We start from the raw sequence: 55289 nt of genomic DNA on the forward strand, positions 1-55289 counted from the left end.
TGGCGCTGATCGAAGGGCCGTGGAAGGATAGTTTCAGCGGCTATCCGATCTCGCCGCCGATCGAGGATTCGGCCAACTTTCCGGTGCTGATCGAAGGCACGCGCCTGCATCTCGGCGTCGTGGTGGCGCTGATCGCCGCGCCTCTGATCTGGTTCCTGATCGCGCGCACGACGCTTGGCTTCAGGATCAGGGTCACCGGCGAGAATCCGGAAGCCGCACGCTATGGCGGCATCCATGTCGAACGCGTGCTGCTGTCGACCGCGCTGCTGTCGGGTGCGCTGGCCGGGCTTGCCGGCGTCGGCGAAGTCGGCGGCGTGCATTTCCAGGTGATGAGCGACATCTCGCCGGGCTATGGCTATTCCGGCATCGTCGTTGCCATGCTGGCGCGCCTCAACCCGCTGGGCGTGGTGCCGGCGGCGATCTTCCTCGCCGCCGTGATGACCGGCGCCGAGGCGATGTCGCGGGCAACCGGCGTGCCGGCCTTCCTCAGCGATGTCATCCAGGGGACAGCGCTGCTCGCCATGCTGGTGGCGCTGCTGTTCACCGCCTATCGCATCCGCCGCGTGGGGACAGCCTCATGAGCGCGGTGTTCGAACAGATCTTCCAGGTCGGCTTCCTGGCCGCCATCATCCGCATCGCCACACCGCTGGCCTTCGCCACCCTGGGTGAAATGTTCTCCGAGCGGGCTGGCGTGCTCAATCTCGGCATCGAAGGCATCATGCTGCTTTGCGCGATGACCGGCTTCACCGCCACCAGCCTGAGCGGCAGCTTGTGGCTCGGCGTGCTGGTCGCGGTGCTGACCGGCATGCTGATGGGCGCGCTGCACGCGCTGTTCACGGTGGCGCTTGGCCTCAGCCAGCATGTCTGCGGCATCGGCGTCACTTTGTTCTCGTCGGGCCTCGCCTATTTCCTCTACCGGCTGATCTTCGGCCAGCAATCGGTGCCGCCAAGCATCAAGGGTTTTCAGACGCTGCCGATCCCGATCCTCTCCGACATTCCAGTGTTGGGGCCGGCTTTGTTCAACCAGTTCGCCCTGGTCTACATGGCGATCCTGGCCATCCCGCTCGCCGCCTTCGTGCTCTACCGCACGCCTTGGGGCCTGTCGGTGCGCATGGTCGGCGAGAACCCGCGTGCGGCGGACTCGGCTGGCGTCAGCGTCATTGCAACCCGCTTCCAGGCTGTCATTCTCGGCGGGGCGCTGATGGGGCTCGCCGGCGCCTTCCTGTCGATGGCGCAGTTCAACGCCTTCACCTTCGGCGTGGTGTCGGGGCGTGGCTGGGTGGCGATCGCGCTCGTCGTGTTCGGCCGCTGGGACCCGTGGCGCTCGGCGGGCGCGGCGCTGCTGTTCGCCTTCGTCGATGCGCTGCAGCTGCGCATGCAGGCGAGCGGGCTCGGGCATATACCCTACGAAGCATTCCTGATGCTGCCCTTCATCTTCACCATCGTCGCGATGGCTGTGATGTCGCGCAATGCGGTGGCGCCGTCGGCGCTGCTGAAGCCGTTTCGAAGGGAAGAGCGGTAGGACCCGGTTCCTCTCCCCCGATCGACGGGGTAGAGGAAGGGCGCCAAGCTGTCCCTTGGAAAGCCTCACATCGCGGTAAAACCGTTGTCGACGAACAGATGCGCGCCGTTGACGAAGCTGGCCTCGTCACTGGCGAGATACAGCGCTGCCTTCGCCACTTCTTCAGGCTCGCCGATGCGCCCCTGCTGCGCGGCGAGTGCCGCATCCGAAACGTCGACGCCAAGCTTGCCGAGGTCGGCGACCTCGCGCAGGCCGTGCGGCGTCCTGATAAAGCCGGGGCAGACGGCGTTGCAGCGGATGTTGCGGTCACGGAACTCGACGGCGATGGCGCGGGCGAACATGTGGCAGGCGCCCTTGGTGGTGTCGTAGAGCACCTCCATCGGTGTCGCCGCCACCGCCGAGATCGAGGAGGTGCAGACGATCGAGCCGCCGCCGGCCGCGATCATGCCGGGCAGCACGGCGCGGGTCATCAGGAACATGGAGCGGACATTGACGGCATGCAGCCAGTCCCATTCCTGCACGGTCGTCTCCAGGAACGGCTTAATCACGATGGTGCCGGCATGGTTGAACAGCACCGTGACCGGCCCGAGTTTCTCCGCCGCGCCCTTTACCGCCGCCTGAACCTGGGCTTCGTCGGATACGTCGGCGACAAAATGCTCGGCTATGTGTCCGCGCGCGCGGATCGCCGCCGCCGTTGCCGCGGCCGCCTCGCCATTGCGGTCGATGATCGCCACCTTGGCGCCTTCGGCCGCGAACAGCTCCGAGGCCGCTCCGCCCATTCCCGTCGCGCCGCCCGAGATGATGGCGACCTTGCCGGCCAGTCTTGTGCCCATGACTTTTTACTCCCGTCCCGTTTCAGTGACTTTTCGTCTTCGATCGCAATGCTATCCCTCGCGCTCGGGATGGCCAAGGGAGCCACCGGAGACAGCGAATTCCTCTTCCGGCGACAGCACCAGGCGATGGCGGCGGTAGAAGGCGAAGTAGGCGAGGCCGATCGCATACCACACCGCCGCCGCGATCGCCGCCCAGCCGTAGAGCGGATCGAAGAACTGGTAAGCCAGCGTCACGATGCAGATCAGGATCGTGGCGTAGGCGCCGAACTTGCCGAGCGGGCTGGCGAAGGGGCGGGCAATCGAGGCATAGAGCGTGCGCAGGCGCAGGTATGCGATGCTCTGCAGGATGTAGGACACCATCCCGGCGAAGACGATCATCGAGACCAGGAAGCCGCCCATGAAGGCGACATTGTTCTCGCCGCCGAGATACCAGACCACGAGCAGCATCAGCAGCGCCATGGCGGAGCCGGTGGCAAGCGCCCGGTTGGGTGTCTTGGTGCGGGCGCCAGTCACCGAAAGTGCCGTCGGCAGATAGCCGGCGCGCGACAGGGAGTAGATGTTGCGGCCGGAGGCAAAACTGCCGGCGAAAAAGCTCGCGGCAAGGCCGAGCACCGCGACCGAAGCCAAAAGCTTGGCCCAGCCGTCGCCGAATATGGTGCGGAAGCCGTCAAGCAGGGGTTCGCCGGAAGAGCCCATGGCGTGCGCGCCATGCGGGATCGAGGCGCTGAAGAACAGAACCCCGAGTGCCAGCGCGATCAGCGTCACGATCGACAGGATCAGCGCACGCGGCATGTCGCGGGTGGGGTTCTTGGCCTCCTCGGCCGTCAGCGGCAGCTGTTCGACGGCCAGGAACATGTAGACGCCGAAGGGCAGGGCCAGCATCACGCCGGTGAAGCCGAAGGGCAACCAGGGGCCGTTGCCGTCCGCCAGTGCCGCCGGACCGTCCGCCGCCGCGCCGATGTTCAGCGCGTATCTGAAGAAGTCGACATGCGGGATGGCGACGACGAAGAAGAACACGAGCACGGCGATCGCCGCGACGGTCACATAGATCACCACCTTCATCGACAGTTCGAGGCCGCGTAGCGACAGGCCGAGCATCACGACGTAGCCGGCCACCCACCACAACGGCAGCGCGCTTTGAGGCGTGCCGAAGATCGCGGCGAGATAGGAGCTCATGAAGAACATGTTGGCGGCCGGCGCCAGCACGAACTCGATGTTCTCGGCGAGGCCGGTTGTGAAGCCGCCCCAGGGGCCGAGCGCGGTGCGCGAGAAGGAATAGGCGCCGCCAGTATGCGGCAAGGCGGCGCTCATCTCGCCGATCGAGCAGCACAGGCAGATATACATGAAGCCGATGATCAACGCGGCCAGCAGCATGCCGCCGAAGCCTCCTTGCGCGAGGCCGATGTTCCAACCGGAATATTCGCCGGCCACCACGGCGCCGACGCCCATCATCCACAGCGAGAACAGGCCGGCGTGGCGCTGCAATTGGCGCTGTTCGAAATACTGCTTGTCGACGGTCTGGTAGGTAACGCCGGCCGTGCCGCGCTCCATTGCTTGCTCTGTCATCGCTGTTCCCCTTCGTTTCCAGCGAAGCGTGGCCGCTTCGCTCTCTTGCGATCGGGGCATAGTTCAAGAGCACGCCGCCAGCGTATATATCCCCAAGGAGATATGTTGCGCGCGAACCGCGACGCGCAGGATGTGCAGGCAAGGAAGCGAGGATGAGTTCACTGGAAATGGCGGCGCTGGCGGGCTGGCATGATGCCTTGCCGGAGCTGGTGTCGATGATCGGAAAACCGGGCTTTGCCGGAAGGCTCGATAGCGCCTTGCGCGAGGTAGCCCCCTTCGATCTCAGCTGTGCGTTCGCCTATCCCGGCCGCGACCGGCCGATGTTGCTGCACGATGGGCTGGGCGCGGTGTCCTCGACCCAGATCATGACCAATTACCTCAACGGAACCTATCTGCTCGATGCCGTCTATTCGGCCTGCCTGCGCCGCGCGCCGCAAGGGCTGCATCGCCTCGCCGACCTGGCGCCGGACGCTTTCTTCGAGGGCGAATATTACAATTCGCCCGATGTGCATCCCTGCATTTCGATGGAATCGGGTACGCTGGCGGAGGAGATCGTCTTCCTCGTTCCGGTCCAGGGCAGCTTCTATATCGCCTATTCGCTGCTGCGGGCAAATGGCAGCCCGGCTTTCCGCGAGAAGGACTTCGAGCGGCTGCAGCGGACGGCGCCGATGGCGACCAGCCTGGCGCAACGGCATTGGGAGCATCTGGCGCCGGCCGGTTCGGACAGCGAGCCGGCCCAGCAGCCCACCAGCCAGGATGTCGAACAGGCGTTCGAGACCTTCGCGCCGTCGCGGCTGACGCGGCGCGAGCAAGGCATCGTCAGCCTGATCCTGCGCGGCCATTCCTCGATGTCGATCGGCCGCATCCTGGAGATCGCCGAGGGCACGGTGAAGATCCATCGCAAGCACATCTATGCCAAACTCGACATTTCCAGCCAGACGGAACTGTTCAACCTGTTCATCAAGCATCTGCTGGCGGGCCGATGACCCGCCGATGGGCCTGAAGAACATCGCAAGCCGGTGATCCAGCTGGCTTTTTGCGTCGGACGAACAGACCCGGATAGGCTAAATCCCGGTTGAGAATACCGATTCTCCCGAGATTTTAAGAAATTTATTCCAGTAAATGGCGTAAAATAGCAATCGACAAAGTCTACAAGTTTTATAGATTAACGGGCGAGACGGAGGTCGATATGTCCTATATCCAGAACGCTCAGACTGACAGCAGCGGCCAGAGGCTGGCCAACGCCCAGACCTTTCGCCCGGCCTATGCCGGAGCTTTCGCCTATCTCGTCTTTGCCCTTGCGTTCGTGTTCACCGGGGCCGTCGTTCTGGGCCTTATTCCCTAAGGCGTCAGACCGGCAGGGGTTAGTTTCCCCACTGTCTTCAGGCAATCGGAGTTGAATGAACCGGATCCCGGTGCGTTTGCGCGCGACCGTGGTTCGCATTTCACAGCATCCATGATTCCAGCGATGGAGGAGATGACAATGCCGATCGAATTCACCCATGTCCCAGGCAAGTCCGCTGACGCCGCCGTTCCCTTCTTCTACGATTTCGCCGAGACCGCGACCAAGCTCGGGCTGATCGAGGATGGCGGCTTCCAGAAGATCGTCGTCGACGATCCGGCCGGACTGCTGACCAATATGGATCTTGGTGCCCAGGTGCTCAATCGCACCGCGTCGCTGGAAGTGGTGTTGACCCATTGGGCCGGCGTGATCGAACCGACCGTGGCGGCCCGCCAGCTGGCATCGATCGACAGGGAGAGCGGCGGACGGTTGGCGCTTCGGATGATCAGCGAGCCGTTGAACGACGACGACGCCGAGACGCGGCCGGTAGGACATGGCGTGATCTGGCAGCGCATCGACGAATATCTGGTGCTTTTGAAGCGGCTGTGGTCGAACGACCGGCCCTTCGACCATGAAGGCGCCTTCTACAGCATCAAGGGCGGCTATGTGCCGCGCAAGGGTCCGCATGGCGCCGACCTTGTCATCCGCATGGGCGGCCAATCGGGAACGGCCCTGAAGGTGGCCGGCCGGCATGCCGATGTCTTCGAACTGGCGCCGGGCTCGATTGATGAGGTCCGGCAACTGATGGAGCGGGTGCGCGGTGCCGCCGCCGAACACGGCCGGGCCGGCAAGCTGCGCTTCGCGCTTCCGGTCAGGATCCACCAAGGCGCTTCCATCGCCGGCTACAAGGCGGTCGACCTGTCCGGCCCGCCAGCCCAAGCCGCCCTGTCGTTGCTTGCCTATGCCGGGCTCGGGATCGACGAATTCATGATCATCGGCGTCGACACGCCGCGTGAGATCGCGACGGTTGGCAGGGAGACCATCGCCCTGCTGCGCAATTCCCTGGCGCGCCGCGAAGACCATGATGCTTTCCGGCCGGGGGCCTATGCGCCTCGCGCAGGGCTGGAGACGCGGGCTGCCGGCTGAAGCCGATCAATCATCTGTCGCGCCCCGCCTGTCGCCAAGCCGCGACAGGCCCTCGATGACGGCTGCTGAATCGGCCAACACCCCGAAGACGCCGTCCTCGACCGTCACCATGTGAAGCGCCGCCTCGTGGGCCTGCCTGTCGCCGCTGGCGCAGGCGTCCGAGATCGTCAGGCACTGAAAATTGCGGTCGCAGGCCTCGCGCAGCGTGGTGTGGACGCAGACATCGGTCGTGCATCCCGAAAACATGAGATGCGTGATGCCTTGCGCGCGCAGCACAAGCTCGAAGTCCGTATAGGTAAAGGCGCTGTTGCAGGTCTTGTCGACGATGATGTCATCAGGCGCGACATCGATTTCCGGAACGATCTGGAATCCCGGTCCCGAGCGCAGCAGGATTTCGGTTCCGTCAAGGCCGGAGCGCTTGCGGCGCCATTTTTCGTAGGGGGTCATGTCCGCCATGTCGGCGCGATAACCCTGCCTCGTGTGGATGACCCTCACGCCGGCTCCGCGCGCGGCTGATATCAGCCGGTTCACGGTGGGCAGGATCGACCGCAGCGGCGAGGGGTCATATCCCTGCCTGGCGAAATAGCCCGTCGTCGACAGGAAATCCTGCTGCAGGTCGATGACGACAAGCGCTGTGCTTTCGGCCACAAGCCTGCCGTCATAAGGGAAGTCGAATGGCGTTGCCTTGATCATTTATGGCTCCCGGTTTCGACCAACCATAATGGTTCAATGCGCCGATACCAGATGCTGGGCGTCATACAGGCCCCGGCAGACACCATCGGCATGGATCAGCTTCCGGTGCGAGCCCTGTTCGGCAATGCCGGCTTCCGAGACGACGACAATGCGGTCGGCGCCACGGGCCTGATTTGTTGATTGTTGCAGTCATCTTAAATGTTGACTATTAAGGTCATGTTTCATAGTCAACCCGACATTGGGCCGCCGAGGCCAGAAATTGGAAATGCGGGTGGCCGCACTGGAGACACCATGACCGTGGCTGGAGCCGAGACCGCCTTCCATATCGACGCGGTGCGGTTTGCCGTCGGCGAGCGGACGCTGCTTGGCCCTGTCTCGCTCGAACTGCGGCGCTCGCGCGTCTACGGGCTGATCGGCCACAATGGTTCGGGCAAGTCGACACTGATCAAGCTGCTGGCGCGCCAGCAGCCGGCAAGTTCCGGCGCCATCACCTTCGCCAGGCGGCCGTTGCCGAAATGGGGCGCTCGTGAGCTCGCCCGCGCGCTCGCCTATCTGTCGCAGACGATGCCGGCGGCAACGGGCCTCACGGTCCGCGAATTGGCGACGCTTGGGCGTTATCCTTGGCATAGCGCGCTTGGCCGCTTCAGCGGGCCGGACAGGCCGCATGTCGACGAGGCGCTTGTGCTGACCGACATGGACGGTTTCGCCAGACCGTCTGGTCGACGAATTGTCCGGCGGCGAGCGCCAGCGCGCGTGGCTTGCCGTGCCGGTGGCGCAGAACGCCGGCGTGATGCTGCTCGACGAGCCGATCTCCGCACTCGATATCGCCCACCAGGTCGAGGTGCTGGGGCTAGTCAAGGAACTCAGCCGCAAGCGCGACCTCTGCGTCGTCGTGGTGCTGCACGATCCCAACATGGCGGCGCGCTATCGCGACGAGCTGATCGCGCTGAAGGACGGCAAGCTGCTGACGCGCGGCACACCAGGCGAAATCATGCCGGGCGATGTGCTGAAAGGCATTTTCGGTGTGGACACGGGCGTGTTCGCGCACCCGGTCACCGGACAACCCGTCGGCTATGTGCCGTGACGAGATTTGATGCGGTGGCGCAATAGGAAGCGGCTGGTCGCCGCGAGAACAAGGAAGAAGCTGTTGTCTAGAACTCGTTTGTTGGCGGCGTTGGTCGCATCGGTGATCCTGGCAGGCGGCGGGGCCCTGGCCCAGGAGCAACCGGCCGGTACTGCTCCCGCAGCCGAGGCTCCTGACGCTCCCGCCGCACCGGCCACGATGGCACCCGCGCAGCAAGTTGGCCAGCCGGCCACGGCGATGCCTGCCGGAGCCGCGCCCTCGGGGGCGATGGAACTGAACCTGCCGCACGATTTGTCGCCATGGGGCATGTTCATGGCCGCCGACATCATCGTGAAGGTGGTGATGATCGGGCTGGCCTTCGCCTCGCTCGTCACCTGGACGATATGGCTGGCCAAGTCGCTGGAGATTTTCGGCGGCAAGCTTCGTATACGCCGGGCAGTCCGCGCGATCGGCGATGCCGCGACGCTGAAGCAGGCCAGCCGCGCGCTCGACCGCAGCGGCGGCCCCGGCGCGCTTCTGGTCAAGGCGGCGGAAGAGGAGACCGCGCTTTCGGCTGGCGCGCTCGACCATGTCGGCGGCGACGGACTGAAGGAACGCGTCACCTCGCGCCTGTCGCGCATCGAGGCGGCGGCGTCGCGGCGCATGTCGCGCGGCACCGGCGTGCTGGCGACGATCGGCTCCACCGCGCCGTTCGTCGGCCTGTTCGGCACCGTCTGGGGCATCATGAATGCCTTCATCGGCATCTCGCAGGCGCAGACCACCAATCTCGCCGTGGTCGCGCCGGGCATCGCCGAAGCGCTGCTGGCCACCGCGATGGGTCTCGTCGCGGCGATACCGGCAGTGGTGATCTACAACGTCTTCGCCCGCTCGATAGCCGGCTACCGGCAGATCCTCGCCGACGCCTCGGCGGGCGTCGAACGGCTGGTCAGCCGCGACCTGGATTTCCGCGCTGTCTCGCCGGCGACAGCCCTGGCGGCGGCGTAGCGGGGCGACGCCATGGGAAGCAGAATCCGACAGACAATGGATGACGATCTCGAGGAGAACCACGAGATCAACGTCACGCCCTTCATCGATGTCATCCTGGTGCTGCTGATCATCTTCATGGTCGCCGCGCCGCTAGCGACGGTAGACGTCAACGTCGACCTGCCAGGGTCGACGGCAACGCCCGCGCCCCGGCCCGAAACGCCGCTGTTCCTGACCTTGAAGGACGATCTTACGCTGGCGATCGGCAATGACACCGTGCCGCGCCCGGCCTTCGCGGCCACGCTGGCGAGCAGGACCAAGGGCGACAAGCAGACGCGCATCTTCCTGCGCGCCGACAAGGCGGTGGCCTATGGCGACCTGATGGAGGCCATGAACCTGTTGCGGGGCGCCGGCTATCTGAAGATCGCGCTGGTCGGCCTGGAGACGGCGCCCGTGGCCAACGCACCAGCAGCCGCGGGAGCCGCCGCGCCATGACACAGTCCGCCGCCCTGCCCACGCTACAGCTGTCGCGCTTCGGCTGGCGCGATCTTGGTCTTTGGACGGGGGCGGCGACGCTTATCCTTGGAGCCCATGTCGCGGTTGCCTATGCCGTGCAGACCTTCAGCATGGTCAATGAAGCGGATGGCGGTCCGCCACCGGCCCAGGTGATCGAAATGGCACCGATGACGGTGATGCCGGCCGTGGAGGAAGACGTCGCGGCGCTGGACGCAGTGATGCCTGACCAGAGCGAGCCAACGCCAACACCGACCACCGAGCCAACGTCCGAACAGGTCGAGAAGGCGGAGCCGGTTACCGAACGGCCGGAAGCGATCGCGCCCGAAGAGACCGAACCCACCCAGACCGAGAAGACGGACCAGGTCGATCAGCCGCCGCTGAACGAGGTGATTCCGGACATTGTCGAGGCTGTCGCCCCGGATGTGGTCATTCCGTTGCCGCAGGCAAAGCCGGTCGAGACGCCGAAGCAAAAGAAACCGGTCGAGGCTAAAGCCAAAAAGCCTGTCGACAAGCCCAAACCGAAGAAGGAAAAGACGGCACCGCCCAAGACGGTGACCGCCGCCAGCGCAGATGCCAAGCCAGCGGCCAAGACAGCGGCGCCTAAGTCGGCGGAAGCGACGGGGCGAACCGGCGACTCCAGCAAATGGGATTCAAAACTGCGCTCATGGATCAATCGGCACACGCGCTATCCCAGTGCGGCGAGAGCCCGACGCGCCGAAGGCAGTGCCTACGTCACGTTCACGGTCGACTCATCCGGCCGGGTTCTGTCCGCCAGGCTGACCCGTTCCTCAGGCAATGCCGACCTGGATCGGGCGGCCCTGTCCGTGCTCCAGGGTGCCACCGTGCCGGCACTTCCGCCGGAGCTTGGCGGGCGCCAAAGCCGCACGGCGCCGTTCGTCTTCAACCTGCGCAATTAGCGAGTCCTGGGGCGAAACGGTGGTGCCATGGACCCTCGCGCGGACAGCGGCCGATCAGCAACTCATCGACTGGCAGAGCGCCTCGACCTGCTCCAGGTAGAAACGGCATTTCGTGCGCAGGACCCGGAGGTTCGGATCGTCGGCGCCGTTGATCTCGATGGTTTGCATCATGAAATCGAAATGGATGTGAAAGGCGTCCGCCGCGCCCCAGAGGCTGTCGGCCTGCCAGGTGTCGGTCATCGCCGTTGCGACCAGTTGCCGGGCCTCGACGCGCGCGGCATCCGGTGATGCCGGTCGACTGGCGATCAGGACATGGAGCCGGCCGAAGACGCTTTCCCCGACGTCGGCGCTCCTGATGGGTGCGATCATGTTCATTGGCGGATCCCCCTCGATTCTCTAGGCATGATGTCCATTCTGCGGGCTGCGGGCGATCAAGGCGGGGATAGCGGCGGTATCGGACGGCCGACCCCTGATGATGTTGGCAAGCTCCGCGTCGGCCTGCTTGAACCAGTAGACCATGTCGGGACGCTCAAGGTCGCCGGCTGCCTTTTTCAGGAGCGGCAGCAGGGTTTGCAGCGCAAACACTGTCTCCCACCGGTTCGGCTGAGAGCCTGCCGGCGCGCACAGGGCTGACGGTTGCATCCGCTACGCTCTCCGTGGCTGAGCGTGTTCCTTTACATTCGGCCTGGGATGCATCGGGTTGCCGCTGAGCTGCGCATGCCTTGCCGGCCGCGCGCCGCGCAGGACGTCGAAGGCTTCGGCATAGGCCATGCCCAGCAGATAGGAGATCATGGGAAAACGGCTTGCTTCGGCCATCTGCACCAGCTCATTGGTCATCGACGCGATATATTGAAGACTATCGATCTCTGACTGCCTTAGTGAATGATTTGCCACGTGCTGCTCCTGTTATCGGATGGAACTCGGGGAACGCGTACTGGCTACACAGAATAGAGTAAGTCGGCTAATTAATAGACTGGCCCGCCGAATGCGGGCTTGGTTCCGGGGTCGAGAGGGTCAACGCGTAAACGGGTGCGTCCGTGAGGCGGTCTAGGCCAAGGAGGCGCTTGATCGCCGAATGGCTGAGCGCTGCCGTGGGACAGGCCGACAAGCCATGTCTGGTCGCCGCCAACATCATGTTCTGGCCGATATGGCCGGCCTCGATCAGCACGACACGATAGGCGTTGGCATCCTCATATTTCCACATGGTGCGGTCGAGCCTGGCACAAAGCAGGATCAGGCATGGCATGGTATCGGCCCATTCCTGCCCGCCGACCAGTTCGGAGATCTTCGGCAGATGGTTGGCAGGAATCCTGCCGAGGTCGTGATCGGCGGCTGAATAATGATAGACGCCGGGGTCCAGACCCTCGACACCAAGCGCGACCACATAGGCCTCGTAAGGATTCCGCGCGCCACCCGAAGGGGTCATGCCCAGCGGCAGGGCGCCAACACAGTTGCTGGTCTCGCCGGTAATGCCCATACCCGCGAACAGGCAATCGGAGAGCTGTTTCGCGGTGATGGTGGGCGCGGCCGCGGTGCGGTTGGTGCGGCGCCGCGCCATCAGGCTCAGCAGTTCGTTGTCGTCGAGTGCGTTCGGCAGCCGGATGGCGCCGGCGGCATTCTTGAGCATGAGGTCGGGCTGCGCGACGTGCCCGGCGCGTTCGATCTGGCGGGCCTCGGCCTGTTCGATGGTCATGAACTCCGAGTCCTGGACGCAGAAATGCATCAGCGCCGTCGGAATGCCCCAGCTCCACTGCCCGGAGAACTGCGTTTCCTGTTCGGCTAGCGGCGAGCCGGCGGTGACCAGGGCGGAAAAATCAAGCAATTGCGGCACGACGGCATTGAGATCGGATTTCGACCATCCGTGGGCGCGTGCGATCTCCGCCGTGGAGGCCCATTCGTCCCAGGACGCAAGAAGACCGATCACCTCGGGGCTGCAGTCGAAGACGCTTCTGGTCAGGAAATTACAGGCCGTGACCTTGTTGGTTCCGGGATAGAAGACAAGCGTTTTTGAAGAGCGCATTTTCATGATGCTGAATGCCGTTTTGTGAATTTGAGGCGCCGACGGGCGAACATCCCGTCGGCGCCGAACGACTTCAGCGCTTGTTGTAGTGCATGCCCTGCGAAAAGAAGACGGTCTGCGTGCCCGCGGCAACCGTCAGCTTCGGGGCATTGTTCACTTTCTTGGCCATTTTCGTCCCTTTCCCGACCCCCCAATGGGATCTGTTGAAGGATCCCCACCGTGGGATCCGCGAGAAGAAAGGTAAGTTCGAAAGAGTTAATGATTTGTTAAAACCGTAGTAAAGGGCACGCGATCTAAAATATCTTTCTTCGCGACAAAGTTTAAAAAATCGATTTTTCTCGGATAGTGAGTAGGTATACGCTAGCATACGCTCTTTCGAGGTATTCTTATTCTCATTTAGCGTAAATTGGATGCGCGAGATCAGCCCTGCCCGTCCCGAGCGAGGCTGACGACCAACGGATCGATGCCCGGATCGTCAAGCTTGACGACATGCGCCATGCGGATCGCATGCCGTGGCCGGATGCCGGACATGTCCTGCCGCATGATGACGGATACGAATGCCGGCCCGGCCTCGGTCAGGAGCATGGCCTTGCCGATCAGAACCGGTTCGGAGATCGGCGCCCATTGCACGGAGATCAGCGACGGCTCGCCGGTCTGGCGACGGTTGACGCCGCTGAAATAAATCCAGTTCAGGCGAGAGATCGCCACGCCATAATGATTGCCGCGCGCCCGAGCCCATGTCGAGCCACGGCGCTCCGACCACCCGGTGACTCTGCGGAATGTGACCAGTTCGACGTCGCGACGCACGAAGGTTACCGACCGCATCAAGAGGTCGGAACGGGTCGGGATCGAAAAATAGGTGAAATAGGTGCCTCCCGCGATCGATGGAGCGGGCGGGCGGATCATCTGCTTGAACAGGCTTTCCGAAATCGGCGGCAGGCCTGGGGCCATTGGCTCGGGAAGACCCGGGTCCCGGTACAGTTCGGCTTCATCGATGCGGAAGTAGTCGCAGATCAGTTTGGCAGTGGCCTTGTTCGGAACGGTCTGCCCCTGCAGGTAACGTTCGAACTGCGTGCGGTTGATACCCAACTCGCGGCACACCGCGCTGACGGAGGCATGGTTTTCGCAGAGCCGTCTGAGATTTGCAGCGAGATTCTCGCGAATGGACACGTCTTTGCTTTCGCAGGCGAATTCTTCATTCCGACTCGGAATCCATATAGCGCCTTCGGTCGCCCCCCGCCGAAACGCCCTGCCGCAACTCACAGAAAAAACTGATTTGAGAACGGCAGTCTAATGAGGCGGCTTTCAAAAAAAATAGCGCAATCCCGACAACGGCCATCGCCATAAGTCCAATTGACAATCTCTCTTGCCTCGGACTTCGCCAAATCGCCTATGGCTTTTTTTGGGGGGCTTTGGCGCGCCGAACGCCGCGTCGCCATGCATCGCATGTGCCTGCGCCCCGGCGGCGCGCCAAAAAAGGGAGAAGCGATTATTCCGATGGTGGAGCTGAGGAGGATCGAACTCCTGACCTCGTCATTGCGAACGACGCGCTCTCCCAGCTGAGCTACAGCCCCGTCCAACGGATGGCGCATTTATCGGGCGCGGCGGATTTCTGTCAAGGCGGCGTTTTGCCGAAATGCTCGTCGGCCGGCGCGGCGGCTGCCGGCCCTTGCCGGTTTCGCGTGCAATGGCTACATGTCGGCAACAATCGGAGACAGGCATGCTCGCCCTCATTCAAACCATCGTCATGGCGCTCGACCTCTACTGGTGGATCATCATCGCCTCGGCGATCTTTTCCTGGCTCTACGCCTTCAACGTCGTCAATTCACGCAACCAGTTCGTCGGCAGCATCGGCAACATGCTCTATCGGCTGACCGAGCCGGCACTGCGGCCCATCCGCCGCTTCATGCCTGACCTTGGCGGCATCGACATCTCGCCGATCATCCTGCTTTTGATCCTGTTTTTCGTCAGGCAGTTCATTCTCACCACGGTAGCCCCGCTGGTGCTGTGATCCCGACAATTGCATGAGCGCGCCGCTGCGCATCCGCGAGAACGGCATCGATCTGTTCGTGCGGCTGACACCAAAATCTTCCGTGGACAGGTTGGAAGGCTTCGAAACATCGGCGGACGGGCGAAGCCATTTGAAGGCGCGGGTCCGCGCGGTGCCGGAAAACGGCGCGGCCAATCACGCGCTGGAGAAGCTGGTCGCCAAGACGCTGGGAGTGCCGGCATCGGCCGTGTCGGTCGTCGCCGGCGGCACGGCACGGCTCAAGACGCTTCGCATAGCGGGCGATCCAGGGGCGCTGGCGCAGCGTGTCGAGGCGCTGGGCTGATCCGCAATCAGTGCTGTGGCAACTCCGGACTGACTGTCGGCGGGACAGCACCCCCTCTCTGCCCTGCCGGACATCTCCCTCAGGGGAGATCGGCACCCTCGGCGTCGACCCTCAATCGCCCAGCGGCAGACGCGGGTCGTCGACCTTCAGCGTGTTCACGCTTTGCTTGATGCGGCGCAAATTCTCCAAGACCTTTGGGCCGCGCGTCTCGGCGACCGAAGTCACGATCATGTCCACGATCGCCAGCAGCGCGTAGCGCGACGACGTGGGCTTGTAGATGTTGCCATCCTCGAGCGGCTGCAGGTGTATGACCGTGTCGGCCACCTTGGCCAGTGTCGAATCGGGTGCGGTGACGGCCACCGTGGTGGCGCCGTATTGCTGCGCGACCTGCACCGCCTCGATGACCGAGCGTGCATAGCCGGACACTGAAAAGGCGACCAGCGTGGTTTCCGGCGTGGCAACGGCGGCGTACATGCGCTGCAACTGGCCGTCGATCTGGGCCAATACCGGCAGGCCGAGCCGGAACAGCCGGTTCTGCATCTCGGTCGCCATCATCGAGGAGATGCCGCCGGAGCCGATGCACAGCACATTGCCTGACGTCGCAAGCCGCTCGGCGACAGCGACCAGCGTCGTCATGTCGAGGTTCTCGCTGGCGCGCTGGATGGCCGAGATGGCGGCTTCGGTGATGGCGGAGGCGATGCGCTGTTCGCGGGCGTCGCGGCTCAGCGGCTCGGGCGACAGATACTGGCCGCCGATGGCGATGGCCTGCGCCAGGTAGAATTTGAAGTCGCGCAGCCCCTCGCAGCCGAGATTGCGGCAGAAGCGCGTCACCGTCGGCTCGCTGACGCCGACGCGCGCGGCGATCTCGGAGATCGCGGCCTTGGAGGCGAAATCGAGATCGGATAGCACGAGGCCAGCCAGCCGGCGATCCGACTTGGTGCCGTCCTGCGACATCAGCTGCAGCCGCGTGATGATGTCGGCCGGCGTCTTCATGCCCGTGTGTTCGTCTTCATGTCGGCACTTCTCGTTTCACAGCGGCAGGCCTGTCGCCTTGTCGAACAGATGGATGTTGCCAGGATCGACCGAGACCGGCAGCAGGTCGCCCGGCCTGACCGGCACCCTGTCGCGGAACACGGCGCGTACCGTATCGGCGCCGATGGCGCCATAGACGTGGGTTTCGGCGCCGGTCGGCTCGACGACATCCACCTTGAGCGCCATGGCGTCGGCGGCTTCACCGATGATGAAGTGCTCGGGTCGGATGCCGGCCTCCACGGCGCCGCCCGCCGGCACCGCCTTGCCGGCAAGCGCCAGCCGCCCGCCGCCCGCCGATTCGAACCATGTCTTCTCAGGCGTTGTCTTCAGAGCCCCGGACACAAAGCTCATCGACGGCGAGCCGAGGAAGCCGGCGACGAACTTGTTGGCCGGCCTGTCATAGAGTTCGAGCGGCGCTCCGACCTGCTGGATCCGGCCACGGTCCATCACGACGATGCGGTCGGCCATGGTCATGGCCTCGATCTGGTCGTGGGTGACGTAGACGATGGTCGATTTCAGCCGCTGGTGCAGCGCCTTGATCTCGGTGCGCATCTGCACGCGCAATTGGGCGTCGAGGTTGGACAGCGGTTCGTCGAACAGGAACACCGACGGTTCGCGCACGATGGCGCGGCCCATGGCGACGCGCTGGCGCTGGCCGCCCGACAATTGCCGGGGATAGCGGTCGAGATAGGAGAACAGGTTGAGGACGCCCGAGGCCTTCTTGACCTTCTGGTCGATGGTCGCGCGGGTCTCGCCGCGGATCTTCGGTCCGAAGCCGATATTGTCGGAGGCTTTCAGATGCGGGAACAGCGCATAGGACTGAAACACCATGGCGATGTTGCGCTGCTGCGGCGGCAGGTCGTTGGCGCGCACGCCGCCGATCAGGAGATCGCCCGACGTGATCGTCTCCAGGCCGGCCAGCATGCGCAGCAAGGTCGACTTGCCGCAGCCGGACGGACCGACCAGCACCACGAATTCGCCGCTCTTGATGTCGAGGCCGATGTCCTCGAGGATCCTGTGCTGGCCGAAGGATTTCGACAGGTTGCGAAACAGGACGTCGGTCATGGTCACGCTCCCAATATGTCGTCGATGAACGGCAGGCAGCCGGCGGTCAACCCCGCATCCACGGGCATCACCACGCCTGTTACGCCCGAGGCACGCTCCGACGCAAGAAAAGCCACGGCTTCGGCCACTTCCGAAGCATTGACGATGCGGCCGAGCGGGTAGAGTCGCTGCAACTTGCCCAGGATTTTCGGATCCTTGGCCAGGCGATGGTCCCAGGCGGCGGTGCGGATCGATCCCGGGCAGACGACATTGGCGCGCACGCCGCTGCGGCCAAGCTCGACCGCGATCGATTTGGCATAGGCGTTGATGCCGGCCTTGGCGGCCGCATAGGCCGGATTGCCGAAATGCGCGATGGCGTTGACGGAAGAGATGAAGACGATGCTGCCTGAGCCGCGCGCGGCCATCGCCTTGGCGATAGGGTCGGCGAAGGTCATGACCCCGGTCAGATTGAGGTCGAGTTCATGCTCGATATTGTCGGCGTTGAGTGCGGAGATCGTCTCGGCGCGCGTCCAGCCGGCATTGTTGATCAGGATATCGGGCACGCCGTCCTTGTCCAGCACAGCGGCGATCCCCGCCTCGATCGAAGCCCGGTCGAGAAGGTTGAAGACATGGCGCGAGGCAAGCCGCGGGCTTGCCAGCGCCTCCTCGGACTGGTCACAGCCGACCACCCGCGCGCCCCTGTCGGCCAGCAGCGCGACGATGGCCGAGCCAAGGCCGCCGCCGGCACCGGTGACGACGACAGTGCGGCCGGCGAATTCGGCTTTCGAAACCACGGCGCTTGCTCCTCCCGCAGGTCAGGCAGATGCCGGCAGGCTAAAGAAAGGAATGTAATTAAGCAACATGATAATCTGCTTGCATGGCACGAATTCATCGATAATGTAGGAAAGTCACATAAATCTTGTGCCCAGCCATCGGCACAGGGAGCGCAAATGCGCGAAACAAATGGGAGAGATCGGATGAGCCTTGCCAAATGGACTGTCGGCCTGATGGCCGGAATGAACATGCTGGCCTTCGCGGCGCAGGCGAATGCGGGTGAGGTGCGCGTCACCGTCGCCGAATACAGCGCAAAGACCGGCCCCTATTTCGAGGAAGTGAAGAAGGAGTTCGAGGCAAAGAACCCAGGCATCACCGTCAAGTTCGAAGTCGTGCCGTGGGACGTGCTCCTGCAGAAGCTGACCACCGACATCACCGCCGGCACCAATGCGGACCTGTCGATCATCGGCACGCGCTGGCTGATCGACTTCGTCCAGCAGGATGTCGCCGAGCCGCTCGACAGCTACATCACGCCCGAATTCAAGGGGCGTTTCATCGATACCTTCCTGTCGCCCTCGATCATGAACGGCAAGACCTACGGCCTGCCGATCGCGGCGTCTGCCCGCGCCATGTATTACAACAAGGAACTGTTCGAGAAGGCCGGGATCGCCAAGCCGCCGGCAACCTGGACCGAGTTGCAGGACGATGCCCGCAAGATCAAGGCGCTGGGGTCCGGTACTTTCGGGTTCGGCCTGCAGGGCAAGGAGATCGAGACCGACGTCTATTACTACTACGCCATGTGGTCGCAGGGCACCGAGATCCTGAACAAGGATGGCACGTCGGGCCTCGGCACGCCGGGCGCGCTCGAGGCCGCCAAGCTCTACAAGTCGATGATCGACGAAGGCCTGACCGAGCCGGGCGTCACCTCCAACAACCGCGAGGATGTGCAGAACCTGTTCAAGCAGGGCAAGGTCGGCATGATGATCACCGCGCCCTTCCTGTCCAACCAGATCAAGGACGAGGCGCCGACCCTGAAATATGGCGTCGCCGCCATTCCGGCCGGCCCGACCGGGGCGCGCGGCACTTATGGCGTCACAGACTCGATGATCATGTTCAAGAACTCCAAGAACAAGGATGAGGCCTGGAAGCTGATGGACTTCCTGTTCACCACGGAGCAGCGCGCCAAGTTCACGCAAGGCGAGGGCTTCCTGCCGGTGAACAAGGAAGAGGCCAAGATGGACTATTACGTCAACAATGCCGACCTCGCCGCCTTCACCGCGCTCTTGCCCGACGCCCGCTTCGCGCCGGTCATTCCGGGCTGGGAAGAGGTCGCCCAGATCACGTCCGATGCAATGCAGAAGATCTATCTCGGTGGCGACCCCGAGGCAGGCCTGAAGGACGCGGCGGCCAAGGCCAACGCAGTGTTGAAGAAATAGGGGCCGTGCCCAAGAATAGGGCGTATCTCCCTGCGCCCGTGGCGCGCCTCAGATTCAGGCGGGGCGCGCCACTCCCCTTGTAAGAAGCATGCAACGGCTCCCCTATGGGGATGGCGAGGGCCGACAAGGCAATCACTCCGGACAAAAGGATAAATCGCCAACGTCAGCGCCGCCCCTCATTGCCCTGCCGGGCATTTCTCCCCGTATGGTGACGGGAGAAAGGGCTGGCCGCGATCTCGGCTCCTCTTTTGAGACGCCGGTGATTGGCGAAAGCGGCAACTAAGGCGCCCCTCTCCCCGTCACTATACGGAGAGAGGATGCCGGCAGGCAGGTGAGGGGCGGCGCAAACGTTGGGAAGAGTTTGTGAACCGAGCGCCTAAGAAGAACAAGTCAGTATTAGCCTGGCTCGCAAGCCAGCGCCATTGATGCCTCGCAACGCGGTACAAACCAGCCGATGCAAAATCGCTTCTTGCCCTATCTCCTGACCTTGCCCAGCCTGTTCCTGGCGGCGGTCGTCATCTTCTGGCCGGTCTGGGACCTGATCCAGATCTCGACGCATGACGTCAACCGCTTCGGCCAGTTGCGCGAATTCAGCGGCCTTGCCAATTTCGCGGCACTTGCCGCCGATCCCGACTTCGTCGCGGCACTCTGGCGCACCGGCCTATGGACCGTGCTGGTGGTGGGCGGCGCACTGCTGCTGTCGGTGCCGGTGGCGATGATCCTCAACACCGATTTCTATGGACGCGGTCTTGCCCGTGTCATCATCATGCTGCCCTGGGCGGTGTCGCTGACCATGACGGCGGTGGTCTGGCGCTGGGCGCTGAGCGGTGAAAGCGGCATGCTGAATTCCGCGCTGCTCGGGCTTGGCCTGATCGACCATAACATCCAGTGGCTGGCCAGCGCCGAGACGGCGTTTCCGATGCAGGTGCTGATCGGCATATTGGTGACGGTCCCGTTCACCACGACGATCTTCCTCGGCGGCCTGTCGTCGATCCCGGACGATCTTTACGAGGCGGCCGCGCTTGAGGGCGCCACGCCGCTGCAGCAGTTCCGCGAGATCACCTTTCCGCTGCTGAAACCGTTCATCAACATCGCCATCGTGCTCAACACCATCTATGTCTTCAATTCGTTCCCGATCATCTGGGTGATGACGCAGGGCGGGCCGGCCAACTCGACCGACATCCTGGTCACCCACCTCTACAAGCTGGCCTTCCGCATCGGCAAACTGGGCGAGGCCTCGGCGGTGTCGCTGGTAATGTTCGCCATATTGCTGGTCTTCACCATGATCTATGTGCGCCTCGCCATGCGGGAGCAACGCGCATGACGCCCAAGCTCAAACGCACCGTCATCGCCTGGCTGCTTTTGGCGCCCTTGATCGTGGTGACGATCTTTCCCTTCGCGGTGATGTTCCTGACCGCGGTCAAGCCACGGCAGGAAGTGCTGTCACCGACATGGTGGCCGAGCGAGTTCCGCTGGTCGAACTTCTCCGACATGTGGGTGGCGACCGGTTTCGGCCAGGCGCTGGCCAACTCGCTCTATGTGTCGGTCATCGCCACGGTCGGCGCCATCCTCATCTCCGTGCCCGCCGCCTATGCGATGTCGCGCTTTCGCTTTGCCGGCTACGGGGCCTTTCGCCAGTTCCTGCTGATCTCGCAGATGATCTCACCGATCGTGCTGGTGCTGGGCCTGTTCCGGCTGATGGCCGCCTGGGGGCTGGTCGAATCGACGACGGCGCTGGGCTTCATCTACATGGCCTTCAACGTCGCCTTCACCGTGTGGATGCTGCAGAGCTATTTCGACACCATTCCGCGCGATCTCGAGGAAGCCGCCTGGATGGAAGGCGCCGGCCGCTGGCTGACCTTGCGCAAAGTGTTCCTGCCGCTCTGCCTGCCGGCGATCGCGGTCACGGCGATCTTCACCTTCATCAACGCCTGGAACGAATTCGTCGTGGCGCTGACCATGCTGCGCAGCCAGGAAAGCTACACGCTGCCGATCCAGGTCTTTTCTCTCGTCGCCGGCCGCTACACGATCGAGTGGCATCACGTCATGGCCGCCACTTTGCTGGCGACACTGCCTGTGGCGATCCTGTTCATCTGGCTGCAGCGCTATCTCGTGCGCGGGCTGGCGCTCGGGGCGGTCAAATAGCAATTCCAGAAAGGTGTGCAGCGGTTTCCCACTGGAATTGCAAGAAACAGATAGCGTCACCACGGAGTCTTCATGCGTATCTTCACCGCCTCGCTGGCGACGGAAACCAACACCTTCTCGCCGGTGCCGACCGACCGGGCCTCGTTCGAGATGGCGTTCTATGCCGGGCCGGGCAAGCATCCTGAGACGCCGACCTTGTGTTCCTCGCCGATCGTGGCCTTGCGCCGCCGCGCGGCCGCCGAAGGACTGACCGTGATCGAAGGCACCGCCACCTGGGCGGAGCCGGGCGGCCTGGTGCAGCGGCAGACCTTCGAGGCGCTGCGCGACGAGATTCTCGGGCAACTCGAGGCGGCACTGCCGGTCGACGCGGTCATCCTCGGCCTGCATGGCGCCATGGTAGCGCAAGGCTATGACGATTGCGAAGGCGACCTGCTCGAGCGCGTGCGGGCAATTGTCGGACCCAAGGTGGTGATCGCCTCCGAGTTCGATCCGCACAGCCATCTGACGCCAAAGCGCGTGGCGGCCTCCGATATCATGGCCTATTTCCTCGAATTCCCGCACACCGACTTCTATGAACGCGGCGAACATGTCGTCGAGCTTGGCCTGGCTGCCGCGCGCGGCGAGATCAAGCCGGTGATCTCGACCTTCGACTGCCGCATGATCCAGGTGCTGCCGACCAGCCGCGAGCCGATGCGCTCCTTCGTGGACCGTATCAAGGCCATGCACGGCAAGGACGGCGTGCTGTCGGTATCGGTCATCCACGGCTTCATGGCCGCCGACGTGCCGGAAATGGGCACGCGCATCCTCGTCGTCACCGACAACGACAAGGCCGCAGGCGATGCGCTGGCGCAACAGCTGGGACGCGAACTCTATGCCATGCGCGAAAAGACGGCGATGACGATGCTTGATACCGCCGACGGCATCGACCGGGCGCTGGCCGTACGTGCCGGGAATCCCGGCAAGCCCGTGGTCATCGCCGACATCTGGGACAATCCCGGCGGCGGCGTTCCCGGCGACGGCACCTTCGTCTTGCGCCAGATGCTGGCGCGTGGCCTGGACAAGTTTGGCGTGGCGACGATCTGGGATCCGATTGCCGTGACCTTCTGCCTGGCGGCAGGCGAGGGCGCTGTCATCGACCTGCGTTTCGGCGGCAAGGCAGGACCCCAGGCGGGTGAGCCGATCGATGCGCGCGTCAAGGTGCTGAAAGCCGTCAACGAGGGATGGCAGAGTTTCGGGCCAAGCCGGGTGACACTTGGGCCGGCCGCCTTGGTCCGCATCGAAGGCACCGAGGTCGACATCATCCTCAACACCAATCGCACGCAGACTTTCGAGCCGGACATTTTCTCCAACATCGGCGTCGATCCGCTGGCCAAGGACATGCTGCTGATCAAGTCGACCAACCATTTCTATGCCGGATTCGAACCGATAGCCGCCGAGATCATCTATGTCTCTGCGCCGAGTTCCTATCCGAGCAATCCCGCGGTGACGGATTACAAGAAGTTGACACGGCCGGTGTGGCCGAGGGTGAAGGATCCGTGGAAGAACGGCGCTGATGATCTCCCCCGTTGAGGGGTAGATGTCGCCGAAGGCGACAAAGAAGGGCGCCTCACGCGAAGCGCCAACCCGCATCCGCTGCAGCAGGCCGAGCCCGGTCGGACCGACCCCCTCTGGCCGCTTCGCGGCCATCTCCCCCTCGAGGGGGGAGATTGGCTGGCGCTACACCAGCCCGCGCTTCACCATCATCGCTTCCGGCGAAGGCATCTTGCCGCGGAACGCAGTGTACAGCTCTTCCGGGTCCTTCGAGCCGCCGGCGGCGTAGATGTTCTTCCTCAGCCGCTCGGCCAGCGCCGGGTTGAAGGGATCGCCGGTCTCCTCGAAGGCGGCGAAGGCATCGGCGTCCAGCACTTCCGACCACATGTAGGAATAGTAGCCGGCCGAGTAGCCGTCGCCCGAGAAGACATGGCCGAAATGCGGGGTGCGGTGGCGCATGGCGATGGTGTCGGGCATGTCGAGCCTGTCGAGCGTTTCGGCTTCGAAACGAAGCGGCTCCGCCGGGGCATCGGGCCGAGCGTGATAGGCCATGTCCATCAAGGCGGAAGACGTGAATTCGACCGTGGCGAAGCCGGCCCCGAACGTGCGCGTGGCCAGCATCTTGTCGAGCAGCGCCTTCGGCATCGGCTTGCCTGTCTTGACATGCAGGGCGTGCTTTTCCAGCACCGCCGGCACCGTCAGCCAATGCTCGTAGAGCTGCGAAGGCAGCTCGACGAAATCGCGGCTGACCGAAGTGCCCGCGACCGACGGCCAGGTGACGTCGGTCAGCATGCCGTGCAGCGCATGGCCGAATTCATGGAACAGCGTCTTCGCCTCGTCGACAGACAGCAGTGCCGGCTCGCCGGCCGGCGGCTTGGCGAAGTTCATGATGTTGTAGATCACCGGCTTCGAGCCTTGGCCAAGCTTGTATCCGGACTTCAGCGCGCTCATCCAGGCGCCGGACCGCTTCGAGGGCCGCGCGAAATAGTCGGCAAGGAACAGGGCACGCTCGCTGCCATCGGCATTCTTTACCACAAAGACGCGCGCATCGGGATGCCAGGCTGCAATGCCCTTCTTCTCCTCGAAGGTGATGCCGAAGAGTTTGGTCGCCACGTCGAAGCAGGCGTCGATGACCCGGTCGAGCTGGAGATAGGGCTTCAGTTCCGCCTCGTCGAAAGCGAATTTTTCCGCGCGCAGCTTCTCCTGGTAGAAGCGCCAGTCCCAGGCGGCGAATTTTTCATTGCTGCCGGCTTCCGCCGCCAGCCGTTCCAATTCCTTCTGGTCGGCGGCGGCCTTTTCCAGCGCCTTTTCCCACACCGGATCGAGCAGCGCGTGCACCGCCTTCGGCGTCTTGGCCATGGTGTCGTCGAGCTTCAGCGCGGCGAAGGAAGCGTAGCCGAGCAGTTTCGCCTTTTCGGCGCGCAGCTTCAGCATGTCGCGCACCACGGATGTGTTGTCGCTGGCGCCGCCATTCTGGCCTCGCATGGTGAAGGCGCGGAAGGCAATCTCGCGCAGGTCGCGGCGTTCCGAGAAGGTCGTGAACGGCTCGTAGATCGAGCGCGACAGGGTGACGGCGTAGCGGCCTTTCTGGCCGCGAATCTCGGCGGCCTCGGCCATCGAACTTTTCAGGAAATCCGGCAGGCCGGCAAGATCGGCCTCGTCGAGGAACAGTGCCCAGTCGCGCTCGTCGGCCAGCACGTTCTGGCCGAAAGTCGTGCCGAGCGAGGACAGTTCCTCATTGATCCTGGCCAGCCGCTTCTTGCCCTCGGCATCGAGCTTGGCGCCGGAGCGGACAAAACCCTTCCAGGTCCTCTCCAGCACCCGCAAGGTCTCGGCGTCGAGCCCGAGGCTCTCGCGGCGCTGGTAGAGATCGTCGATGCGGGCGAAGAGTTTCTCGTTCATCGAGATCGCCGAGAAATGCCTGGACATTTTTGGCGAGATGTCGCGCTCCAGCGCCTGGATCGTATCGTTGGTGTAGGCGCCGGCCCGGCACCAGAAGATCGACGAGACGTGATCGAGCGCCTCGCCGCCCAGCTCCAGCGCTTCAAGCGTGTTCTCGATGGTCGGTGCCTCCTTGTTGGCGGCGATCGCGTCGATCTCGGCCTCATGCGCCTTCAGCGCCGCGTCGAAGACCGGGGAAAAATCACTGTCGCCGATATGGGCGAAGTCCGGCAGGCCGAGCGGGCCTTCCCACGCGGTCAGCGGATGGGCGGCGAGGTCGACGGCTTTCGTGGAGGACATGGAGGGTCTTTCGCTGGCATCAATGAGGAGGGTGTCACCGATGTAGGGCGCGGTCCGCGGGGCCGCAATATGGCAGTTGGCCGATCCGCCTCAATAGTCTTCGCAGTTTTCGGCGATTGCCGCTTGCGAGCTTGCGGTGATGCGGCTGTCTGTCACCGCGAAGGTTTCCTGCATCAGCATGTCATTGTTGGGGAAGTCGTAGCAGGCGATCACCGTGGTGACACCGCCCTCGCTCTTCTCGATCCGGTGGCGGATCGCGGCACCCGCTACCGCGCCTTTCCACTCATCGAGCGAGGCGATGAACTCCTGCTTGCCTTGAACGATGCCGAGGTCATCGAGCTTGATGCGGACATCGTCGGCAAGCAGGTCGGCGAGTTCTGTACGGTCGGCGACCAGGAGCGCCGCATACCAGCGGCTGATGATGGCGCCGTCATCGGCTCGGGCGGCGATAATTGCCACCAGCAACGCGGCCGCCGTGAGAACGACCGACCGGACGTTCATCACCTGGCGCACCGCCCCGTTCATTCCAGCACCGGCCGCTCGAAATCGCCGGTGTCCTTGTTCATCACCCAGAGCTCCCCGGTCGAAATGTCGAACCAGGCCCCGTGCAGCGACAGCCGGCCCTTGCCCTCGAGGATCGAGACGCAAGGAAAGGTCCTGAGGTTGGCGATGGAATACCGGATCGAGATGCGCTCGAGTGCTGTCTGGCGCTCCGTTGCCGTCATGAAGGTGCTGGAGGAGACGGTCTCGGCGGCTGGCGCGATCAGGCTCATCCACTTGCCGATGAAGTCGCCGGGGGACAGCGGCGCCGAATTGGGGTCGAGCGCGGCGCGGATGCCGCCGCAGCGGCCATGGCCCATGACGACGATATTCTTGACCTTGAGGCTCTGCACCGCGAATTCGAGCGCCGCCGAGGTCGAGTGGAACTCGCCATCCGGCTCGTAGGGGGGCACCAGATTGCCGACATTGCGCAGCACGAAGAGTTCGCCCGGCCCGGCGTCGAAGATCGCTTCAGGGGCCGATCGGGAATCGCAGCAGGCGACGATCATCGTCTCGGGGGCCTGCCCCTCTCGGGCGAGCTCGCGATAGCGGCCGCTCTCGGTGAGGTAACGGCCGTTCATGAAATTGCGGTAGCCGGTGAGGAGGTGGTCGGGAAGATGAGGCATGGGCGGCTAAGGCCTTTCCGTGGTTGGAGGCGGCAGCTCGTTGCGGTCGAGAAAGGCTCTAGCGGCAAATGCCGGTCGCGAGCAATGCAGAATTGTGGGAGCTGGGCATAAATGCCATGCGCCGAAGCGGGCGGGTGTCGATATTCATGCCCAGATGGCGACCGGTATGCCACGACCGTCAGCGAGCGGCGGGTTGGGAAATGGCTTCGCCCTGCCGCTGGCGATGCGGCCGGCGATCAGCATCATGACAGCCGCGTCGAGGAAATCGTCCGCGGCCGCCCCGCGCGGCGGCGGCTGGTCGAGAAAACCCATGTCATAACCGTGCCGGCAGAGCAGCGCCTTGCGCTCCGCCATGCCGGCCGGATTGATGCTGCCCCTGATCTTCTTCGGCAATTGCATGGCCTGATTGCCATTCAAGCGGCAGAAGGCGACCTCCGGATGCGATTCGAAGACGCGGCCGCGCAGATCCGGCCGCGCGATCAGCAAGGCGTCGATCTCGCGGATCTTCGAAAAGATGCCGAAGGCCTGGATGGAAACGCCGCGCGGCGGGTCCGATGTGGCCCTGGCCAAATCGCTTGCCTTGCGATGCCCGGCGTACCAGGCTTCGACGGTGGTGAAATCGCTCGTGTCGGCATAGAGCGCGGCGCGGGACGGGATCGAAAAGACGCTGGACTGGCGTGCCCCAAGCAGCGGCCTGACCAGCGCTTCCGGTCCGCGCCCGCCTTTGCTGGAGAATTCGGGCAGGCCGATCGGCATGTCGACGGCGACAATCGCATTGTCCGGGCTTGCCTTGAGCAATGCAGCGAAGCTGGCGAACACCTCGACTTGGGGCGTCGAACCGGGGTTACGAGGCGTCGAACCGGGGTTACGAGGTGTCGAGCCGTGCTCGCGCCGCACGGCGATCCAGCCGGCCTTGCAGCCATCGGCGCCGACGAGCACGACCTCGGTCGAAGTCACGCCCGGCGGTCCCGCCCCGGATGCGTGAGGTGGCGCAGTTGCACCATGGCCATCGGGTGCGACAGGCTCTGGGCGTCGGTTTCGAGCTGCAGCTCGTCGCCGCCCCGCTTGGCGGTACGTGCCAGGATCTCGTAGACCGCCGCCGTGGTCGACTGCAGCGCCTTGATCGGCGGCTGGCCGGAAAGGATGCGGGCGAGGTAGACGGCCGCTGTCAGGTCGCCCAGGCCGTTCGGCGGCTTGTCGATCAGGCGGTGCTCCGCAAGCAGGGCCTGGGTGCCGTCGAGCAGCAGATTGCCAGTACCGCCTGAAATCATCGACTGTGCCGAGGTGACCAGCATGGTCGACGGTCCGGCATGGAGTGCCGCCGAAATCACCGATTTCAGATCGGGCAACGGAACGCCGGCCATCCATTCGAGTTCGTAGCGATTGGGCGTGGCGATGTTGGCGATCGGCATCAGCCGGTCGCGCATGGCGACGGCGGTCGGCTCCGGCACATAGAGACCGCCGGAATCACCCATCACCGGATCGCAGATATAGACAGCGTCAGGCGTCCTGGCCTTCACCGCGGCGACCAGCGAAGCGACGGCCTCGGCCTGGCCGGCTTCGCCGAGATAGCCGGACAGCACCGCGCCGACCTCGCCCAGCCATGGCGCGCGCTCGAGATCGGCCATCAGCGCCTTGAACTGGTCGAGTGGCGGTACGATACGCGTCGCCCGCCCGTGGCCGGGATGCCAGGGCAGGATGACCGTCGGCACCGCCCAGACCGGAAAGCCGAGGGTCTCCAAGGCGAAGACGGCGGCACGGTTGCCGACCGAACCGCGCGCGACATGGCTGGAAATGACGATGACCGCACGCGGCGCGTCGGGTTTTTCGGCACTCATTGTTTTGTGATTCCTAGCTGCCCCGGATGAGGAAAAGCACGAGCCAGACCATCAGGCCCAGCGCCAGAAACAGGCCGAGTATCCTGCCAATGCGCGTGCCCCAGACTTCGATCGGGTCCGTGCGGTCGGCGTCGGCTGCGGCGACGTGGTCGCGCATGCCTTTCGTCGTCCGCGCCACGAAGGAGGCGCCGGCCGGGTCGGTTTCTCGCGCGACGCGCTCCAGGATACGGCGCGATTCCCTGTCGCTGTCGGGGCGTTCCGCCATGATGATGTCCCGTTTTGCCCGGACCTTACCGCGTTCGCGCGGCCAATCACAGGGCCTTGCGGCAGGACGATACATTGTCGGGCGGCTCAAGAGGCCGAGGCCGTTTTCTTGCGCGCTGATTGTGCTAATGCTTCGCATGCAACTTCTACCGAGGGACCCCATCATGCTTGCCCCGCGCCTTGCCCGACCGTCGACATTCCGCACGCTGCCCGCCTTCCTGATGATGGCGATCGTGCTGCCGCTGCTTGCCGGCTGCGGCTACAACACGATTCCGACGGCGGAGGAGAATGCCAAGGCGGCATGGAGCGAGGTGCTGAACCAGTACCAGCGCCGCGCCGATCTCATCCCCAATCTGGTCGAGACGGTCAAAGGCTATGCCTCGCATGAAAAGGACACGCTCGACGCTGTCGTCGAGGCGCGCGCCAAGGCGACGCAGATCACGGTGACGCCGGATACGCTGAAGGATCCCGAAGCCCTCAAGAAATTCCAGGATGCCCAGGCCGGGCTGACCAGCGCGCTGTCGCGGCTGATCGCGGTGTCGGAGGCCTACCCCGACCTCAAGGCCAACCAGAATTTCCTGGCGCTGCAGGCACAGCTTGAAGGTACGGAGAACCGCATCGCGGTGGCGCGGCGCGACTACATCCAGGCGGTCAGGGACTATAATCTGACGCTGAAGACCTTCCCGTCCGTGCTCTGGGCCACCTTCTGGTTCCGCGGCAACGAGCCCTTCGCCAATTTCACCGTCGACGAAGACAAGATGCAGCCGCCGAAGGTCGATTTCGGCACGAAGCAGGGCGGGTGACAGCCGGAGCCAAACGTCGTGATCTTGCAGGCCGATGAGGGACGGCGTCTGGCTCGCCTTGTCGCAGCCATGCTCTTCATCCTGGCGCTTCCGTTGGCGGCCTTCGCAGCGGATCTGCCGGCGCTCACGGGCCGCGTCGTCGACGATGCGGGCATTATCGACGCCTCGACCAAGGCGGCGCTGACGCAAAAACTCGCCGACTTCGAGACAAAGGGTTCCGACCAGATCGTCGTCGCCACCATCCCCAGCCTCGACGGCGAGGAAATCGAACCCTACGCCAACCGGCTGTTCCGCTTCTGGAAACTTGGCCAGGCCAAGGAGAACAACGGCGTCCTGCTGCTGGTCGCGCCGAACGATCGCAAGATGCGCATCGAGGTCGGCTACGGGCTGGAAGGCACGCTGACCGACCTGCACACCAAGCTGATCATCGAAAACGACATGGTGCCGGCATTCCGTGCCGGCGACTTCTCCGGCGGCATCTCCAAGGCCGTGGACGACATGGTCATGGTGCTGGAAGGCAACCCGGAGGAGCTGGAAGCGCGCGGCAAGCGCAACCAGGAGGCGCCGTTCAATTCCGACAACCTGTTCTTCGCCATCTTCATCAGCATCTGGGCGATCATCTTCTTCGGCAGCATCGCCGCCTCCATCCTGCCGCCGATCTTTGGCCAGAAGCTCGGGCCAGGCCGCTATCGCTGGCTTGGCATGACCTTCGAGCCCGGACGGCGCTCCTCATCCGGGGGCGGCTGGTCCTCGGGGAGCTCAGGCGGCGGCTGGTCTTCGGGTGGCGGCGGTGGCGGCTTTTCCGGCGGCGGCGGTTCGTCCGGCGGTGGTGGCTCCTCGGGAAGCTGGTGACGGCATGACGACACGCACCGTCAGCACGCCGAGGCCTGGTTTCCTTAGCCCGGCGATCCACGCTGTCCTGACGACCCTGGCGTTGCTGATCTTCTGCTTCGCGCTTTCCGCCGCCGAGCTGCCTGCCCTGACCGGCCGCGTCGTCGACGATGCGGGCATCATCGACGCCTCGACCAAGGCGGCGCTGACTCAAAAACTCGCCGACTTCGAGACAAAGGGCTCCGACCAGATCGTCGTCGCCACCATCCCCAGCCTCGACGGCGAGGAAATCGAACCCTACGCCAACCGGCTGTTCCGCTTCTGGAAACTCGGCCAGGCCAAGGAGAACAACGGCGTCCTGCTGCTGGTCGCGCCGAACGATCGCAAGATGCGCATCGAGGTCGGCTACGGGCTGGAAGGCACGCTGACCGACCTGCACACCAAGCTGATCATCGAAAACGACATGGTGCCGGCATTCCGTGCCGGCGACTTCTCCGGCGGCATCTCCAAGGCCGTGGACGACATGGTCATGGTGCTGGAAGGCAACCCGGAGGAGCTGGAAGCGCGCGGCAAGCGCAACCCCGCCGACAACAGCACTCCCATCGATCCCATCGTCGCGGTGTTCCTGATCCTTTGGGCGACGATGTTCCTCGGCGGCCTGGCGATGGCATTCCTGCCGCCGATGTTCGGCACGAAATTGTCGCCGGGCGTGTATAGATGGCTGGGCATGACGTTCCGTTACGGCCGGGGACCAAGCGGATCGTCCTCGGGCTCCAGCGGCTGGACAACGGGTTCGTCGGGCGGCGGCTGGTCGTCGGGAAGCTCCGGCTGGTCGTCCGGGTCGAGCAGCGGCGGCGGGTTTTCGGGCGGCGGTGGCTCGTCCGGTGGTGGCGGTTCTTCAGGAAGCTGGTGAGACAATGGCAACACGACCGATCAGCCCGCAGGATCATGAGCGTATCGCCGATGCGATCCGCGCCGCCGAGGCCAAGACCGACGGCGAGATCTACTGCGTCGTGGCGCATGCCAGCGACGGCTATTTCGCCCCCGCCGCCCAGATGGCGACGCTTGGCATGCTGGTCGTCAGCCTTGCCGTAGCCTACGGGCTGGAGGCATGGTGGCTCACCATCCGCCTGCCGCATTTTGTCATCGCCCAGCTCTTGGCGCTGGCCTGCGTGCTGGCCTTGCTGTGGGTGTTGCCTGGCCTGCGCATCCACATGGTGCCACGGCGGCTGCGCTATCAGGCGGCGCACGCCAATGCGATCAAGCAGTTCCTTGCCCGCAACGTCCATCGCACCACGGCGCGCACCGGCGTGCTGATCTTCGTCTCGATCGCCGAGCGCTACGCGGAGGTGGTCGCCGATTCGGGCATCGACGCCAAGGTCGGCCAGCATGTCTGGGACGGCGTGGTGCGCGACCTCACGGCGCACGCCGGCGACGACCGGCTTGCCGACGGTTTCGTCAAGGCGATCGAGCAGGTGGGGGCGGTGCTGGCCGAACATTTCCCGGTCACCCCGGGCGATACCAACGAGCTGGACGACCATCTGGTCGAAATCTGAAAGGCCTGCCTGCAAACGCGACCTTGCCGATCCGGCCTGTTTGCGGACATGCGTTGCCCCACGGCAGCGGTGTCCGCATCGGTTGTGAGAAAGCGATCGACGGGCCGCCCGGACTCTTGCAATCGGGCCATGCGGGTTTATGGTTAACAAATCATGAATACGCTGACGATCGACATCCGGAAAGCCGACCCGCGCGATGCAGGCGCCATCGCCGAGGTGCATCTGGAAGCCTGGCGCGGCGCCTATTCCGGCATTATCCCACACCGCACGCTAACATCGATGATCAACCGCCGCGGCGCCGACTGGTGGGCGAATGCGATTCGCCGCGCCGCCACCGTTCTGGTGGTTGAAATCGGCGGCACGATCGCCGGCTATGCGACGATCGGCAAGAACCGTGCCCGCGAGCTCAAGCAGCAAGGCGAGATCTACGAATTGTACCTGCGCCCGGAATATCAGGGCATCGGTCTCGGCCGTCGCCTGTTTTCGGCAGCCAGGGCGCGTCTTGCCGACCATGGCCTGAAAGGCATGGTGGTGTGGGCGCTGGAGGATAACCAGAACGCGTTGGCCTTCTATGCCGGCGCCGGTGGCCGCGATATCGCCGAGGGTGTCGAAATCTTCGAGCAGAAGGCGCTGAAGAAGGTCGCTTTCGTCTGGGAGTGACTGCCCGGGGATGATTGCGGCAAGCCAAGCCGGTGCGCGGTTCGTATCGCCCGCCAAATCACGGCACTGAAACATCTTGTGCCGATGATTGAACGCGCCGGATGCCGGCGCGTCCCGCCTGACCTTCGTGAACACCATTCGCCGCATTGCACCATTCCGCGCCGCCCGCTATCTCCTCCCAATCGAGAGAGGGACAAAGCCATGCGCATTGAAGCCATAGCCATCGGAAAGAATCCGCCTGAGGACATCAACGTCATCATCGAAGTGCCGATCGGCGGCGAGCCGATCAAGTATGAGATGGACAAGGAGGCCGGCACGTTGTTCGTCGACCGCTTCCTGCACACCTCGATGCGCTACCCCGGCAATTACGGCTTCGTGCCGCACACGCTGTCGGGTGACGGCGATCCGATCGACGTGCTGGTCTGCAACACGCGCGCGCTGGTGCCGGGCTGCGTCATCAATGTCAGGCCGATCGGCGTGCTGGTGATGGAAGACAATGCCGGTCAGGATGAAAAAGTCATCGCGGTGCCGTCGCCGAAGCTGACTCTGCGCTACGAGAACGTCACCGAATACACGCATCTGCCCGACATCACGCGCCAGCAGGTGCAGCACTTCTTCGAGCACTACAAGGATCTCGAGCCCGGCAAATGGGTCAAGATCGAAGGCTGGCACGATTCCAAATATGCCAAGCAGATGATCGTCGAGGCGATCGAACGGGCGAAGAAGAGCAAGTAGGCGACTCGGCTTTCGTCATCCCAGGACGGAGCAGCCGCGAAGCGGCGTCGTGTAGCCCCTGGTATCCATGCCGTGATTTCTGCGCAGTGCCCGGCGGTCCCCGGGGTCTGCGCCGTATCGCTGCGCTCCGGAATGACGAAGTGACGGGCGCTGCGGCCAATCTCCAACGTGCCTAATTATCCACCCGGCCGAAGGGCGGCACATTGCCGATGGCGGTGTGCCGGTCCTTGCCGCAGGCAAAGGTGCGCGCCTTTTCGTCGGCGAGTTTTCGTGCCTGGTCGTTGGCTTGCGGGTTACCGGTGGCGAGGACAAGGCCGATCGTGCAGCTTTCCCGCGCATCCATCTGGCCGACCTTGGCGACGAGCAGGACGTCGATCGACTTGTTCCCGTCCTCGCCATTGCTGATCGTGCGGCGGTGGATGACCGCGAAGGGCACGGCCTTGTCGCCATTGGTTTCGATGCGCCATTCGACCTTGGCTCCGGATGAATTGAAGCCTGAAAAACTCTCCCATGCGGACGTCATGTCGCCGCCCGGCGGAAAACCGTAAAACAGCGATTCGCGGGCGTCGTCATAGGCGATCAGCACGGGATAGCCGCGGTAGCCGGAGCAGGCGAGATCGGCCCAGTCGCCATCGCCTTCTCCGGCTTGTGCGTAGGTCACGCAGTCCTTCTTCCAGTCGAGGTCGGTGTAGGCGCTGGAAATGTCGCCGGCCAAGGCTGCCCGGCAGAGACCGGCTAGGGCAAACGGGATCAGAACGGCACGCATGACGGACACCTCCGGTTCGGGCCGGACCAGCGTACCGCCAATCGCTATTTCTTCAAGCTCGCTTCGATCAGCAGATCGGCGTTGCGGGCAACCGACTGCGCGGGGCCGCCGAGCCCGAACAACTGGCCGCTGATATAGGCGCCCTCGATCAAGAGCAGCAGCCCGTCGCCCAGCGTATCGGCGTCGCCGGCGCCCATCGCTGCGGCCATGGCGCGCAGGCGGCGGCGCAGTTCCTGCTTGTTGCCTTCACTCACCACGCGCGCCGGATGGCCGCGCTCGGGATATTCGACCGCCGCGTTGGTCATGCCGCAACCGCGATATTCCGGCATCTGCGTGCGTTTGCCGATGCGGGTCAGGAAGGCTCCGATCTGCGCCCGTGGATCGCCGGGATGGGCGTTGACCGCCTCGTCGAAACGCCCCCAGAACTCGAGGTCGTACCGCCTGAGATAGGAAGCGGCCAATTCGTCCTTGGACGGGAAACTGCGATAGAGGCTGGGCTTGGTGACGCCGGCGCGCCTGACGATCTCGTCGACGCCGATCGCCCTGATGCCGCGCCGGTAGAACAGGTCATACGCCACGTCGAGGATCTTCTTGGCGGCCTTCGGCGGCGCCGGTGCGTTACCGTCGCTGATCGTCAGTTCAATATTTTTGTCGGTTGGCATCATGGGACTCGATTGACAATGTTACCGATCGGTACGTATACATGCTCCCTTCTTGCAACGTACCGGTCAGTAACATGGTAGCTCAATCCCGTCCGTTTGGCCAGCGCTACGCTTTCGTCGTGGTCGGTGTCATCTTCCTCTGCCTGCTGATCGCGGCCGGCCTGCGGTCCGCGCCCGCCGTCATGATGCTGCCGCTGGAAAACAGTTTTGGCTGGCGGCGCGACGTCATCTCGCTGGCGGCCGGCGTCGGCATCCTGCTCTATGGCCTGACTGGTCCGTTCGCCGCCGCGCTGATGGAGCGGATCGGGCTGCGCCGCACGCTGATCGCGTCGCTGGTGGTGATGTCGGGCTCGACGGCGCTCAGCCTGCTGATGACCGAACCCTGGCATCTGTTCATCACCTGGGGTGTCTTCTCGGGTATCGGCTCGGGCGCTGTCGCCAGCGTGCTCGGCGCCACTATCGTCAACCGCTGGTTCAAGACCAATCGCGGCCTGGTCATGGGCTTGATGTCGGCCTCAAGTGCAACCGGCCTGCTGGTGTTCTTGCCGCTGCTTGCCTCGCTGGCGCAATCCGGCGGCTGGAAGCCGGTCGCCATCGCGGTCGCGATCGCCACCGCCTGTCTTCTGCCGCTGGTCTGGCTGCTGGTGCCGGAGCGCCCGGCCTCGATCGGCATGGTGCGCTATGGCGCCGAGGCCGATGACGTGCCGCCGGTCTCGCCCGCATCGCAAGGCAATTTCCTGGCGCATACGCTGAACACGCTGCGCCGCGCCGCCGGCACGAGGGTGTTCTGGTACCTGTTCGCCACTTTCTTCGTCTGCGGCTTCACCACCAACGGGCTGGTCGGCACGCATCTGATCGCCTTCTGCGGCGATATGGGCATCGGCGAGGTGCAGGCCGCGGGCCTGTTGTCTATGATGGGTATTTTCGACCTGATCGGCACGACGCTGTCGGGCTGGCTCACCGACCGCTTCGACCCGCGCAAGCTGCTCGGCGTCTACTACGCCATCCGTGGCCTGTCGCTGATCTACCTGCCCTATTCCGGCTTCTCGGCCACCAGCCTGATCATTTTCGCCGTGCTCTACGGTCTCGACTGGATCGCAACCGTGCCGCCGACGCTGCGGCTCGCCAACGAGGCGTTCGGCGACCGCAGCGGTCCGATCGTGTTCGGCTGGATCGTTGCCGGACATCAGGTCGGCGCCGCGGCCGCGGCCGCCTTTGGCGGCACCATGCGCGAACTGCAGGGCAATTACGAACTGGCCTTCCTCATCGCCGGCATGACGGCTATCGCGGCGGCCTGTATCTCGCTGCTGATCAACACCAGCCGGCCGGCATTCGACCCGGAACCGCAGGCAGCTTGAGGTGGTGAGGCCTTATAATCTCCCCACTCGAGGGGAGATGTCGCCGAAGGCGACAGAGGGGTGCTGGCGCGTGAAGCGCTGACGTCCCGCGCCTGCGAAAATGAGTTGAGCCCGGTCGAACCGACCCCCCCTCTGGCCTGCCGGCCATCTCCCCCTCAAGGAGGGGAGACTGGCAGCTTAGACCCCGCCAGTTCCGCGATGAGGATTCTAATCCGGGTAGCAGACCATTGGAATGTTCGGCCAGACGGCGGTGTCGCAGTTGGCGGCGTCCTGGCGCTGCTTGAAGGCGGCGGTGACCGGGCCGGTCACCACCGGATCGACGCCGTCGGGTGCATCGGCGAAGACCTGTTCGGCCGGCGCATTGGACGGCAAGGCCGGCCGTGCCTCCTTAAGCGTCGCGGCCGACTGCGCGGCATTGGCCGCCAGCAACATGGCAAAGGCCGCGGATGCGATGAGCGGCCAAAAACGATTGAGTTTATCGGTCATGATGGTCGAACTGTCCGGGTCCTGAAAGGTTCCCGCCTTGGTTAACAAAATCATCTCACACGCAGATGCTTAAGATTTGATGAGTATTTGGTGTCGCGCGTCCTCTTTCGCAAATGCGAAAAACCCTGTATGAGCCGCGCAACCGAAAGAGGCGGCGCCTTTGGCCTGCTGCCTGCAACGCTCCCGAGACCAGAACATGAAACTCCGTAATATCGCGATTATCGCGCACGTCGACCATGGAAAGACAACCCTTGTCGACCAGCTTTTGAAGCAGTCCGGCTCCTTCCGTGACAATCAGCGCGTCGCCGAGCGCGCCATGGATTCCAACGACCTCGAAAAGGAACGCGGCATCACCATCCTGGCCAAGGCGACCTCGGTCGACTGGAAGGATACCCGCATCAACATCGTCGACACCCCCGGCCACGCCGATTTCGGCGGCGAGGTCGAGCGCATCCTGTCGATGGTGGATTCGGCCATCGTGCTGGTCGATGCCGCCGAGGGTCCGATGCCGCAGACCAAGTTCGTCGTCGGCAAGGCGCTGAAGGTCGGGCTGAAGCCGATCGTCGTCATCAACAAGATCGACCGCCCGGACGCTCGTCATGTCGAGGTGGTCAACGAGGTGTTCGACCTGTTCGCCGCGCTCGACGCCACCGACGAGCAACTCGACTTCCCGATCCTCTATGGTTCGGGCCGTGATGGCTGGGTTTCGGAAAATCCGGAAGGCCCGAAGGACCAGCAGCTGGCGCCGCTGTTCGACCTCATCGTCAAGCATGTGCCGGCGCCGACCGTTCATCCCGGCCCGTTCCGCATGATCGGCACCATCCTGGAGGCCAACCCCTTCCTCGGCCGCATCATCACCGGCCGCATTGAATCCGGCACGCTGAAGGCCAACCAGGCGGTCAAGGTGCTGCACCATGACGGCACCCAGATCGAAACCGGCCGCATCTCGAAGATCCTGGCTTTCCGCGGCCTCGAGCGCCAGCCGATCGAGGAAGCCCAGGCGGGCGACATCGTCGCCATCGCGGGCCTGTCGAAGGGCACCGTCGCCGACACGTTCTGCGACCTGGCGGTTACCGAGGCGCTGCATGCGCAGCCGATCGATCCGCCGACCGTGACCATGTCGTTCCTCGTCAATGACAGCCCGCTCGCCGGAACCGAAGGCGACAAGGTGACCAGCCGCGTCATCCGCGACCGCCTGCTGCGCGAGGCCGAAGGCAATGTCGCGCTCAAGATCGAGGAATCGCCCGACAAGGATTCGTTCTTCGTCTCCGGCCGTGGCGAATTGCAGCTCGCCGTGCTGATCGAGACCATGCGCCGCGAAGGCTTCGAGATCGCCGTGTCGCGTCCGCGCGTCGTCATGCAGAAGGGCGAGAACGGCGAATTGCTGGAGCCGGTCGAGGAAGTCGTCATCGACGTCGACGAGGAGCATGCCGGCGTCGTCGTGCAGAAGATGTCGGAGCGCAAGGCCGAGATGGTCGAGTTGCGCCCGTCGGGCGGCAATCGCCAGCGCATCGTGTTCCACGCGCCGACGCGCGGCCTGATCGGCTACCAGTCGGAACTGTTGACCGATACGCGCGGCACCGCCGTGATGAACCGGCTGTTCCATGCCTACGAGCCCTACAAGGGCGAATTGCCAGGCCGCACCAACGGCGTGCTGATCTCCAACGAGCAGGGCGAATCGGTCGCCTACGCCATGTGGAACCTGGAAGACCGCGGCCCTATGGTCATCGACCCGGGCGTCAAGGTCTATCAGGGCATGATCATCGGCATCCACTCCCGCGACAACGACCTCGAAGTGAACGTTCTGAAGGGCAAGAAGCTGACCAACATCCGTGCCGCCGGCAAGGATGAGGCGGTCAAGCTCACCCCGCCGATCCGCATGACGCTCGAACGCGCGCTGGCCTGGATCCAGGACGACGAGCTGGTCGAGGTGACGCCGAAGACCATCCGCCTGCGCAAGCTCTATCTCGATCCGAACGAGCGCAAGCGCTTCGAGAAGTCGGCCAAGGCGGTCGGCGCGGCGTAAATTTTTCTCCAGACGATTTCTGAGAGGGGCGGAGCATCACATGCTCCGCCCCTCTCTCGTTCATCCGCCGGCCGCGCTGATGATCGCTTCGTGGTCCGGCTCGCCGGCCAGGTCGACGCGGATCGTCATTCCCTGGCGGGCCGGCTTGCGCAAGGCCTTGGCTCCGTCCGGATCGATGACCAGCAGGCGCCGCTCCTCCAGCGCCTGAAGCCGCGAGCGCGAGATACCGAGTTCGCCGGCGAGCAGACGATCGAGCCGGAGCGATGTCGGCATTTCCAGCCCGAGCCGCAGTTCCAGGATCGCCGGGCTTTCCCTGGTATCGCCGAGCAACCGCTTGCGGACGGCGACATCGGCAAACTCCTCGACACGCCCCACCCGGTTGCGCAAGGCGACGATGTCGAAGGCATGGCGCCGCGCCAGCCCCGGGTCGTTGCTTTCGAGTGCCTGCAGCAGTGCGGGTTCGATGTCGCGGCGGTTGCAGCGTTCGAAAATGCCGAAATTCCAGGAATTGTCGCAATCGACGCAGCGGTAGATCAGCCACACGTCGATGCGCTTGCCATTGGCGTTGACGCGGAATTTGCCGCTGCAGCGATAGGCCTTCACGCCGCCGCAGCGATTGCAGTTGATGAGCGGTTGAGGTGCGATTGCGGGCGTGATCGCCCAGTGGATACGTACAGCGGAAGACATGCCGATAAGCCCTTCCCGTCGGGAAGTTCATCAGGTCGGCAATGTCGAGATGCCCATGCGGGCGCGGCGTGGCGGTAGGCTGCGGAGATGGTGAAGTCAGGTGTCGCCGGCGGAAAGCGCGCGACAGCGGTTCAGCAGTGCCAAACCGGTCTCGAACCGCCGCCCAGAAGAACACATGAACATGAAACAGGCACCACGGATGCGGTGCCATGCGAGTGTGTCGGGGGAGTTGACGAGACCGGCGGTTACTGAGGCAAAGTGAAGCTCGAAATTGTTTCGCGGCGGCTCTTCTAGCGGCGTGACGCCGCGCCGACAAGCGTCTTTTTCGTCGGTGCTACCGCAGGTCGACCGCATGCGCTAGTGTCAGGCTTAAGAGCTTGTCAGACAGAGATATTGGCCATGCATCTTACCTCGTTGCTGATTTTCGCCGCCGCCTTGTTCGTCGCCGCCGGTTCGCCCGGTCCGTCGATCGCCGCACTCGTGGCGCGTGTCATCGCGAAGGGCTTTCGCGACGTGTTTCCGTTCCTGCTCGCCATGTGGATCGGCGAGGGCATCTGGCTGTCGCTGGCGGTGTTCGGGCTGGCCGTGGTGGCACAGACCTTTCACTTCGCCTTTGTCGTGGTGAAATGGGCCGGTGTCGCCTATCTCGCTTACCTAGCCTGGAAGATGTGGACGGCGCCCGTCGACGCGAAAGAGGGCGAGATGCCGCGCGAGGATTCGCCGGCGAAGCTGTTTTTCGCGGGCATGGCGGTGACGCTCGGCAACCCCAAGATCATGATGTTCTACCTGGCGCTGCTGCCGACCATCATCGACCTGGCATCGGTCAGCATTGTCGGCTGGGTTGAGTTGACGGCGACCATGGCGGTGGTCCTGATCGCCATCGACCTTGCCTGGGTGCTTGCCGCATCGCAGGCGCGCAAGCTCCTGAAGAGCAAGCGCGCCATGAAGATCGCCAACCGCGTCAGCGCCACCACGATGGCCGGTGCCGCCGCGGCGATCGCGGCACGATCCTGAGGCGAGGCGTCAGCCCATCATATTGATGATGGGGGCGATCTCGACATTGCAGTTCGGCATGGCCAGCATCGGGCAGCCCTTGGCCTTCTCGGCGGCATCGTCGATATCCCTGGCCTCGATGATCGAGTAGCCGCCGGTCGGGTTGCTGCCGCCATTGTTTTCTATCTTGCCACCCGGCATGACGGTCTTCGACATGCCGACCGGATTGCCAGGGTCGACAACAGCCGAACCAAGCTTTCCAAACCAGCCTGTCCAGGCGTCGGTCATCGCCTTTCGCTCGGCTTCACTCGTCGGCATCTTGCCGGAGCCGTGATAGACATAGAGAAACTTCGCCATGTTCTCCTCCCTTGATGAGCGGCATCGAACCGGCACGCGGTCATGCCGCCTGCCGATCATCGGACCAAACCGGCAAACAAGCAACGAGAATGAGGGATGCCTAATGTAAGGCGTGGTTGGGCTGCTGCCGAGCCTCACCGTGCCATGGCGTGGTATTCGTCGTTCGGCCGCATGTCGATCGCCGCTGCCACGCGGTTCGACATGTTGAAGAAGGCCGAAGTCGAGGCGATGTCCCAGATGTCGCGGTCGCTGAAGCCGGCCTGACGCAAAGCCGCCCTATCGGCCTCGACGATTTTTGCCGGCTCCTCGGTCAGCTTGACCGCGAATTCGAGCATGGCGGTCTGCCTCGGCGAAAGAGCGGCGGCGCGGAAATTCATCACCATCATCTCGCCGAGCGCCGGGTCGCCGGACAGCTGGCGCACCGCCGCGCCATGCGCGGTCAGGCAGTAATAGCAATGATTGATCGAGGAGACCGCGACCGCGATCATCTCGCGCTCCAGCTTCGACAGGCCCGAATCACCCAGCATCAGATCGTTGTACATGTCGGTGAAGGCGCGCAGCTTCTTGTCGTCGAAGGCGTAGGCCTTGAGCACGTTCGGAACCAGGCCGAGCTTCTCCTCGCATTTGGCGAAATAGGCCTTTGTCGGTTCGCTCAGTTCCCTTGAATCGAGATCAAGCGCGGTGATCTTGCCGGTCATGGTCATTTTCTCCTCTTCGGGCGCGGCCTTGCCGCGGAATTCCGATAATTCTCGGCAAGCCGTCAAACCTTTGTCGCCAAACAGCGGTCATCTGCTACGATAGTCGTAAAAGCATTCGACGGGAGGCAATAGCGTCATGGCCAGCGTGAAATCCGCAGCGAAGCCGAAGAAAAAAACCACATCAGCGACAAAAACCGAGGAAAGGCCTGCCCGGCTCGCCGATTACCTGCTCGCGCGCGCGCCCGCCGAAGACATCGCCGCCTATGACGTGGCCGACCTCGAACGCGCCGCCGACCTCGCCGGCCAGGCGGTCGCCAGGCACAAGAAGGGCGCGTGCGTTGTTGCCGTCGAGGCCGATTCGGGCGTCGTTCGCGAAGGCCGGCCGGTGACGGTCATTACCGTCGTCAACGACAACATGCCGTTCCTGTTCGATTCCATCCTCGGCGAGGTTACCGAGACGTCGGGTGAGCCGACATTGGTCACCCACCCGGTCATCACCGTGCGTCACGGCAAGCGCGGTGTCGAGGAAATTCTGGGAGACGGCAATTTCGCCAAGGACGACGGCAATCACGACCGGCTGAGCGTCATCCACGTCCATATCCCGCGGCTGACGGCGGACGCGGCAAACGCCTTGACCGAGCGGTTGCGCAAGATGCTTGGCCAGGTCCACGCCGCCGTCAACGACTGGAAGCCGATGCTGGCCCGGCTCGACCAGGCGATCTCCGAGTTTCGCTATTCGCCGGTGCCGCTCGACAAGAAGAGCGTGGCCGAGGCGATCGCCTTCCTGGAATGGCTGCGCGACGACAATTTTACTTTCCTCGGCATGCGCGAGTTCAAATACACCGGCGGCGAGGAAAGCGGCAATCTGGAGCGCGCCGACAAGCCCGGCCTCGGCATCCTCAGCGATCCCGACGTGCTGGTGCTGAGGCGCGGCACCGAAGCGGTGACGACAACGCCCGAGATTCGCGCCTTCCTGCATGGGCCGGAGCCGCTGATCGTCACCAAGGCCAATGCCAAGTCTTCCGTGCACCGGCGCATCTATCTCGATTACATCGGCGTCAAGACCTACACGGCCAAGGGCGTGTTGTCGGGTGAACTGCGCATCGTCGGCCTGTTCACCTCGACCGCCTACACGCGGTCGGTGATGAAGATCCCGTATCTCCGGTCAAAGGCCGAGACCATCATCGCCAAGTCCGGCTTCGACCGGCATGACCACTCCGGCAAGGCGCTGATCAACGTGCTGGAAAGCTATCCGCGCGACGAACTGTTCCAGGTGCCGGTGCCGATCCTGCGCAAGCACGCCGCGGCCATTCTGGGGCTGATCGAGCGGCCGCGCGTTCGGGCGCTGGTGCGCGCCGACCAGTTCGACCGCTTCGTCTCGATTCTCGTCTTCGTGCCGCGCGACCGCTACGACAGCGTCGTGCGCGAGAAGATCGGCGCCTATCTCAAGACCGTGTTCGAGGGCCGGCTGTCGGCCTATTACCCGGCCTTCCCCGAAGGCGGTCTGGCGCGCGTGCACTTCATCATCGGCCGCTCAGGCGGCAAGACGCCGAAAGTCGAGCAGGCGACGATCGAGGCGGCGATCCGCGACATCGTGCGCACCTGGGAGGATGCCCTTTCCGACGCGGCGGACGCCGATGGCGGCGACCAGGCGTTGAAGGCCATCGCCGCAAGGCTGCCGGAAAGTTATCGCGACTCCTTCAGCGCGGCGGTGGCGCTGGTCGATGCCGGGCGCATCGCCAGGATCAGCGCCGACAATCCGATCGCCATCGACTACTACCGCCATGCCGAGCAGAAGCCGCATCAGGCGGCGCTGAAGATCTATCACCATGGCAGCCCGGTGGCGCTGTCGCGGCGGGTGCCGGTGCTGGAAAACATCGGCTTCCGCGTCATCAGCGAGCGCACCTTCGAGGTCGGCGACGACCAGTCCGGCTTGGTCTTCATCCACGACATGGAGCTGGAGAACAGCTACGGCAAGCCGATCGACCTTACCGATGGCGGCGCGCTGTTCGAGGATGCGTTCCTGTCGGTGTGGCGCGGCGATGTCGACAATGACGGTTATAACGGCCTCGCCCAGACAGCCGGCCTGTGGTCCGGTGAAATCACCATCCTGCGCGCCTATGGCCGCTATCTGCAGCAGGTCGGCATTCCGCAAAGCCAGGATTTCATCGCTGCCGCCCTCAATCGGTATCCCGAGATCGCGCGCGGCCTGCATGCGCTGTTCATTGCCCGGCTTGGCCCCACGGCCGAGGGCGAAGGGGTGGTGGCGGCAAAGCATCTCAAGGCCAAGATCAAGGATGCGCTGGAGGATGTGCCCAACATCGATGACGACACCATCATCCGCCGCTATCTCAACCTGATCGAAGCCTCGTTGCGCACCAATCATTTCGTTGCCGATACGAAGCAGAAAGGCCAGTCCCTGGCGATCAAGCTCGAGTCGCAGGCGGTCGAAGGGCTACCGGCGCCACGGCCGTGGCGCGAGATCTTCGTCTACGGGTCGGAGGTCGAGGGCCTGCACCTGCGCTTTGGCCCGGTGGCGCGTGGCGGCCTGCGCTGGTCGGACCGTGCCCAGGACTATCGCACCGAGGTGCTCGGCCTGGTCAAGGCGCAACAGGTCAAGAATGCCGTCATCGTGCCGGTGGGCGCCAAGGGCGGTTTCTTCCCCAAGCGCCTGCCGGCGGGCGGCAGCCGCGACGCGATCTTCGAGGCGGGCACCTCCGCCTACAAGAATTTCGTCTCCAGCCTGCTGTCGATCACCGACAATATCGGGCTGGACGGTGTCATTCCGCCAGCGGGTGTCGTGCGCCGCGACCAGGACGACCCCTATTTCGTCGTCGCCGCCGACAAGGGCACGGCGACCTTCTCCGACACCGCCAACGCCATCTCCGAGAAGCACGGCTTCTGGCTCGACGATGCCTTCGCCAGCGGCGGCTCGGCGGGCTATGACCACAAGAAGATGGGCATCACCGCCAAGGGTGCCTGGGAAGCGGTCAAGCGGCATTTCCGCGAGATGAACCGCGACATCCAGACATCGCCTTTCACCGCCGTCGGTGTCGGCGACATGTCGGGCGACGTGTTCGGCAACGGCATGCTTCTGTCCCCGAAAACCAGGCTGATCGCCGCCTTCGATCACCGCGATATCTTCATCGACCCCGATCCGGACATGGCGGCCTCGATGGCCGAGCGCGAGCGCATGTTCGCGCTGCCGCGCTCGAGCTGGCAGGACTATGACAAGAGCAAGCTGTCGGAAGGCGGTATCATCGTCTCGCGCAATCAGAAGTCGATCACCTTGCCGGCCGCGGCGGCGGCGGCAATCGGCCTCGGCAAGACGACCGCCACGCCGGTCGAGATCATGACCGCCATCCTGAAGGCGCCGGTCGATCTCCTGTGGTTCGGCGGCATCGGCACCTACTTGAGGGCATCCACCGAAACCAACGCCGAGGTCGGCGACCGCGCCAACGACGCCATCCGCATCACGGCGCTCGACGTGCGTGCCAAGGTGATCGGGGAGGGCGCCAATCTCGGCGTCACGCAGCGGGCGCGCATCGAGTTCGGCATGAATGGCGGCCGCTGCAATTCCGACGCCATCGACAATTCGGGCGGCGTCAACTGCTCCGATGTCGAGGTCAACATCAAGATCGCGCTGGCGTCGGCCATGCGCAAGGGATCGCTGACGCGCCCTGCACGCAACAAGCTGCTGGCCGAGATGACCGAAGAGGTCGGCGGGCTGGTGCTGTCCAACAACTATCAGCAGACGCTGGCGCTTTCGATCGCCCGCAAGCGCGGCCTCGCCGACATCGCGCACCAGGCCCGGTTCATGTCGGCGCTCGAAGCGCGCGGCCTGCTCGACCGTGCCGTGGAAACACTGCCGTCACCGGCGGCCCTTGCCGAGCGCGAAGCACGTGGCGAGCCGCTGACCAGGGCCGAGCTCGGCGTGCTGCTCGCCTATGCCAAGATCGTGCTGTTCTCCGACATCGTCGCTAGCGACGTGCCCGACGACGCGCATTTCGACCGCGATCTGATGGGCTATTTCCCGGACCGGATGGCGAAGAAATACGCGGCCGAGATACATGGCCACCGACTGCGCCGCGAAATCATCGCCCGCGTCGTCGCCAACGACCTCGTCAATCGCGGCGGCCCTTCCTTCGTCAACCGGCTGCAGGAGGCCACGGGGCGCACCGCCGCCGACGTGGTGCGCACTTTCGCCGTGGTGCGTGACGGCTTTGCGCTGCCGGTGCTCTATCGCGAGATCGACGCGCTCGACAACCAGATCGACGGCCAGGTGCAGCTCGATCTCTACCAGATGGTCAGCCGGCTGATCTACGTGACCAGCGGCTGGTATCTCAAGAACGATACCGGCATGGCACCCCTTGGCCAGCGCATCGCGGAACTGCAGGAGGCGCGCAGGGCGCTGGAGCCGAAGCTCGTTTCGCTGCTGCCGGCGTTTTCGCGCGAACGCATCGAGGAGAAACGGCACGGGCTGTTCAAGGCCGGCACGCCTGAGCGGCTGGCCGAACAGCTGGCGCTGAGTGAGGTGGCGGAACTCGTCCCCGACATCGCGCTGACCGCGCGGATGGCAAATGCCGACATCGTCGCCGCGGCAAGGGCGTTCTTTGCCGTCAGCGATGCCTTCCGGATTCCCCGCGTCGAGGATGCCGCGCGCTCGATCACGCCTTCGGACTACTATGATCAGCTTGCGCTTTCGCGCGCTACCGACACGATTGGTGCGGCGCGTCGCGGCATTGCGGTCGCGGCACTCACCGGTCATGCCAAGGCGGGGGATCCGGTCGCTGCATGGCTGGAAGCCGGCGGCGAACGCGTGGCGCGCATACGCGAGCGGCTGCAGGCGCTGACCGAGGGCGGCGACATCACCGTGTCGCGGCTGTCGGTCGCGTCAGGGCTGATGAGCGACCTGACGGGGATGTGAGCAGGTTCGTTTCGCAAGCTGGCGCCGCCCCTCATCCGGCTGCCGCCACCTTCTCCCCGTGTAGTGACGGGGAGAAGGGAACAGGGCGCAAGGCCGGCGCCCATTCCGCGACGTAGACAATTGGTGAAATCCGCCGCAACAGCCTCTTTCTCCCCGTCACTATACGGGGAGAAATGCCCGGCAGGGCAATGAAGGGCGGCGCGACGCTTGTCATTTGCATGAGCATCGGAAAAAATGCAGACATGGCGCCCGACGCGAGCGGGCCAAAGGAATCATCATGGCGGTAGAGACTGTGCAGCGTGCGTCCGGACGCGGCATCTGGGGATGGATGTTCTTCGACTGGGCGGCGCAGCCGTTCTTCACGGTCGTCACCACCTTCATCTTCGGCCCCTATTTCGTTTCGCGCATGGCTGGCGATCCCAACACCGGCCAGGCGGTCTGGGGCTACGGCATCGCGGCGGCCGGGCTGGTCATTGCCGTGCTGTCGCCGGTCCTCGGCTCGATCGCCGACCAGACCGGTCCGCGCAAGCCATGGATCGCTTTCTTCGCCGCGATCAAGATCACCAGTCTCGCCTTGCTCTGGTTCGCCGCGCCGGGCTCGAACCTGTTCCTGATCGTGGCGCTGTTTTCGCTGGCATCGGTGGCGGCGGAATTCTCCACCGTGTTCAACGATTCGATGATGCCGCGGCTGGTGCCGAAGAGCGAGATCGGCCGCATCTCCAACACCGCCTGGGGCCTCGGCTATCTCGGCGGCATGATCGCGCTGATCTTCGTCGTCACCTGTCTCGCCGGCTCGCCGGAGACCGGCAAGACGATCATCGGCATCAACCCGCTTTTCGGGCTCGACCCGAAGCTTGGCGAGGATGCGCGCGCCACCGGGCCGCTGTCGGCCGGCTGGTACTTCCTGTTCATCCTGCCGATGTTCTTCTTCACGCCGGATGCCATCAAGGGCATTCCGATCGGGCCAGCGGTGCGTGAAGGCCTGTCGGAGCTGAAATCGACGCTGGCCGAGGTACGCAAGCGCGGCGGCATCTTCCGCTTCCTCGTCGCCCGCATGATCTACCAGGACGGCGTCAACGCCTTGCTGGCGCTTGGCGGCACCTTCGCGGCGGGCATGTTCCACTGGTCGATCACCGAGATCGGCATGTTCGGCATCATCCTCAATGTCGTCGCCATCTTCGGCTGCTGGATCGCGGCCCGGCTCGACACCGCGCTCGGCTCCAAGGCGGTGGTGATGATTTCACTGGTGATGCTGTCCGTCGCCACCATCGGTGTCGTCTCGACCGGTCCTGGCTTCACCTTGCTCGGCCTGATCCAGCTCCCGACCACCGACTCAGGTGGCCTGTTCGGCACGGCCGCCGAAAAGGCCTACATCATGTATGGCCTGCTGATCGGGCTGGCCTTCGGTCCGGTGCAGGCGTCGTCGCGTTCCTACATGGCGCGCAGCGTCACGGCGGCGGAATCCGGCCGCTATTTCGGCATCTACGCACTGGCCGGACGAGCGACCAGTTTCCTGGCGCCGTTCCTGGTGGCGACCATCACCGCGCTGAGCGACTCGGCGCGGCTTGGCATGGCGGTGATCATCCTGTTCCTCGGCATCGGCATGGCGATACTGGTTCGCACGCCATATCCGGCGGACCGGACGGCGGAATAGCGCTTTACCCTCCCCGTCGAGGGGAGGGTAAACGCGCTCAGTGCCTGAAATGCCTGACCCCTGTGAACACCATGGCGATGCCATGTTCATCGGCCGCGGCGATGACGTCGTCATCGCGCATCGAGCCACCCGGCTGGATCACCGCCGTGGCGCCGGCTTCGATCGCCGAGAGCAGGCCGTCGGCGAAGGGGAAGAACGCGTCGGAGGCGACCACCGAGCCCTTGGTCAGCGGTTCGGCCGAGCCTGCCGCCTCGGCCGCGTCGAGCGCCTTGCGGGCGGCGATGCGTGAGGAATCGACCCGGCTCATCTGGCCGGCGCCGATGCCGACGGTGGCGCCGTCCTTGGCATAGACGATGGCATTCGACTTGACGTGCTTGGCGACGCGGAAGGCAAATTTGAGGTCGGCCATTTCGGCCGGCGTCGGTGCCCGCTTCGTCACCACCTTCAGCTCGAGGTCGTCGACCACGGCATTGTCCCGACCCTGAACGAGCAGGCCGCCGGAGACGGACTTGACCGTCGTGCCGGGCGAGCGCGGGTCGGGCAGGCCGCCGGTGACCAGCAGGCGCAGGTTCTTCTTGGCAGCGACGATCGCCGCCGCTTCGTCGGTGGCGTCGGGCGCGATGATCACTTCGGTGAAGGTTTTCACGATTTCCTCCGCCGCCTCGGCGTCGAGGGTGCGGTTCACGGCGACGATGCCGCCGAAGGCAGAGACCGGATCGCAGGCAAGCGCCTTGGCATAGGCTGCCTTCAGCGAGGCGGCCTCGGCGACGCCGCAAGGGTTGGCGTGCTTGATGATGGCGACGGCGGCGGAGCGGGCCGGATCGAACTCGCCGGCGAGTTCGAAAGCTGCGTCGGTGTCGTTGATGTTGTTGTAGGACAGCTGCTTGCCCTGCAGCTGTCGTGCCGTGGCGACGCCGGGACGCTTGTCGCCATTGACATAGAAGCCGGCGCCCTGGTGCGGGTTTTCGCCGTAGCGCATCACCTCGGCCAGTCTGCCGCCGAAGGCGCGCCAGGTCGGATGCTCGATCTCCAGCGCCTCGGCGAACCAGCCGGAAATCGCCGCGTCATAGCTGGCGGTGCGGGCAAAGGCCTTGGCCGCCAGCTTCTTGCGAAAATCCAGCGACAGCGAGCCGATATTCATCTCCAGAGCGTTGAGCACCGAAGCGTAATCGCCGGGATCGGTGACGATGGCGACATAGGCATGGTTCTTGGCCGAGGCGCGGATCATCGCCGGGCCGCCAATGTCGATGTTCTCGACGATCGCGGCGTAGTCGGCGCCGGAGCGGCGGACTTCCTCGAACGGATAGAGATTGGAGACGACGAGGTCGATCGGCTCGATGCCGTATTTGCGCATAGCCATGGCGTGCTCGGGGTCGTCGCGCACGCCAAGCAGCGCGCCATGCACCGACGGGTGCAAGGTCTTGACGCGGCCGTCCATGATCTCGGGAAACCCGGTGAGCTCGGAGACGTCGCGCACCGCCATGCCGGCTTCGGCGATCGCCTTGGCGGTGCCGCCGGTCGAGACCAGCTCGACACCGGCCGCCGCCAATGCCCTGGCGAAGTCGATGAGGCCGGTCTTGTCGAAAACCGAAAGCAGGGCGCGGCGCACGGGGACGAGGTCCGGGGCGGGAATGTTCTTGGCGGCGACGGCCATGGCTGGCGGCCTTTCACGGCTGGAGGGGCAAGCCCGCGCCGTAGCACATGACATCAGGAAATCAAGCGGCAAGCCAGCGCTGCGCACTTTTCGGCGTCACGCTCCAGCGGCGGCCGGCACGATCAATTGTTTTCCGGATAGCCGGCGATGCTGGTGCGCGTCAGCTGCCAGTGGACTTCGGACACTTCGGAGGCCTTGAAGGCAAGCACGATCTGCCGGCTGCGGCGCGGGCCGCCAAGACCGGCGAAATAGATCGATTCCTCGACCTCCGGCACCACTTCGCTTGACGTGAACACCCAGCTGTCGGCCTGGTCGGCGGTCAGTACCAGGCGGTCGTGCTCGTCCTGCAGCAGATTGATGTCGGGATGGACATGGAAGCGCACGGTGATGAAGTCGCGGCCATTGTTGCGGATCGAGGCATTGCCGGGCTTCTGGAACCGGTCCCTGCCGGCCAGTACATTGCCGTTCGTCGACAGTTTCAGCTCACGCTCGTGCAGGAAGCCGAACCGCTGGATATAGCCGTCATGGCGGGCGATGAAGCCCTGGACGCCCTTCTGGTCGATGCGCTTGCACGGCACATGCTGCGGGCCGCCGATCAGCGGCGAACCGAGCAGGTCGTTGACGCGCAGCGAATGGCTGAAGCGAGCCGACGAGGTGTCGTTTATGGTGGCGGTCGAGTGCGCGGCCGTGGCGCGCGCCAGCGGCCGGAATTCGGCGGCGCCATAGGTATCGATGCCGGCATTGACGATATAATGCTGGCGGCCGGACGACAGTTCGAAGGCGAGACAGCCCGCGTGCGCGGCGTTGGAGACGTCGACCGGCGGCGGCAGGCCGGTGTCGGCAATGACCGTGACGCCGCCCATCGACAGCCGCTCATAGCCCGAATGCGGCGCGTGCAGCAGGGGTGCGCCGGCGGTGTCGTCATGGCGCAGGATGGTGGCGATGCGGTCATGGATGGTGGCGCCCATGCCGTTGAAGCGCGCGAGGCTGCCATCCTGGTGGCGGAAGAAGCGCAGCGCCGGCAGCATGCGGTCGATGGCGCCGATCAGTGCCTGCGGCGGGGTTTCGGCCTGGTTGGCGTAGGTCTGGCGCAGCGGCAAAAGGTCGGCGAGGATTTCCAGCACCGCCATCGGATTGCGCGAGATATGGCCGCCATCGGCGAGGATCTGGCGGTTGAGCTCCTCGGCGAGGTTGCGGGTTGCGCCGCGCAGCGCCGAAGCCGGCGCCGGCAGCGAAAGAGCGGCGAAGGCGAGCGCGATGCGGGCGCGCAGCCGGTCCTTGCCGTCGGGCATTTCGCGCGCCATCGACCTGAGATAGCGGATCTGGACGGCCAGCGATTTCAGGAAAGCGCGGTAGAAGGGAAATTCGGCTCCCTGCAGCACGACGGAGGAATGCTGCAGCCAGGCGATGATGCGCTTGGCCGTGGTGCCGGGCTCCCAGGCGACACCGGCAATGTTGTTGCCATGCATGGCGATCCAGTCGGACACCAGGGCACGCGCATTGGCGGCGGCAAGCTCGGTACCGGCGGCGCGCATGTGCCGCAGCCAGCGAAACCCGTGCAGCGTCTTTTGCCAGCCGCGGTTGGGCACGTTGATCTGGAAAGGCGACTTGCCGCCGGTTTCGACCAGATGCCCCGACAAGGGATAACGGCCGTAATAGATCTCAAGCGCGATCTGCGGGTCGGCGAGGCGCAGGTCCGGTGGCGCGATCAGGACACGTTCGGGCGTGCGGCCGGAATAGCGCCAGCGATAAATCGGCCCGGCACGCAGGCGCCGGCGCGTTTTGCGCCAGAACTCCTTCGCGACCAGCGTCCACAGACGCGTCGTGTTGCCGGCAGCAAGTGCCAAAAGCCCTCCTGGTCGTCCTCTACCCCAGCACCAAGTTTACATGATTGAACGACTCGTGCGAAGGCGAATTCCTGGGATCGGGACCGTTTCACCGGGTTTTGTCCCATCCCTTCCCTAAAAAAGTCAGCAAATCCGGATGCTTACATATTCAGCCAGCGCGCCGCATGCGGGCTGCGAAGAAGCCATCCAGGCCGGAGCGCTCCGGCGCGCCGAGATCGAGGTCGGCTGGCGTGGTGCGCAGCGTGCCTTGTTTCGTCAGGAACGAATCGATGCTGGCGATCTCGCCCTGATGCAGCGGATCGTCGACGACATCCGGCGATCGCTTGAGGAAAGCGCGATAAAGATCCTCGCCTTCGAGCGGGTCGAGCGAACAGTTGGAAAAGACGATCCTGCCACCGGGCTTGACCAGGGTGACGGCACGGGTGAGCAGCCTGCGTTGCAGGTCGGCGAGCTTTTCGACATCGGCCATGGTCTTGGTCCACGGCACGTCGGGGTGGCGGCGCACCGTGCCGGTCGACGAACAGGGCGCGTCAAGGAGCACGGCGTCGAACAGCTCCGCCGGTTCGTATTCGAGCAGGTCGGCCTGGACGATGTCGGCCGAGAGGCCGAGGCGATCGAGATTCTGCGCCAGCCGCGCCAGCCGGTTCTTCGAGGTGTCGATGGCGGTGACCCTGGCGCCGGCCAGGATCAACTGGGCGGTCTTGCCGCCGGGCGCCGCGCAGAGATCGGCCACACGCAATCCCCTGGCATCGCCGAACAGTTTTGCCGGCAGACTGGCCGCCGCGTCCTGTACCCACCAGGCGCCTTCGGCGAAACCCGGCAGGTCGGTGACCGCGCCGACAAGGTTTTCCACGCGCACCGTGCCGGTCGGCAGCACGATCCCACCAAGCCTTTCGGCCCACAGTTCGGGATCGGCCTTGACCGAGAAATCGACGGGCGCCTCATGGCGATGCGCCGCCAGGATCTGTCGGGTCTTGTCCGCGCCATAAGCGGCCTGCAGGCGGTCGGAAAACCATTTCGGCGCTTCGTCCGTGGCGGCAAGGGCGGCCGGCAGTTCGGTTTCCTTGGCTCTAGCCAGCGTGCGCAGCACGCCATTGACCAGGCCGGAAAAACGCTGCGTGCGCGGATCGGACTTGGCGTGGGTGACCGCGAGGTCGACGGCGGCGCTGTCGGGAATGTCGAGGAACAGGATCTGCGCCGCCGCCACATGCAGTATGTGCGACAAAGCGGTGGCATTGGGCGGCAGCGGCTTTTCCAGGCGCCTTGCCAGCAACCCGGTGATGGTCATGCGGTAGCGCAGCGCGGTGACCAGGATGGCGCGCACCAGGCCACGGTCACGCAGGTCGAGCGCCCTGTATTGCGGATGGCCGTTTTCGTGGTCGGTCAAGCCGTCGAGCGGCGTCCTTGCGTCGATGACGGCGGCAAGCAGCCGTGCCGCCGCCTTGCGGGCGGCTAGACCGGCGACGAATTCGCCGCCGTTGTGGTCCTGATCGCCTGAGCCTGTGCGCCGAGGTGTTCTGCCTGCCACGCTCACGACCACCGGCCTTTGGGCCCGGTCGGGTTGCGACCCCATGGATTGGGTTTCGGCCTGGCCGGTTCAGCCGGCGGTTCGGCAGCGGCCGGCCTGCCCCAGGGGCCGGCCGACTGCTGTTCGTCGGCTGGCGATGGAACCGGCGCCTGACGCTGGGTGGTGCGTACCGCACCGTCGCCCATCCCGCGCGCCATCTCCTGCAACGCGGCGATGCGGTTCTCGGTGCTCGGGTGGGTGGAGAACAGATTGTCCATGCGCTCGCCATGCAGGGGATTGATGATGAAGAGATGCGCCATCGCCGGATTGCGCTCCGCATCGGGGTTGGGAATGCGTTCGGCGCCGCGGGCGATCTTGTCAAGCGCGGATGCCAGCCAGAGCGGGTGTCCACAGATTTCGGCGCCGCGCCGGTCGGCCTCGTATTCGCGTGTGCGGCTGACCGCCATCTGCACGATCATGGCGGCGAAGGGCGCCACGATCATCGCCGCCAGCACACCGACAAAGCCGAACGGGTTGTTGTTGTCGCGATTGCCGCCGAGGAAAAACGCGAAATTGCCCAGCATCGAGATCGCGCCGGCAAAGGTGGCGACGATGGTCATGGTCAGCGTGTCGCGGTGCTGGACATGGGCGAGCTCGTGCGCCATGACCGCCGCGACCTCCTCATGGGTCAGCCGCTGCAACAGGCCGGTCGAGGCGGCGACCGCCGCGTTCTGCGGGTTGCGGCCGGTGGCGAAGGCGTTCGGCTGCGGATTGTCGATCAGATAGGTCCTGGGCATCGGCAGCCCGGCCTGCTTGGCCAGCGCCTGGACGATGGCGTAATATTCCGGTGCGTTCTTCTCGTCGACCTCGACGGCACGGTTCATCGACAGCACCATCTTGTCGGCGTTCCAGTAGCTGAACAGATTGGTGCCGGCGGCGATCAGCAGCGCGATCATCATGCCGCCCGAACCGCCGATCAGGAAGCCGACGCCCATGAACAGAGCCGTCATCGCGGCAAGAAGCATGGCGGTGCGGATAGTGTTCATCGTCTGCTCCTGTCGTGATGGCAAAAAGAGGTCGATCGTCCTGGGTTCATGGCTATATGATGGGAAAGACCTGCCGCTGTTTCAATCCGCGGGGAATATCGCATGACCGACGAAACCAGTAAAACGCCCGCCGAAACCGATGGCGACGCCTTGCCGAAGGAGCTGACGCCGGCCGCACGGCGGGCACTGGCCGAGGCCGAGGCCCGGCGCACCGAATATCGCGAGAAAGAAGCCGCCCTGCCGAAGGAGATCGGCGGCCGTGGCGGCAAGGAACCTGGCCGCTATGGCGACTGGGAGGTCAAGGGCCTGACCAGCGACTTCTAGGGTGCGTTGATATTCAGGTGAGGCCGACCTGCAAACGGCGGCTTCCTGCGCTTCCGGTGCTCACGTACCCAAAAGTACGCTCCGCTCCGGTTCTCGGAAGCCTCCATTTTCGGCTCGGCCTGACCTGAATCCCAACACACCCCGGCCAGTGCTGCTTAGAGCGTGTTTCACTTACATTGAAGCATATCCAGCGTTGACGAGATAGTTGGCGCATTCAGCGGGTTGAAAGCTTTCGAGGAGTGTTCCGATACGTCGCCATGTGGCCTCGACGGTCCGTTCTGAAGCCTTTCGCATGAGGTGCTTGAGCTTGGCGAAGACCTGCTCGATCGGGTTTAGGTCTGGACTGTAGGGTGGCAGGTAGAAAAGCTTGGCTCCGGCCGCGCGAATGGCACGACGAATGGCTTGCCCCTTGTGACTTCCAAGATTGTCCATGACGACGATGTCACCGGGCGAGAGCGTCGGCACGAGGAACTGCTCAACCCAGGCCGCAAAGCTTGCACCGTTGATGGGACCATCAATGACGCAGGGCGCGTCGATGCGCTCGCAGCGCAGCGCGGCCAGGAAGGTCAGCGTGCGCCATTTGCCATGCGGAGCCTTGGCGACCAATCGGTGCCCACGAGGCCCCCAGCCTCGTAGCGGCGCCATGTTGGTTTTTGCCCAGGTTTCGTCGATGAACACCAGGCGCCGTGGATCAAGCCTGCCTTGATACTTCCTCCATTGTGCCCGGCGCCGCGCAATCGCCGGCCTGTCCTGCTCGCTGGCGAACAGCGTTTTTTTTGAAGCTGAACCCGGCCTCCTTCAGCACCCGCCACACCGACACCGGGGCTGCCACGATGCCGCGCTCGGCAAGCTCCGCCGACAGCGCTCGCACGCTCACATGCGACTGTGAGGCTACCCGCTCCAGCAGCCACACGCGATGTGGCTCCAAATCCCGGCCGGATTGACGCCCCATGCGCAACGCCGATGCGCTTCCGCTCAATCGTTGGCGTTGCGACCACTTCACAACACTCGCCACGCTCACCCCGAACAATGCAGCCGTTTCCCGGCATGTCCGGCCAGCCGCAACCGCTGCCGCAACGCGCTCACGAAGATCGTTTGAATAGGGTCTTGGCATCCGATGCTGGCCTCCGCCCAGCCAGCATCTTGAATCACAAAATCACCTCGGCGTGAATCCCAACCGATTCAAATCAACAGCAACACGCTCTAGGCGGCGTTGCGCTGCCGCTCAAGCGCCAGCCAGCCGCGCTCGTCGATCGTGATGCCGATATCGTCGTAGCCGGCGATGGCTGCATGGTGCGTCGGCGACGGATGCGCGTGGGTGGCGCTGATCACCATGACCGCGGCTTGCGCGGCCTCGGCTGCCGAGA

Annotated in this window: 56 protein-coding genes, 1 tRNA gene and 1 pseudogene (2 of these 58 cut by a window edge); 28 read left to right on the forward strand and 30 right to left on the reverse strand. The window is 64.3% G+C overall.

What is annotated here, in order from left to right; all coding sequences use genetic code 11:
- Positions 1-581: the 3' portion of an ABC transporter permease gene (locus tag EB230_RS06020; RefSeq protein ID WP_056574901.1), read on the forward strand. The gene continues 475 nt to the left of window position 1, outside the view; the window shows 581 of its 1056 coding nt (coding positions 476-1056); its start codon lies off the left edge, out of view; its stop codon occupies positions 579-581.
- Complete coding sequence (locus EB230_RS06025) at positions 578-1522, forward strand: ABC transporter permease (RefSeq protein WP_172371827.1); 945 nt, start codon at positions 578-580, stop codon at positions 1520-1522. The genes EB230_RS06020 and EB230_RS06025 overlap by 4 nt, the downstream gene beginning before the upstream one ends.
- A 65-nt stretch (positions 1523-1587) precedes the next feature.
- On the opposite strand, the gene EB230_RS06030 is transcribed toward EB230_RS06025, so the two are convergent.
- Together EB230_RS06030 and EB230_RS06035 are read right to left on the reverse strand one after the other, a co-directional pair.
- The gene (locus EB230_RS06030; RefSeq protein ID WP_172371828.1) at positions 1588-2355 is read right to left on the reverse strand and encodes an SDR family oxidoreductase; all 768 of its coding nucleotides are present in this window, start codon (positions 2353-2355) and stop codon (positions 1588-1590) included.
- Between the two features lie 51 nt (positions 2356-2406).
- Positions 2407-3906 (reverse strand): amino acid permease, encoded by a 1500-nt coding sequence (locus EB230_RS06035; RefSeq protein ID WP_172375011.1) that lies wholly within the window; start codon positions 3904-3906, stop codon positions 2407-2409.
- A gap of 167 nt (positions 3907-4073) precedes the next feature.
- On the opposite strand from EB230_RS06035, the gene EB230_RS06040 reads away from it, so the two are divergent.
- From EB230_RS06040 to EB230_RS06050, 3 genes are all read left to right on the forward strand, one after another.
- The gene (locus EB230_RS06040) at positions 4074-4907 is read left to right on the forward strand and encodes a helix-turn-helix transcriptional regulator (protein WP_172371829.1); all 834 of its coding nucleotides are present in this window, start codon (positions 4074-4076) and stop codon (positions 4905-4907) included.
- A 203-nt stretch (positions 4908-5110) separates the two neighbouring features.
- The gene (locus tag EB230_RS06045) at positions 5111-5266 is read left to right on the forward strand and encodes a hypothetical protein (RefSeq protein ID WP_010912229.1); all 156 of its coding nucleotides are present in this window, start codon (positions 5111-5113) and stop codon (positions 5264-5266) included.
- Positions 5267-5404: 138 nt separating this feature from the next.
- Positions 5405-6349, forward strand: a complete 945-nt coding sequence (locus EB230_RS06050; RefSeq protein ID WP_056576420.1) for an LLM class flavin-dependent oxidoreductase — start codon at positions 5405-5407, stop codon at positions 6347-6349.
- Between the two features lie 6 nt (positions 6350-6355).
- On the opposite strand, the gene EB230_RS06055 is transcribed toward EB230_RS06050, so the two are convergent.
- Positions 6356-7042, reverse strand: a complete 687-nt coding sequence (locus EB230_RS06055; RefSeq protein ID WP_056574917.1) for an isochorismatase family cysteine hydrolase — start codon at positions 7040-7042, stop codon at positions 6356-6358.
- Positions 7043-7078: 36 nt separating this feature from the next.
- Here EB230_RS06055 and EB230_RS06060 point away from each other — a divergent pair, with 36 nt between their 5' ends.
- The 5 genes and pseudogenes from EB230_RS06060 to EB230_RS06080 all read left to right on the forward strand — a co-directional run bounded on the left by EB230_RS06060 (position 7079) and on the right by EB230_RS06080 (position 10522).
- Complete coding sequence (locus EB230_RS06060) at positions 7079-7222, forward strand: hypothetical protein (protein WP_155772500.1); 144 nt, start codon at positions 7079-7081, stop codon at positions 7220-7222.
- Between the two features lie 111 nt (positions 7223-7333).
- Positions 7334-8126: pseudogene (locus EB230_RS06065) on the forward strand (ATP-binding cassette domain-containing protein).
- 63 nt (positions 8127-8189) lie between these two features.
- Complete coding sequence (exbB, locus tag EB230_RS06070) at positions 8190-9110, forward strand: tonB-system energizer ExbB (RefSeq protein ID WP_056576423.1); 921 nt, start codon at positions 8190-8192, stop codon at positions 9108-9110.
- Between the two features lie 12 nt (positions 9111-9122).
- Complete coding sequence (exbD, locus tag EB230_RS06075) at positions 9123-9584, forward strand: TonB system transport protein ExbD (RefSeq protein ID WP_056574920.1); 462 nt, start codon at positions 9123-9125, stop codon at positions 9582-9584.
- The gene (locus tag EB230_RS06080; RefSeq protein WP_056574923.1) at positions 9581-10522 is read left to right on the forward strand and encodes an energy transducer TonB; all 942 of its coding nucleotides are present in this window, start codon (positions 9581-9583) and stop codon (positions 10520-10522) included. Before exbD ends, EB230_RS06080 begins: the two co-directional genes overlap by 4 nt.
- A 54-nt stretch (positions 10523-10576) precedes the next feature.
- On the opposite strand, the gene EB230_RS06085 is transcribed toward EB230_RS06080, so the two are convergent.
- From EB230_RS06085 to EB230_RS06110, 6 genes are all read right to left on the reverse strand, one after another.
- On the reverse strand, positions 10577-10897 hold the full coding sequence (locus EB230_RS06085; RefSeq protein WP_056574926.1) for a hypothetical protein: 321 nt from the start codon (positions 10895-10897) through the stop codon (positions 10577-10579).
- Between the two features lie 21 nt (positions 10898-10918).
- The gene (locus EB230_RS06090; protein ID WP_172371830.1) at positions 10919-11107 is read right to left on the reverse strand and encodes a hypothetical protein; all 189 of its coding nucleotides are present in this window, start codon (positions 11105-11107) and stop codon (positions 10919-10921) included.
- A gap of 60 nt (positions 11108-11167) precedes the next feature.
- Positions 11168-11416, reverse strand: coding sequence for a hypothetical protein (locus EB230_RS06095; protein ID WP_056574932.1), 249 nt, complete (start codon positions 11414-11416; stop codon positions 11168-11170).
- A gap of 67 nt (positions 11417-11483) precedes the next feature.
- Positions 11484-12542: a SagB/ThcOx family dehydrogenase gene (locus tag EB230_RS06100; RefSeq protein WP_244494120.1), complete on the reverse strand. Its 1059-nt coding sequence runs from the start codon at positions 12540-12542 to the stop codon at positions 11484-11486.
- A gap of 420 nt (positions 12543-12962) precedes the next feature.
- Positions 12963-13712 carry a helix-turn-helix transcriptional regulator gene (locus EB230_RS06105; protein ID WP_056574938.1) on the reverse strand — a complete coding sequence of 250 codons (750 nt, stop codon included), beginning with the start codon at positions 13710-13712 and terminating at the stop codon, positions 12963-12965.
- A gap of 328 nt (positions 13713-14040) precedes the next feature.
- Positions 14041-14116: transfer RNA gene (locus EB230_RS06110), tRNA-Ala, on the reverse strand.
- Between the two features lie 146 nt (positions 14117-14262).
- Between EB230_RS06110 and EB230_RS06115 the strand changes: the two genes are divergently transcribed.
- Positions 14263-14553 carry a YggT family protein gene (locus EB230_RS06115; RefSeq protein WP_027047523.1) on the forward strand — a complete coding sequence of 97 codons (291 nt, stop codon included), beginning with the start codon at positions 14263-14265 and terminating at the stop codon, positions 14551-14553.
- Between the two features lie 13 nt (positions 14554-14566).
- The gene (locus EB230_RS06120) at positions 14567-14875 is read left to right on the forward strand and encodes a DUF167 domain-containing protein (RefSeq protein ID WP_056574941.1); all 309 of its coding nucleotides are present in this window, start codon (positions 14567-14569) and stop codon (positions 14873-14875) included.
- A 111-nt stretch (positions 14876-14986) separates the two neighbouring features.
- Here the strand turns inward: EB230_RS06120 and EB230_RS06125 are convergent, their stop codons facing one another.
- The 3 genes from EB230_RS06125 to EB230_RS06135 are packed head-to-tail and all read right to left on the reverse strand — an operon-like array spanning position 14987 to position 17745.
- Positions 14987-15868: a MurR/RpiR family transcriptional regulator gene (locus tag EB230_RS06125; RefSeq protein ID WP_056574952.1), complete on the reverse strand. Its 882-nt coding sequence runs from the start codon at positions 15866-15868 to the stop codon at positions 14987-14989.
- A 36-nt stretch (positions 15869-15904) separates the two neighbouring features.
- Entirely contained in the window at positions 15905-16972 is a 1068-nt protein-coding gene (gene ugpC / locus EB230_RS06130; RefSeq protein WP_056574955.1) for a sn-glycerol-3-phosphate ABC transporter ATP-binding protein UgpC, read from the reverse strand.
- Positions 16973-16974: 2 nt separating this feature from the next.
- Positions 16975-17745: an SDR family oxidoreductase gene (locus tag EB230_RS06135; protein ID WP_056574958.1), complete on the reverse strand. Its 771-nt coding sequence runs from the start codon at positions 17743-17745 to the stop codon at positions 16975-16977.
- 183 nt (positions 17746-17928) lie between these two features.
- Between EB230_RS06135 and EB230_RS06140 the strand changes: the two genes are divergently transcribed.
- From EB230_RS06140 to EB230_RS06155, 4 genes are all read left to right on the forward strand, one after another.
- Positions 17929-19161: a sugar ABC transporter substrate-binding protein gene (locus EB230_RS06140; RefSeq protein ID WP_056574963.1), complete on the forward strand. Its 1233-nt coding sequence runs from the start codon at positions 17929-17931 to the stop codon at positions 19159-19161.
- Between the two features lie 454 nt (positions 19162-19615).
- Positions 19616-20485, forward strand: coding sequence for a sugar ABC transporter permease (locus EB230_RS06145; protein ID WP_056574965.1), 870 nt, complete (start codon positions 19616-19618; stop codon positions 20483-20485).
- Entirely contained in the window at positions 20482-21306 is an 825-nt protein-coding gene (locus tag EB230_RS06150; protein ID WP_056574968.1) for a carbohydrate ABC transporter permease, read from the forward strand. Before EB230_RS06145 ends, EB230_RS06150 begins: the two co-directional genes overlap by 4 nt.
- A 72-nt stretch (positions 21307-21378) precedes the next feature.
- Positions 21379-22875 carry a M81 family metallopeptidase gene (locus EB230_RS06155; protein WP_056574974.1) on the forward strand — a complete coding sequence of 499 codons (1497 nt, stop codon included), beginning with the start codon at positions 21379-21381 and terminating at the stop codon, positions 22873-22875.
- Between the two features lie 147 nt (positions 22876-23022).
- Here EB230_RS06155 and EB230_RS06160 read toward each other — a convergent pair whose 3' ends face one another.
- The 6 genes from EB230_RS06160 to EB230_RS06185 all read right to left on the reverse strand — a co-directional run bounded on the left by EB230_RS06160 (position 23023) and on the right by EB230_RS06185 (position 28346).
- Entirely contained in the window at positions 23023-25077 is a 2055-nt protein-coding gene (locus EB230_RS06160; protein ID WP_056574976.1) for a M3 family metallopeptidase, read from the reverse strand.
- Positions 25078-25167: 90 nt separating this feature from the next.
- Positions 25168-25602: a hypothetical protein gene (locus EB230_RS06165; RefSeq protein ID WP_056574979.1), complete on the reverse strand. Its 435-nt coding sequence runs from the start codon at positions 25600-25602 to the stop codon at positions 25168-25170.
- Entirely contained in the window at positions 25599-26243 is a 645-nt protein-coding gene (locus tag EB230_RS06170) for a carbonic anhydrase (protein ID WP_056574982.1), read from the reverse strand. The genes EB230_RS06165 and EB230_RS06170 overlap by 4 nt, the downstream gene beginning before the upstream one ends.
- A gap of 144 nt (positions 26244-26387) precedes the next feature.
- Positions 26388-27200, reverse strand: a complete 813-nt coding sequence (locus EB230_RS06175; protein WP_056574985.1) for a DUF429 domain-containing protein — start codon at positions 27198-27200, stop codon at positions 26388-26390.
- Positions 27197-28081: a pyridoxal kinase PdxY gene (pdxY, locus tag EB230_RS06180; protein WP_056574988.1), complete on the reverse strand. Its 885-nt coding sequence runs from the start codon at positions 28079-28081 to the stop codon at positions 27197-27199. Before pdxY ends, EB230_RS06175 begins: the two co-directional genes overlap by 4 nt.
- 13 nt (positions 28082-28094) lie before the next feature.
- Positions 28095-28346, reverse strand: a complete 252-nt coding sequence (locus EB230_RS06185) for a hypothetical protein (protein WP_056574991.1) — start codon at positions 28344-28346, stop codon at positions 28095-28097.
- A gap of 163 nt (positions 28347-28509) precedes the next feature.
- Between EB230_RS06185 and EB230_RS06190 the strand changes: the two genes are divergently transcribed.
- The 6 genes from EB230_RS06190 to ppa all read left to right on the forward strand — a co-directional run bounded on the left by EB230_RS06190 (position 28510) and on the right by ppa (position 32930).
- Positions 28510-29148 carry a LemA family protein gene (locus EB230_RS06190; RefSeq protein ID WP_172371831.1) on the forward strand — a complete coding sequence of 213 codons (639 nt, stop codon included), beginning with the start codon at positions 28510-28512 and terminating at the stop codon, positions 29146-29148.
- Between the two features lie 69 nt (positions 29149-29217).
- A complete protein-coding gene (locus EB230_RS06195; protein WP_065005492.1) occupies positions 29218-30000 on the forward strand; it encodes a YgcG family protein in 783 nt (260 codons plus the stop codon).
- Positions 30001-30004: 4 nt separating this feature from the next.
- Positions 30005-30892, forward strand: coding sequence for a YgcG family protein (locus EB230_RS06200; RefSeq protein ID WP_172371832.1), 888 nt, complete (start codon positions 30005-30007; stop codon positions 30890-30892).
- Positions 30893-30896: 4 nt separating this feature from the next.
- A complete protein-coding gene (locus EB230_RS06205) occupies positions 30897-31535 on the forward strand; it encodes a TPM domain-containing protein (RefSeq protein WP_172371833.1) in 639 nt (212 codons plus the stop codon).
- A 153-nt stretch (positions 31536-31688) separates the two neighbouring features.
- Complete coding sequence (locus EB230_RS06210; RefSeq protein WP_056575000.1) at positions 31689-32195, forward strand: GNAT family N-acetyltransferase; 507 nt, start codon at positions 31689-31691, stop codon at positions 32193-32195.
- 201 nt (positions 32196-32396) lie between these two features.
- On the forward strand, positions 32397-32930 hold the full coding sequence (ppa, locus tag EB230_RS06215; protein WP_172371834.1) for an inorganic diphosphatase: 534 nt from the start codon (positions 32397-32399) through the stop codon (positions 32928-32930).
- 172 nt (positions 32931-33102) lie between these two features.
- On the opposite strand, the gene EB230_RS06220 is transcribed toward ppa, so the two are convergent.
- Together EB230_RS06220 and EB230_RS06225 are read right to left on the reverse strand one after the other, a co-directional pair.
- The gene (locus EB230_RS06220) at positions 33103-33696 is read right to left on the reverse strand and encodes a hypothetical protein (RefSeq protein WP_172371835.1); all 594 of its coding nucleotides are present in this window, start codon (positions 33694-33696) and stop codon (positions 33103-33105) included.
- A gap of 44 nt (positions 33697-33740) precedes the next feature.
- Positions 33741-34358, reverse strand: a complete 618-nt coding sequence (locus tag EB230_RS06225) for a TetR/AcrR family transcriptional regulator (RefSeq protein WP_172371837.1) — start codon at positions 34356-34358, stop codon at positions 33741-33743.
- A gap of 74 nt (positions 34359-34432) precedes the next feature.
- Between EB230_RS06225 and EB230_RS06230 the strand changes: the two genes are divergently transcribed.
- The gene (locus EB230_RS06230; protein ID WP_056575005.1) at positions 34433-35716 is read left to right on the forward strand and encodes an MFS transporter; all 1284 of its coding nucleotides are present in this window, start codon (positions 34433-34435) and stop codon (positions 35714-35716) included.
- Between the two features lie 207 nt (positions 35717-35923).
- Here the strand turns inward: EB230_RS06230 and EB230_RS06235 are convergent, their stop codons facing one another.
- The gene (locus tag EB230_RS06235; protein ID WP_244494121.1) at positions 35924-36202 is read right to left on the reverse strand and encodes a hypothetical protein; all 279 of its coding nucleotides are present in this window, start codon (positions 36200-36202) and stop codon (positions 35924-35926) included.
- 196 nt (positions 36203-36398) lie between these two features.
- On the opposite strand from EB230_RS06235, the gene typA reads away from it, so the two are divergent.
- Positions 36399-38228 (forward strand): translational GTPase TypA, encoded by a 1830-nt coding sequence (gene typA / locus EB230_RS06240; protein ID WP_056575012.1) that lies wholly within the window; start codon positions 36399-36401, stop codon positions 38226-38228.
- A gap of 60 nt (positions 38229-38288) precedes the next feature.
- On the opposite strand, the gene EB230_RS06245 is transcribed toward typA, so the two are convergent.
- On the reverse strand, positions 38289-38915 hold the full coding sequence (locus EB230_RS06245) for a DUF1062 domain-containing protein (protein WP_172371841.1): 627 nt from the start codon (positions 38913-38915) through the stop codon (positions 38289-38291).
- A 399-nt stretch (positions 38916-39314) separates the two neighbouring features.
- Here EB230_RS06245 and EB230_RS06250 point away from each other — a divergent pair, with 399 nt between their 5' ends.
- The gene (locus EB230_RS06250; RefSeq protein ID WP_056575019.1) at positions 39315-39929 is read left to right on the forward strand and encodes a LysE family translocator; all 615 of its coding nucleotides are present in this window, start codon (positions 39315-39317) and stop codon (positions 39927-39929) included.
- Positions 39930-39938: 9 nt separating this feature from the next.
- On the opposite strand, the gene EB230_RS06255 is transcribed toward EB230_RS06250, so the two are convergent.
- Entirely contained in the window at positions 39939-40265 is a 327-nt protein-coding gene (locus EB230_RS06255; protein ID WP_056575027.1) for a YciI family protein, read from the reverse strand.
- A gap of 134 nt (positions 40266-40399) precedes the next feature.
- Positions 40400-40963: a peroxidase-related enzyme gene (locus EB230_RS06260; RefSeq protein WP_172371843.1), complete on the reverse strand. Its 564-nt coding sequence runs from the start codon at positions 40961-40963 to the stop codon at positions 40400-40402.
- A 136-nt stretch (positions 40964-41099) separates the two neighbouring features.
- Here EB230_RS06260 and EB230_RS06265 point away from each other — a divergent pair, with 136 nt between their 5' ends.
- Together EB230_RS06265 and EB230_RS06270 are read left to right on the forward strand one after the other, a co-directional pair.
- Positions 41100-45890 carry an NAD-glutamate dehydrogenase gene (locus EB230_RS06265; RefSeq protein WP_056575030.1) on the forward strand — a complete coding sequence of 1597 codons (4791 nt, stop codon included), beginning with the start codon at positions 41100-41102 and terminating at the stop codon, positions 45888-45890.
- A gap of 277 nt (positions 45891-46167) precedes the next feature.
- A complete protein-coding gene (locus EB230_RS06270) occupies positions 46168-47544 on the forward strand; it encodes an MFS transporter (RefSeq protein WP_172371845.1) in 1377 nt (458 codons plus the stop codon).
- Positions 47545-47581: 37 nt separating this feature from the next.
- Here the strand turns inward: EB230_RS06270 and purH are convergent, their stop codons facing one another.
- The 4 genes from purH to htpX all read right to left on the reverse strand — a co-directional run bounded on the left by purH (position 47582) and on the right by htpX (position 53598).
- Positions 47582-49198 (reverse strand): bifunctional phosphoribosylaminoimidazolecarboxamide formyltransferase/IMP cyclohydrolase, encoded by a 1617-nt coding sequence (gene purH, locus EB230_RS06275; protein ID WP_172371847.1) that lies wholly within the window; start codon positions 49196-49198, stop codon positions 47582-47584.
- 122 nt (positions 49199-49320) lie between these two features.
- Positions 49321-51045, reverse strand: a complete 1725-nt coding sequence (locus EB230_RS06280) for a heparinase II/III family protein (protein WP_172371849.1) — start codon at positions 51043-51045, stop codon at positions 49321-49323.
- A 148-nt stretch (positions 51046-51193) separates the two neighbouring features.
- Complete coding sequence (locus EB230_RS06285) at positions 51194-52579, reverse strand: RsmB/NOP family class I SAM-dependent RNA methyltransferase (protein WP_172371851.1); 1386 nt, start codon at positions 52577-52579, stop codon at positions 51194-51196.
- Entirely contained in the window at positions 52576-53598 is a 1023-nt protein-coding gene (htpX, locus tag EB230_RS06290) for a zinc metalloprotease HtpX (protein WP_056575039.1), read from the reverse strand. Before htpX ends, EB230_RS06285 begins: the two co-directional genes overlap by 4 nt.
- Positions 53599-53700: 102 nt before the next feature.
- Between htpX and EB230_RS06295 the strand changes: the two genes are divergently transcribed.
- Positions 53701-53922 carry a DUF1674 domain-containing protein gene (locus EB230_RS06295; RefSeq protein ID WP_056575042.1) on the forward strand — a complete coding sequence of 74 codons (222 nt, stop codon included), beginning with the start codon at positions 53701-53703 and terminating at the stop codon, positions 53920-53922.
- A 171-nt stretch (positions 53923-54093) separates the two neighbouring features.
- Here EB230_RS06295 and EB230_RS06300 read toward each other — a convergent pair.
- Both EB230_RS06300 and EB230_RS06305 read right to left on the reverse strand, forming a co-directional pair.
- A protein-coding gene (locus EB230_RS06300) for an IS630 family transposase (RefSeq protein WP_156394344.1) occupies positions 54094-55036 on the reverse strand; the annotation gives its coding sequence in 2 pieces (ribosomal slippage) (positions 54094-54699 and positions 54701-55036; 942 coding nt in all).
- 89 nt (positions 55037-55125) lie between these two features.
- On the reverse strand, positions 55126-55289 hold the 3' end of the coding sequence (locus EB230_RS06305; protein WP_056575045.1) for an HAD-IA family hydrolase. It continues 502 nt past the right edge of the window; only the last 164 of its 666 coding nucleotides appear in the window; its start codon lies beyond the right edge, outside the window — the gene reads right to left on this strand; it ends in the stop codon at positions 55126-55128.

The organism is Mesorhizobium sp. NZP2234 (assembly GCF_013170765.1).
GTDB classification, from domain to species: Bacteria; Pseudomonadota; Alphaproteobacteria; order Rhizobiales; family Rhizobiaceae; genus Mesorhizobium; species Mesorhizobium loti_D.

Bases quoted from the DNA above. Each gene is read 5' to 3' on its own strand.
- EB230_RS06265 (WP_056575030.1), top strand. From the start codon at position 41,100: ATGGCCAGCGTGAAATCCGCAGCGAAGCCGAAGAAAAAAACCACATCA.
- EB230_RS06080 (WP_056574923.1), top strand. From the start codon at position 9,581: ATGACACAGTCCGCCGCCCTGCCCACGCTACAGCTGTCGCGCTTCGGC.
- EB230_RS06140 (WP_056574963.1), top strand. From the start codon at position 17,929: ATGAGCCTTGCCAAATGGACTGTCGGCCTGATGGCCGGAATGAACATG.
- EB230_RS06255 (WP_056575027.1), bottom strand. From the start codon at position 40,265: ATGGCGAAGTTTCTCTATGTCTATCACGGCTCCGGCAAGATGCCGACG.
- htpX (WP_056575039.1), bottom strand. From the start codon at position 53,598: ATGAACACTATCCGCACCGCCATGCTTCTTGCCGCGATGACGGCTCTG.
- EB230_RS06225 (WP_172371837.1), bottom strand. From the start codon at position 34,358: ATGCCAACCGACAAAAATATTGAACTGACGATCAGCGACGGTAACGCA.
- EB230_RS06125 (WP_056574952.1), bottom strand. From the start codon at position 15,868: ATGAAGACGCCGGCCGACATCATCACGCGGCTGCAGCTGATGTCGCAG.
- EB230_RS06220 (WP_172371835.1), bottom strand. From the start codon at position 33,696: ATGCGTGCCGTTCTGATCCCGTTTGCCCTAGCCGGTCTCTGCCGGGCA.
- pdxY (WP_056574988.1), bottom strand. From the start codon at position 28,081: ATGAGTGCCGAAAAACCCGACGCGCCGCGTGCGGTCATCGTCATTTCC.
- EB230_RS06235 (WP_244494121.1), bottom strand. From the start codon at position 36,202: ATGACCGATAAACTCAATCGTTTTTGGCCGCTCATCGCATCCGCGGCC.
- EB230_RS06160 (WP_056574976.1), bottom strand. From the start codon at position 25,077: ATGTCCTCCACGAAAGCCGTCGACCTCGCCGCCCATCCGCTGACCGCG.
- exbD (WP_056574920.1), top strand. From the start codon at position 9,123: ATGGGAAGCAGAATCCGACAGACAATGGATGACGATCTCGAGGAGAAC.
- EB230_RS06195 (WP_065005492.1), top strand. From the start codon at position 29,218: ATGCTCTTCATCCTGGCGCTTCCGTTGGCGGCCTTCGCAGCGGATCTG.
- EB230_RS06170 (WP_056574982.1), bottom strand. From the start codon at position 26,243: ATGCCTCATCTTCCCGACCACCTCCTCACCGGCTACCGCAATTTCATG.
- ppa (WP_172371834.1), top strand. From the start codon at position 32,397: ATGCGCATTGAAGCCATAGCCATCGGAAAGAATCCGCCTGAGGACATC.
- EB230_RS06230 (WP_056575005.1), top strand. From the start codon at position 34,433: ATGGTAGCTCAATCCCGTCCGTTTGGCCAGCGCTACGCTTTCGTCGTG.
- EB230_RS06190 (WP_172371831.1), top strand. From the start codon at position 28,510: ATGCTTGCCCCGCGCCTTGCCCGACCGTCGACATTCCGCACGCTGCCC.
- EB230_RS06270 (WP_172371845.1), top strand. From the start codon at position 46,168: ATGGCGGTAGAGACTGTGCAGCGTGCGTCCGGACGCGGCATCTGGGGA.
- EB230_RS06250 (WP_056575019.1), top strand. From the start codon at position 39,315: ATGCATCTTACCTCGTTGCTGATTTTCGCCGCCGCCTTGTTCGTCGCC.
- EB230_RS06050 (WP_056576420.1), top strand. From the start codon at position 5,405: ATGCCGATCGAATTCACCCATGTCCCAGGCAAGTCCGCTGACGCCGCC.
- EB230_RS06060 (WP_155772500.1), top strand. From the start codon at position 7,079: ATGCGCCGATACCAGATGCTGGGCGTCATACAGGCCCCGGCAGACACC.
- EB230_RS06295 (WP_056575042.1), top strand. From the start codon at position 53,701: ATGACCGACGAAACCAGTAAAACGCCCGCCGAAACCGATGGCGACGCC.
- EB230_RS06115 (WP_027047523.1), top strand. From the start codon at position 14,263: ATGCTCGCCCTCATTCAAACCATCGTCATGGCGCTCGACCTCTACTGG.
- EB230_RS06200 (WP_172371832.1), top strand. From the start codon at position 30,005: ATGACGACACGCACCGTCAGCACGCCGAGGCCTGGTTTCCTTAGCCCG.
- ugpC (WP_056574955.1), bottom strand. From the start codon at position 16,972: ATGACCGACGTCCTGTTTCGCAACCTGTCGAAATCCTTCGGCCAGCAC.
- EB230_RS06165 (WP_056574979.1), bottom strand. From the start codon at position 25,602: ATGAACGGGGCGGTGCGCCAGGTGATGAACGTCCGGTCGGTCGTTCTC.
- EB230_RS06185 (WP_056574991.1), bottom strand. From the start codon at position 28,346: ATGGCGGAACGCCCCGACAGCGACAGGGAATCGCGCCGTATCCTGGAG.
- EB230_RS06205 (WP_172371833.1), top strand. From the start codon at position 30,897: ATGGCAACACGACCGATCAGCCCGCAGGATCATGAGCGTATCGCCGAT.
- EB230_RS06145 (WP_056574965.1), top strand. From the start codon at position 19,616: ATGCAAAATCGCTTCTTGCCCTATCTCCTGACCTTGCCCAGCCTGTTC.
- EB230_RS06035 (WP_172375011.1), bottom strand. From the start codon at position 3,906: ATGGAGCGCGGCACGGCCGGCGTTACCTACCAGACCGTCGACAAGCAG.
- EB230_RS06055 (WP_056574917.1), bottom strand. From the start codon at position 7,042: ATGATCAAGGCAACGCCATTCGACTTCCCTTATGACGGCAGGCTTGTG.
- EB230_RS06245 (WP_172371841.1), bottom strand. From the start codon at position 38,915: ATGTCTTCCGCTGTACGTATCCACTGGGCGATCACGCCCGCAATCGCA.
- EB230_RS06120 (WP_056574941.1), top strand. From the start codon at position 14,567: ATGAGCGCGCCGCTGCGCATCCGCGAGAACGGCATCGATCTGTTCGTG.
- EB230_RS06030 (WP_172371828.1), bottom strand. From the start codon at position 2,355: ATGGGCACAAGACTGGCCGGCAAGGTCGCCATCATCTCGGGCGGCGCG.
- EB230_RS06040 (WP_172371829.1), top strand. From the start codon at position 4,074: ATGAGTTCACTGGAAATGGCGGCGCTGGCGGGCTGGCATGATGCCTTG.
- EB230_RS06085 (WP_056574926.1), bottom strand. From the start codon at position 10,897: ATGAACATGATCGCACCCATCAGGAGCGCCGACGTCGGGGAAAGCGTC.
- EB230_RS06155 (WP_056574974.1), top strand. From the start codon at position 21,379: ATGCGTATCTTCACCGCCTCGCTGGCGACGGAAACCAACACCTTCTCG.
- EB230_RS06260 (WP_172371843.1), bottom strand. From the start codon at position 40,963: ATGACCGGCAAGATCACCGCGCTTGATCTCGATTCAAGGGAACTGAGC.
- EB230_RS06025 (WP_172371827.1), top strand. From the start codon at position 578: ATGAGCGCGGTGTTCGAACAGATCTTCCAGGTCGGCTTCCTGGCCGCC.
- EB230_RS06045 (WP_010912229.1), top strand. From the start codon at position 5,111: ATGTCCTATATCCAGAACGCTCAGACTGACAGCAGCGGCCAGAGGCTG.
- EB230_RS06210 (WP_056575000.1), top strand. From the start codon at position 31,689: ATGAATACGCTGACGATCGACATCCGGAAAGCCGACCCGCGCGATGCA.
- typA (WP_056575012.1), top strand. From the start codon at position 36,399: ATGAAACTCCGTAATATCGCGATTATCGCGCACGTCGACCATGGAAAG.
- EB230_RS06100 (WP_244494120.1), bottom strand. From the start codon at position 12,542: ATGCGCTCTTCAAAAACGCTTGTCTTCTATCCCGGAACCAACAAGGTC.
- EB230_RS06150 (WP_056574968.1), top strand. From the start codon at position 20,482: ATGACGCCCAAGCTCAAACGCACCGTCATCGCCTGGCTGCTTTTGGCG.
- purH (WP_172371847.1), bottom strand. From the start codon at position 49,198: ATGGCCGTCGCCGCCAAGAACATTCCCGCCCCGGACCTCGTCCCCGTG.